The 57,671-nt window shown below is 66.0% G+C and carries 45 protein-coding genes and 1 tRNA gene (2 of these 46 cut by a window edge); 20 read left to right on the top strand and 26 right to left on the bottom strand.

The genetic code is table 11. The annotated features are described in order from the left end of the window. Positions 1-582, top strand: the end of a protein-coding gene (locus CFR72_RS04115) for an ATP-dependent DNA helicase (protein ID WP_110912791.1). The gene continues 2,382 nt to the left of window position 1, outside the view; 582 of the gene's 2,964 nt are visible here — the last part of the coding sequence; its start codon lies off the left edge, out of view; its stop codon occupies positions 580-582. 23 nt (positions 583-605) lie between these two features. Here CFR72_RS04115 and CFR72_RS04110 read toward each other — a convergent pair whose 3' ends face one another. The 3 genes from CFR72_RS04110 to groES all read right to left on the bottom strand — a co-directional run bounded on the left by CFR72_RS04110 (position 606) and on the right by groES (position 3,144). Continuing rightward, positions 606-809 carry a cold-shock protein gene (locus tag CFR72_RS04110; protein ID WP_003618203.1) on the bottom strand — a complete coding sequence of 68 codons (204 nt, stop codon included), beginning with the start codon at positions 807-809 and terminating at the stop codon, positions 606-608. A 337-nt stretch (positions 810-1,146) separates the two neighbouring features. Beyond that, positions 1,147-2,796, bottom strand: coding sequence for a chaperonin GroEL (gene groL / locus CFR72_RS04105; protein ID WP_110912769.1), 1,650 nt, complete (start codon positions 2,794-2,796; stop codon positions 1,147-1,149). 57 nt (positions 2,797-2,853) lie between these two features. After that, positions 2,854-3,144, bottom strand: coding sequence for a co-chaperone GroES (gene groES, locus CFR72_RS04100; RefSeq protein WP_110912768.1), 291 nt, complete (start codon positions 3,142-3,144; stop codon positions 2,854-2,856). A gap of 464 nt (positions 3,145-3,608) precedes the next feature. On the opposite strand from groES, the gene CFR72_RS04095 reads away from it, so the two are divergent. Beyond that, entirely contained in the window at positions 3,609-4,271 is a 663-nt protein-coding gene (locus CFR72_RS04095; RefSeq protein WP_110912767.1) for a dienelactone hydrolase family protein, read from the top strand. 138 nt (positions 4,272-4,409) lie between these two features. On the opposite strand, the gene CFR72_RS04090 is transcribed toward CFR72_RS04095, so the two are convergent. Continuing rightward, positions 4,410-5,318, bottom strand: a complete 909-nt coding sequence (locus tag CFR72_RS04090) for an S-methyl-5'-thioadenosine phosphorylase (RefSeq protein WP_110912766.1) — start codon at positions 5,316-5,318, stop codon at positions 4,410-4,412. Next, positions 5,308-6,126: a cytochrome c1 gene (locus CFR72_RS04085; protein ID WP_110912765.1), complete on the bottom strand. Its 819-nt coding sequence runs from the start codon at positions 6,124-6,126 to the stop codon at positions 5,308-5,310. The genes CFR72_RS04090 and CFR72_RS04085 overlap by 11 nt, the downstream gene beginning before the upstream one ends. Before the next feature lie 226 nt (positions 6,127-6,352). Here CFR72_RS04085 and hemF point away from each other — a divergent pair, with 226 nt between their 5' ends. Then, entirely contained in the window at positions 6,353-7,264 is a 912-nt protein-coding gene (gene hemF / locus CFR72_RS04080; RefSeq protein ID WP_110912790.1) for an oxygen-dependent coproporphyrinogen oxidase, read from the top strand. A gap of 162 nt (positions 7,265-7,426) precedes the next feature. Continuing rightward, positions 7,427-8,494, top strand: coding sequence for a hypothetical protein (locus CFR72_RS04075; protein ID WP_244182165.1), 1,068 nt, complete (start codon positions 7,427-7,429; stop codon positions 8,492-8,494). Between the two features lie 131 nt (positions 8,495-8,625). Here CFR72_RS04075 and CFR72_RS04070 read toward each other — a convergent pair whose 3' ends face one another. The 5 genes from CFR72_RS04070 to CFR72_RS04050 all read right to left on the bottom strand — a co-directional run bounded on the left by CFR72_RS04070 (position 8,626) and on the right by CFR72_RS04050 (position 13,839). Further along, positions 8,626-9,219: a Smr/MutS family protein gene (locus CFR72_RS04070; RefSeq protein ID WP_233045090.1), complete on the bottom strand. Its 594-nt coding sequence runs from the start codon at positions 9,217-9,219 to the stop codon at positions 8,626-8,628. Between the two features lie 209 nt (positions 9,220-9,428). Further along, positions 9,429-10,850 (bottom strand): cytochrome-c peroxidase, encoded by a 1,422-nt coding sequence (locus CFR72_RS04065; RefSeq protein ID WP_171789945.1) that lies wholly within the window; start codon positions 10,848-10,850, stop codon positions 9,429-9,431. A 114-nt stretch (positions 10,851-10,964) separates the two neighbouring features. Further along, positions 10,965-11,825: a DNA-methyltransferase gene (locus CFR72_RS04060; RefSeq protein WP_110912763.1), complete on the bottom strand. Its 861-nt coding sequence runs from the start codon at positions 11,823-11,825 to the stop codon at positions 10,965-10,967. Between the two features lie 41 nt (positions 11,826-11,866). Beyond that, on the bottom strand, positions 11,867-13,102 hold the full coding sequence (mltA, locus tag CFR72_RS04055; RefSeq protein WP_110912762.1) for a murein transglycosylase A: 1,236 nt from the start codon (positions 13,100-13,102) through the stop codon (positions 11,867-11,869). 53 nt (positions 13,103-13,155) lie between these two features. Continuing rightward, a complete protein-coding gene (locus tag CFR72_RS04050; protein WP_110912761.1) occupies positions 13,156-13,839 on the bottom strand; it encodes a Tim44/TimA family putative adaptor protein in 684 nt (227 codons plus the stop codon). A gap of 227 nt (positions 13,840-14,066) precedes the next feature. On the opposite strand from CFR72_RS04050, the gene secB reads away from it, so the two are divergent. Beyond that, positions 14,067-14,606 (top strand): protein-export chaperone SecB, encoded by a 540-nt coding sequence (secB, locus tag CFR72_RS04045; RefSeq protein WP_110912760.1) that lies wholly within the window; start codon positions 14,067-14,069, stop codon positions 14,604-14,606. Positions 14,607-14,696: 90 nt separating this feature from the next. Here secB and CFR72_RS04040 read toward each other — a convergent pair whose 3' ends face one another. Continuing rightward, positions 14,697-15,455 carry a uroporphyrinogen-III synthase gene (locus tag CFR72_RS04040; protein WP_244182164.1) on the bottom strand — a complete coding sequence of 253 codons (759 nt, stop codon included), beginning with the start codon at positions 15,453-15,455 and terminating at the stop codon, positions 14,697-14,699. Next, positions 15,445-16,521: a hydroxymethylbilane synthase gene (gene hemC / locus CFR72_RS04035; protein ID WP_110912759.1), complete on the bottom strand. Its 1,077-nt coding sequence runs from the start codon at positions 16,519-16,521 to the stop codon at positions 15,445-15,447. Before hemC ends, CFR72_RS04040 begins: the two co-directional genes overlap by 11 nt. A 71-nt stretch (positions 16,522-16,592) precedes the next feature. On the opposite strand from hemC, the gene tsaD reads away from it, so the two are divergent. The 6 genes from tsaD to CFR72_RS04005 all read left to right on the top strand — a co-directional run bounded on the left by tsaD (position 16,593) and on the right by CFR72_RS04005 (position 26,727). Next, complete coding sequence (gene tsaD, locus CFR72_RS04030; protein ID WP_110912758.1) at positions 16,593-17,702, top strand: tRNA (adenosine(37)-N6)-threonylcarbamoyltransferase complex transferase subunit TsaD; 1,110 nt, start codon at positions 16,593-16,595, stop codon at positions 17,700-17,702. A gap of 85 nt (positions 17,703-17,787) precedes the next feature. Continuing rightward, positions 17,788-18,804 (top strand): NAD(P)H-dependent glycerol-3-phosphate dehydrogenase, encoded by a 1,017-nt coding sequence (locus tag CFR72_RS04025; RefSeq protein ID WP_408869956.1) that lies wholly within the window; start codon positions 17,788-17,790, stop codon positions 18,802-18,804. 167 nt (positions 18,805-18,971) lie between these two features. Beyond that, entirely contained in the window at positions 18,972-19,457 is a 486-nt protein-coding gene (locus tag CFR72_RS04020; protein ID WP_110912757.1) for a glutathione peroxidase, read from the top strand. A 36-nt stretch (positions 19,458-19,493) separates the two neighbouring features. Then, positions 19,494-21,068, top strand: coding sequence for a murein biosynthesis integral membrane protein MurJ (gene murJ, locus CFR72_RS04015; RefSeq protein ID WP_110912756.1), 1,575 nt, complete (start codon positions 19,494-19,496; stop codon positions 21,066-21,068). 76 nt (positions 21,069-21,144) lie between these two features. Beyond that, complete coding sequence (mutS, locus tag CFR72_RS04010) at positions 21,145-23,769, top strand: DNA mismatch repair protein MutS (protein ID WP_110912755.1); 2,625 nt, start codon at positions 21,145-21,147, stop codon at positions 23,767-23,769. 60 nt (positions 23,770-23,829) lie between these two features. Further along, positions 23,830-26,727: a [protein-PII] uridylyltransferase gene (locus CFR72_RS04005; RefSeq protein ID WP_110912754.1), complete on the top strand. Its 2,898-nt coding sequence runs from the start codon at positions 23,830-23,832 to the stop codon at positions 26,725-26,727. On the opposite strand, the gene CFR72_RS04000 is transcribed toward CFR72_RS04005, so the two are convergent. Further along, complete coding sequence (locus tag CFR72_RS04000; RefSeq protein WP_110912753.1) at positions 26,717-28,648, bottom strand: tetratricopeptide repeat protein; 1,932 nt, start codon at positions 28,646-28,648, stop codon at positions 26,717-26,719. The two genes, CFR72_RS04005 and CFR72_RS04000, sit on opposite strands and share 11 nt — an antisense overlap. Positions 28,649-28,738: 90 nt before the next feature. Between CFR72_RS04000 and CFR72_RS03995 the strand changes: the two genes are divergently transcribed. The 6 genes from CFR72_RS03995 to CFR72_RS03970 all read left to right on the top strand — a co-directional run bounded on the left by CFR72_RS03995 (position 28,739) and on the right by CFR72_RS03970 (position 36,779). Continuing rightward, a complete protein-coding gene (locus CFR72_RS03995) occupies positions 28,739-30,256 on the top strand; it encodes a carboxypeptidase M32 (protein ID WP_110912752.1) in 1,518 nt (505 codons plus the stop codon). 68 nt (positions 30,257-30,324) lie between these two features. Beyond that, positions 30,325-31,479: an L-dopachrome tautomerase-related protein gene (locus CFR72_RS03990; protein WP_110912751.1), complete on the top strand. Its 1,155-nt coding sequence runs from the start codon at positions 30,325-30,327 to the stop codon at positions 31,477-31,479. Between the two features lie 88 nt (positions 31,480-31,567). Continuing rightward, positions 31,568-32,965: a threonine synthase gene (thrC, locus tag CFR72_RS03985; RefSeq protein WP_110912750.1), complete on the top strand. Its 1,398-nt coding sequence runs from the start codon at positions 31,568-31,570 to the stop codon at positions 32,963-32,965. Positions 32,966-33,049: 84 nt separating this feature from the next. Then, positions 33,050-34,315: a M16 family metallopeptidase gene (locus CFR72_RS03980; protein ID WP_110912785.1), complete on the top strand. Its 1,266-nt coding sequence runs from the start codon at positions 33,050-33,052 to the stop codon at positions 34,313-34,315. After that, positions 34,312-35,652, top strand: a complete 1,341-nt coding sequence (locus CFR72_RS03975; protein WP_110912749.1) for a TldD/PmbA family protein — start codon at positions 34,312-34,314, stop codon at positions 35,650-35,652. Before CFR72_RS03980 ends, CFR72_RS03975 begins: the two co-directional genes overlap by 4 nt. A 137-nt stretch (positions 35,653-35,789) precedes the next feature. Further along, on the top strand, positions 35,790-36,779 hold the full coding sequence (locus CFR72_RS03970; RefSeq protein WP_110912748.1) for a Tim44 domain-containing protein: 990 nt from the start codon (positions 35,790-35,792) through the stop codon (positions 36,777-36,779). 186 nt (positions 36,780-36,965) lie between these two features. Here the strand turns inward: CFR72_RS03970 and CFR72_RS17465 are convergent, their stop codons facing one another. The 13 genes from CFR72_RS17465 to CFR72_RS03910 form a co-directional block, all read right to left on the bottom strand. Further along, positions 36,966-37,106 (bottom strand): hypothetical protein, encoded by a 141-nt coding sequence (locus CFR72_RS17465; protein ID WP_167400296.1) that lies wholly within the window; start codon positions 37,104-37,106, stop codon positions 36,966-36,968. 45 nt (positions 37,107-37,151) lie between these two features. After that, a complete protein-coding gene (gene cyoE / locus CFR72_RS03965; protein ID WP_110912747.1) occupies positions 37,152-38,099 on the bottom strand; it encodes a heme o synthase in 948 nt (315 codons plus the stop codon). After that, positions 38,096-39,499, bottom strand: a complete 1,404-nt coding sequence (locus tag CFR72_RS03960) for a cbb3-type cytochrome c oxidase subunit I (protein WP_110912746.1) — start codon at positions 39,497-39,499, stop codon at positions 38,096-38,098. The genes cyoE and CFR72_RS03960 overlap by 4 nt, the downstream gene beginning before the upstream one ends. Before the next feature lie 185 nt (positions 39,500-39,684). After that, positions 39,685-40,395, bottom strand: a complete 711-nt coding sequence (locus CFR72_RS03955) for a class I SAM-dependent methyltransferase (RefSeq protein WP_110912745.1) — start codon at positions 40,393-40,395, stop codon at positions 39,685-39,687. Positions 40,396-40,636: 241 nt separating this feature from the next. Continuing rightward, positions 40,637-41,635 carry a glutathione synthase gene (gshB, locus tag CFR72_RS03950; RefSeq protein WP_110912744.1) on the bottom strand — a complete coding sequence of 333 codons (999 nt, stop codon included), beginning with the start codon at positions 41,633-41,635 and terminating at the stop codon, positions 40,637-40,639. A 121-nt stretch (positions 41,636-41,756) separates the two neighbouring features. Next, positions 41,757-42,320, bottom strand: coding sequence for a transcription elongation factor GreB (gene greB, locus CFR72_RS03945; protein WP_110912743.1), 564 nt, complete (start codon positions 42,318-42,320; stop codon positions 41,757-41,759). After that, the gene (locus CFR72_RS03940; protein WP_110912742.1) at positions 42,314-43,198 is read right to left on the bottom strand and encodes an aldose 1-epimerase; all 885 of its coding nucleotides are present in this window, start codon (positions 43,196-43,198) and stop codon (positions 42,314-42,316) included. The genes greB and CFR72_RS03940 overlap by 7 nt, the downstream gene beginning before the upstream one ends. A gap of 99 nt (positions 43,199-43,297) precedes the next feature. Further along, entirely contained in the window at positions 43,298-45,535 is a 2,238-nt protein-coding gene (uvrB, locus tag CFR72_RS03935) for an excinuclease ABC subunit UvrB (RefSeq protein ID WP_110912741.1), read from the bottom strand. A gap of 99 nt (positions 45,536-45,634) precedes the next feature. Then, positions 45,635-46,999: an ABC1 kinase family protein gene (locus CFR72_RS03930; protein WP_110912740.1), complete on the bottom strand. Its 1,365-nt coding sequence runs from the start codon at positions 46,997-46,999 to the stop codon at positions 45,635-45,637. Position 47,000: 1 nt separating this feature from the next. Next, entirely contained in the window at positions 47,001-48,848 is a 1,848-nt protein-coding gene (locus tag CFR72_RS03925) for a M3 family oligoendopeptidase (protein ID WP_244182163.1), read from the bottom strand. Positions 48,849-49,055: 207 nt separating this feature from the next. Then, positions 49,056-53,600, bottom strand: a complete 4,545-nt coding sequence (gltB, locus tag CFR72_RS03920; RefSeq protein ID WP_110912738.1) for a glutamate synthase large subunit — start codon at positions 53,598-53,600, stop codon at positions 49,056-49,058. Further along, complete coding sequence (locus CFR72_RS03915) at positions 53,600-55,054, bottom strand: NAD(P)-dependent oxidoreductase (RefSeq protein ID WP_110912737.1); 1,455 nt, start codon at positions 55,052-55,054, stop codon at positions 53,600-53,602. The genes gltB and CFR72_RS03915 overlap by 1 nt, the downstream gene beginning before the upstream one ends. A gap of 187 nt (positions 55,055-55,241) precedes the next feature. Further along, positions 55,242-56,189: a complex I NDUFA9 subunit family protein gene (locus CFR72_RS03910; protein ID WP_110912784.1), complete on the bottom strand. Its 948-nt coding sequence runs from the start codon at positions 56,187-56,189 to the stop codon at positions 55,242-55,244. Positions 56,190-56,430: 241 nt separating this feature from the next. Here CFR72_RS03910 and CFR72_RS03905 point away from each other — a divergent pair. The 3 genes from CFR72_RS03905 to CFR72_RS03895 all read left to right on the top strand — a co-directional run. After that, positions 56,431-56,517, top strand: a tRNA-Leu gene (locus tag CFR72_RS03905). A gap of 326 nt (positions 56,518-56,843) precedes the next feature. Next, positions 56,844-57,491, top strand: a complete 648-nt coding sequence (locus tag CFR72_RS03900) for a ribonuclease D (protein ID WP_110912736.1) — start codon at positions 56,844-56,846, stop codon at positions 57,489-57,491. A 133-nt stretch (positions 57,492-57,624) separates the two neighbouring features. Then, positions 57,625-57,671: the 5' end (the start) of a KpsF/GutQ family sugar-phosphate isomerase gene (locus tag CFR72_RS03895; RefSeq protein WP_208629957.1), read on the top strand. 955 nt of this gene lie beyond the right edge of the window; only the first 47 of its 1,002 coding nucleotides appear in the window; its start codon is at positions 57,625-57,627; its stop codon lies off the right edge, out of view.

The raw sequence follows: 57,671 nt of genomic DNA, 5'->3' as shown, positions 1-57,671 counted from the left end.
GCCGGGGCCTATCGCACCCTGTTCGAGGCGTCTGGCGGTGGGGGGCTGGGTCTGTTCACGGCGATATCACGATTGCGCGATGTCCATGCGCGGCTTGCCGGACCGCTGGAGATGGCGGGCCTTCCGCTTTATGCGCAGCATGTCGATCCGATGGACAATGCGACGCTGGTGGACATCTTCCGCAGCGAACATAATTCGTGCCTGCTGGGGACCGACGCCATGCGTGACGGCGTGGATGTGCCCGGACAGGCGTTGCGTCTGGTTGTGTTTGAACGGGTGCCGTGGCCGCGTCCCGATATCCTGCATCGCGAACGACGCATCCATCTGTCGGGTGGGGCGCCATCGCGGTATGATGACCGCATCGCGCGCCTGCGCCTGCGCCAGGCCTTTGGCAGGCTGATCCGTAGCGAGACGGATCGTGGGGTCTTCGTCCTGCTGGACCGGCGCACCCCGTCGCGCCTGCTGTCCGCGTTCCCGCCGGGGGTCGCGGTTCACCGCATGGGACTGGCCCATGCGGCGCGAGAGATCACGCGGTTTCTTCAAACCGGTGACGGAACGCCAGACGTCCCGCCAGCACCGTGATCCTTCGGCAAGCCTGCGAAGGCTTACAGCGGCTTGAGGTTGCTTGCCGCCGCCTTGCCACGTTCCATCGTGATGTCGTAGCTGACGGCCTGGTTCTCATCCAGGCCACGCAGGCCAGCGGCCTGCACTGCGGTGATGTGCACGAACACGTCCTTGCCACCATCGTCAGGCATGATGAATCCAAAACCCTTGGTCGCGTTGAACCACTTAACTTTTCCGGTTGCCATAGCCGATATACTCTCCTGCGCCTCTTTGCCGGTCCCAATACCGGGAATTCGGGCTCTCGCCTTTACGGTCATGAAAAAAACAGGGCATCCGGAAAAAACACCCAGTCGGATTTCACGTCGTTCGTGCTGCCTATAGGGGCAGCATGAATAGCTGCCCCTTGTCAAATCGCATCTCTAAAAAAAAAGTTCATGATGACAAAAAAAGAGGGAAGACGGACATGCCGCCTTCCCTCCTTTTGCGTCCTGCAGGGCCGGAAATGGAGGGGAAAGGCGGTCCCGGCCGGAAACCACCCTCCCCCTTTTTTCCCGGACCCTGTTGTCCCGGGTGGGGGCTGGATCAGAAATCCATGCCGCCCATGCCACCCATGCCGCCCATTCCGCCTTCCGGCATCGCAGGCGCCTTCTTTTCCGGACGCTCGGCCACCATCGCCTCGGTGGTGATCAGCAGGCCGGCAACCGACGCCGCATCCTGCAGCGCGGTGCGCACGACCTTCATCGGGTCGATGATGCCAGCCGCGACCAGGTCCTTGTAGGTGCCTTCCTGCGCGTCGAAGCCGAACGCATAGGTTTCGTTCTCCAGCACCTTGCCGGCGATGACCGCACCGTCCTCGCCCGCGTTGTGGGCGATCTGGCGCAGCGGAGCCTGCAGGGCCTTGCGGATGATGCCCGCACCGACGCGCTGGTCCTCGTTGTGGAAGTGCAGGTGGCCCAGCGTCGTGGACGCACGCGCCAGCTCCGTGCCACCACCGGGGACGATGCCTTCCTCAACCGCGGCGCGGGTCGCATGCAGCGCGTCATCGACGCGGTCCTTGCGTTCCTTCACCTCGATCTCGGTCGAGCCACCGACGCGGATCACCGCAACGCCACCGGCCAGCTTCGCAAGGCGTTCCTGCAGCTTCTCACGGTCGTAGTCGGAGGTGGTTTCCTCGATCTGCGCACGGATCTGGCTGCAACGGCCCTTGATGGCCTCGCCTTCGCCCGCACCCTCGACGATCGTGGTGTTTTCCTTGTCGATGTGCACCTTCTTCGCGGTGCCCAGCATGTTCAGCGTGACGCTTTCGAGCTTGATGCCCAGGTCTTCGCTGATGACCTGCCCACCGGTCAGGATCGCGATGTCTTCGAGCATCGCCTTGCGACGGTCACCAAAGCCCGGAGCCTTCACCGCGGCGATCTTCAGGCCGCCACGCAGCTTGTTGACCACCAGGGTCGCCAGCGCCTCGCCATCGACGTCCTCGGCGATGATCAGCAGCGGACGGCCCGACTGCACCACCGCCTCGAGCAGCGGCAGCATCGGCTGCAGCGACGACAGCTTCTTTTCGTGGATCAGGATGTAGGGGTTGTCCAGATCGACGGTCATCTTCTCCGCGTTCGTCACGAAATACGGGGAGATGTAGCCACGATCGAACTGCATGCCCTCGACCACGTCGAGTTCGGTGTGCAGGCCCTTCGCTTCCTCGACGGTGATCACGCCCTCGCTGCCGACCTTCTGCATGGCCTGCGAGATCATTTCGCCGATTTCCTTTTCGCCGTTGGCGGAAATCGTGCCGACCTGCGCCGTTTCGGCAGGCGTCGTGATCTTCTTGGTGTTCTTCTTCAGTTCCTCGACAACCGCGCCGACAGCCTTGTCGATGCCGCGCTTGAGGTCCATCGGGTTCATGCCGGCGGCAACGGCCTTGGCACCTTCGCGCACGATCGCCTGCGCCAGGACGGTCGCGGTGGTCGTGCCGTCACCGGCGATGTCGTTGGTCTTGCTGGCGACTTCGCGCACCATCTGCGCGCCCATGTTCTCGAACTTGTCAGCCAGTTCGATTTCCTTGGCGACCGAGACACCGTCCTTGGTGATGCGCGGTGCGCCAAAGCTCTTGTCGAGGACGACGTTACGTCCCTTCGGACCCAGTGTTACCTTGACCGCATCGGCCAGGATATCCACGCCACGCAGCATGCGCCGACGTGCTTCATCGCCGAACTTTACGTCCTTGGCAGCCATTTTCATTTTCTCCAGTAGGAAAGGTTATTTTTTCGAATCAGACGCAGGTGCGCGAGATCAGGCGACAACGCCCATGATGTCGCTTTCCTTCATGATCAGCAGCTCTTCGCCATCGATCGTGACTTCGGTGCCGGACCACTTGCCGAACAGCACACGGTCACCAGCCTTGACGTCGAGGGCAACGATCTGGCCCTGTTCGTTGCGGGCACCCGCTCCGACCGAGATAACCTCGCCTTCCATCGGCTTTTCCTTGGCGGTCTCGGGGATGATGATCCCACCGGCTGTCTTTTCCTCGCTCTTGAGGCGACGGACAACCACGCGGTCATGCAGGGGACGAAATTTCGTCATTGGATGGATCGCTCCATAATCTAAAAAAGGTAACGCCCTTGAATTAAGCAACGCCACCGGTTTGGCGCGCGCGCCAGGCCGCATCGCGTTAGCACTCCCCTCATGAGAGTGCTAAAGAGCAGATAGGAAGACCTCTTTTGGGTGTCAAGGGAAGCAGCAGGATTCACGATCAAGTTTCCCATCCCCACGACGCGGCCCGCATGGGGGCGCAGGCCAATCCATAAAATATTATTTTAAATCAATATGTTAACAACATTCCTTCACCACCGCCCCCGGCCCCGCACGGGCTGCATGCGTCCCCTGCACCCCGCGCCACCGCCCGAGTCCCGCGCACGCCGTCATCACACCCGCGGTACCGCCTGTGTCAGGGGCGGCGGTGAATGTGATATAGGTCTGGCCTTCACCGATGGCCGCATGGGGTCGTCACATCATGCACGACCAGCCCACACCAGAGGGAGACATATATGGGATCGATCATCACCCTGACCGCCACGGACGGGCACAAATTTTCCGCCTATCGCGCGGGGCGTCCCGATGCGCGGCGCGCCGTGGTGGTGGTGCAGGAAATCTTTGGCGTCACCCCCTATATCCGCGCCGTCTGCGACCAGTTGGCGAGCGAAGGGTATCAGGCCATCGCACCCGCGATTTTCGACCGGGCGCGCCGTGACGTGATCCTTCCCTATTCCGCCGAAGGGATGAAGGAAGGGCTTGCCCTGCGCGCGCAGACACCGCTGGAGGGGACACTCCTGGACCTTACCTCCGCGGCGGATGCGCTGACGACGGAAAAGAAGGGGATCATGGGGTTCTGCTGGGGCGGGACGCTGGCGTGGGAAGCCGCATGCCGCACCACCACCTTCGCCGCGGCGGTGGGATGGTATGGCGGGGGGATCGCGGCGGAACGCGCGCTGACGCCCAACTGCCCGGTGCAACTGCATTTCGGGGCGGATGACGCCCACATCCCGTCCGGCGACATCGACGCCATCCGCGCCGCGCACGAAGATATCGAGATCTTTGTCTATGAAGGGGCGGATCACGGCTTCGGCTGCACCGACCGCGCCAGCTACAACGAAACCGCCGCAACACTTGCGATGCAGCGCACGCTCAGCTTTTTCGAGCACTGGCTGTAAATGAATAAAAGTTTTTGGTGAAGCTTTTTCCAAAAAGCTTCGAAATACACCGCCTTTTTGGAAATAAGGCGGTACCCAAAAACTTTTAAATGATTTCAGTCTTGCCCATCCCCCAAGAAGGGATGGGCACAAGCAGCCTCAGCCGCGTGCGAGCACCCGTCCCGCGATCGCATCCAGCTTCGCCAGCAGGGCGGGATCGCGGCTGTCAGGCGCGGTGATGATGGCATGTTCCAGCGCACGGTCACATCCGGCATGGCACGGGCCACGCGGCTTGCCCAGTTGCGGGATGACCGCACGCACCAGCGCACGCGCCCGGCTGGAATTTTCCTGCATCACCTTGACCACCGCATCGACCGTCACGCTGTCATGACCATCGTGCCAGCAGTCATAGTCGGTCACCATCGCGACGGTGGCGTAGCACATCTCCGCCTCCCGGGCGAGCTTGGCTTCGGGCATGTTGGTCATGCCGACGACCGAGCATCCCCATGAACGATACAGGTTGCTTTCCGCGCGGGTGGAGAACTGCGGCCCTTCCATCACCAGGTACGTGCCGCCGCGCGTGACATCCAGCCCCAGCGCCCGGCACTGCCCTTCGAGGACGTCGCCAATGCGCGGGCATAGCGGGTCGGCCATGCTGACATGGGCGACACAGCCCGTATCGAAGAACGTCTTTTCGCGCGCGAACGAACGGTCGATGAACTGGTCGATGACCACGAAATGGCCCGGCGGCAGTTCTTCCTTGAGCGATCCCACGGCGGAGAGCGAGACGATGTCCGTCACCCCCGAACGCTTCAGCGCATCGATATTGGCGCGGTAGTTCAGGCGCGTCGGCGGCAGCTGGTGGCCACGGCCATGGCGCGGCAGGAACACGCAGCGCACGCCATCAAGCCGGCCGAACAGCAACTGGTCCGACGGCTTGCCCCACGGGGTTTCGACCGTGCGCCATTCCTTGTCTTCAAGCCCTTCGATGTCATACAGGCCGGAGCCTCCGATCAGGCCGATGACGGGCTCGATCACATCAGACGGGTGGGCGGGTTCAGTGGACATCGGACCATATTCTCCGTTTCAGACAGAAGGTAAGCACAAGCAGGACCAGCAGGAACACGATGACACGCACACCCGTGCGGTGGCGTTCCTCCAGATGGGGATGGGCCGCCCACGTCAGGAACGTGACGACATCATCGGCCTGCTGCGCCGCGGTGGGGGCCGTGCCGTCGGCATAGGTCACGCCGCCATCATGCAGCGGCGGCGGCATGGCGATCAGCCCGTTGACGGCATAGGGGTTATAGAAACTGCCCGCCGGGACCTGCGTGCCCGGCGGCGGGGCCTGCCCGTATCCCAGCAGCAGCGCGCGCATGCGATCCGCCCCGCCGGGATAGACCATCTCCAGCCGCGACTGGTCCGGCGGCCGCGCGCCATGGTTGGCCGCCGCCGCAATGGCAGGCGTGGCATAGGGCGAACGCAGGTGGTCATCGGCGGTGGCCGGGCGCTTCACCGGCTTGCCCGCCGCATCCACGCCTGCGGGCACCTGATGCGCATGGGCGATGCGGCGCACCTGCTCCTCCGTCAGGCCCATGCCACCAAGATCGCCATAGGTCAGCGCCGTCATGCCGTGGCAGGAGGAACAGACATGGTCATAGACCACGTATCCGCGCTGCACCGCCGCCATGTCGAACGTGCCCAGCGGTCCCGTAAAGCTCCACGAATGGGGCGGGACCGGGGTTGCGGACTGCGCGCGCGCGGGACTGCCCTGCCCCGTGGCGAGGGCCGACAGGACAAGGCAGGCAGCAGCGGCGCGGAGGGCGCGCGGGCGGGGACCCGGCGCGGCCGGAAGGAAAGGCAGGAACCGTATCATCCGGGTTCAGGCTTCGTCACAGGCAGGAAAAGGCAGCATCTTGGTCCGGTCATGTCCGTATCGGCACCGGGCAGGAACCCGCGTGTTCATCTGGCGCCGAACATACCCGCCGCCGTTGCCTTTTCCTAGCGGCGGCACGACCTGTCTTGCAATCGAAAGGACAAACAGGCACCCATACCCTTTCACGGACCCAGAGCTGAAGCCAGACCTGAAAACAATGACCCAGATGACCAACGCCCGCCCGCCCCTTGCCCATGACACCATGAAGGAGGCGGCCCGCACATGGTTCGAAAGCCTGCGCGACCGTATCTGCGCCGCCTTTGAACAGATCGAGGACGAGGCCGCGCGCGACGATGCCCCCACGCTTGACGGGCGCAGCGCGCCGGGCCGTTTCGAACGCACGCCATGGAACCGGGGCACGAATGAGGACGGATCCCCCGGCGGCGGCGGCGTCATCAGCCTGATGCGCGGGCGGGTGTTTGAAAAGGTGGGGGTCAACGTCTCCACCGTGTCGGGCATGTTCAGCCCGGAATTCCGCCACTCCATCCCCGGCGCGTCCGAAGACCCGCGCTTTTTTGCAACCGGCATCAGCCTTGTTGCGCATATGTGCAGCCCGCTGGTCCCGGCCGCGCATTTCAACACCCGCATGATCGTCACGACCGAAGGCTGGTTCGGTGGCGGCGGCGACATCACGCCGATGTTTCCCGACAGTGCGGAGGCCATTGCCGACGCCCGGCGTTTCCATGACGGGTTCCGCACAGCGTGCGAAAAGCACGACCCCGAATATTATCCGCGCTTTCGCGACTGGTGCGACAGGTATTTCCACCTGCCCCACCGCAACGAACCGCGCGGGCTTGGCGGTATTTTCTATGACCGCCTGCACAGCGGCGACGCCGATGCCGACTTCGCCTTTACCCGTGACGTGGGGCTTGGCTTCCTCGAAACCTATCCCGACATCGTGCGCGGCCGCATGATGGAACCATGGACCCCCGCCCAGCGGGAGGCGCAACTGATCCGGCGCGGACGGTATGTGGAGTTCAACCTGCTGCATGACCGCGGCACCCTGTTCGGCCTGAAAACCGGCGGGAATACCGAAGCCATCCTGATGAGCCTTCCCCCGGAGGTGCGCTGGCCCTAAATTGGCCGCATGGCTGCCGCAATGCGCGGCCAGCATCCCGTTCCCAACCCGATGACGCGGAGTAGCCACAACTTGTCCCCACCCCCACCAGATGACCCATCATCCCCATGCCCCGTCCGGCCCGCACGGCCGGGCGGGCATGTGATACGGCGCCGGGATTTCGTGCTCGCGGCCCTGCCCTTCGCGGCGGCGGCCCTTGCGGGACGGGCAAGGGCCTCCGAACTGCCCCCCAAGCGGCTGCCGGCGCAGGCGCAGTCGGTCACCAGCCCGCAACTCCTGCTGGGTGGCGACAGGGGCAGCCCGGCGGGACGGTGGGGCAACCTGCTGGCCCCGGAACTTGAACGCGCCTTCGGCCACGGGCAGGTGGTTTCAACCCGCATGACCGTGGGACAGGATGGCGTCACGGCGGCCAACCTGTTCGATACCCAGACCCCGCCCGATGGGACCACCGCGCTGGCGGTGCCGGGGGCGGCACTGGTCGCCGCCCTGTCGGGGGCGCCGCGCATCCATTTCGATTACACCCGCTGGCTGCCCCTGTTCTTCAGCCTGCTGTCGCCGGTGGTGATCGGGCGCGCGCAGCTTCACCACAACCTTGAAAATTTCATGCGTGACCGCCCGGTGCGCATCGCGGTGTCCACCCTGACGGGCATCGAACTGCCGACCGTCCTTGGCATGACGCTGTTCGGCCTGCGTCCCATTCCCGTGCCCGGCCTTGCCAGCGTCACGGATGCGATCACGGCGCTGCGGGACAACCAGGTCGATGTGATCCAGATCCTCTACCCGCAGGGGTCCGCCGAAACGCGCACGGCGATCGAGGCCCTGTCGCATGATGGCTATCCCGCGCTCTTTACCCTGACCGACAGCGTGGCGCTCGATATCGGCGGGCAGCACGTGCCATGCATGCATGACGTGCTGCTGCGTGAAAACCATTCGGCCCTGTCCACCCTGCTCTATGGGGCGTGGACGGCGCTGGCCGGGGCGGCGTCGCTGGATATCGGGCTGGTGCTGCCGATGCTGACCCCGCCGCCGCTGGTCGCGGAATGGCGTCACGCCACCGACATTGCCATCGACGGCGCGGACATCCGCACCATGGCCGGCAGCACGGGACGCAGGCTGCTTGATGCGGAGGCATGCACGGCGTCCTACCGTCAGATGGCGGGCGATGTGACCTCCATCATGGCGCTGCGGCGCTGGCTTTCGACCCACCTGCCCGACTGGCGCATGGGCTGAGGGCGGCACCCGTAGCCCATTGAAATTATAAAAGTTTTTGGTGAAGCTTTTTTCAAGAAGCTTCAAAGAACGCCGCGTTTTCCGATCAAAAGGGGGCACCCAGAAACTTTTGTCTCTTTCGGAACAGCCTCTCAGGCGCGCGACTGCCGACGCAGCAGTACCCGGACCGCCCCCTGGTTGGCCGCATGCGGATGCACCACCGCAAGGATGAAGCGCCGCAGATCCGCACGCCCCAGCCATAGCGGAAGTTCGCGGCGCAGGATGCCGCCATTGACGCCACTGCCCAGCCCGGTGATGATTTCCACGCACCGCACATTGTCGGCCCGCGCCTGCAACAGGAAGGTATGCAGGCGATAGAACGCCGTCTGCGCGATCTGCCCATGCAGGTCCAGCCGCCGCTGCGGACGCAGCCGTCCGCTGACCAGCCCGCGCCAGCTTGTATCGTCAAGGCCGGGACGCCGGACCCCGATTTCAAGCGCACGGTCATGGTCTGTCCTGCCATGAATGGACCGCTGGTGCAGTCCGGGCGGGGTGAGGCGGCGGATGCCATCGGCAGGCACCGCCATCTTCGATGCTGGCGCGCCCTCCTGCGCCGGGGATGCCCCCTGCGGGGCCGACAGTGGCGCGCGCGGCGCGGCGCGGGCCGGGCGCAAGGGCGAAATATCCTGCGTAAAGGCCGCCCACAGCGCCTGCTCATCCTGATTGAGTATCCGACGCCGCCGCACCTTCACCTTCCTCCCGCGCCCGCTATTCCCGTTTTCCCGGCAGATGATGACGCGCAAAACAGCCAGACATGCGCCACACGACAGGATGGGATCCTGTCGCCGTTCCTTATCATGACATACTGCCATGCCGGCATCAAAAAACCCCGCCGCATGATGCGAAGGGGCCAGAACCGGCAGGACGCCGTTGGCGGCGGCAGGCCAGAAAGTCCTTACTGCGCGCCGGGCTGTTCCAGCGTCAGGGTCTGTCCCTGATACTTGCCCGTCAGGGTGTTGAGGAAGGCGACGATGTCGGCCACGTCCTGGTCGGAGATATCGTGGTCCGGCGTCTGGTAACGCGCCATGTCCCGCACCGCGCCATCAAGCGTCTTGACGCTGCCGTCATGGAAATACGGCGCGGTCAGGGCCACGTTGCGCAGGTTGGGCACCTTGAAGCGTTCCATGTCCTGCTGCTGGTGGGTGACGGTAAAGCGTCCCTTGTCCGCGTCGGTGATCGCCCCGCCACGCGCGGCGAAATAGTCACCCTCCAGGCCCATGACCTCGAACGCCTGCCCGCCCATCGACGCGCCGGTATGACAGCCGGAGCAGCCGATATTCTTGAACAGTTCGTAGCCGTGCTTTTCCTGCGTGTTGAGCGCGGTGTCATCGCCCTTCAGGTACTGGTCGAACCGGCTGTCGGGCGTCAGCAGCGTCTTTTCGAACTCGGCGATCGCAGCGGTGATCGTATCCTGGTTGATGTCCGCACTGCCGAAGGCGGTCTGGAAATCCGTGACATAGGTCGGATCGGCCCGCAGGCGGTCGGCCACGGCGTTCCAGTCATGCGATCCCATTTCCAGCGGGTTCATCACCGGCCCCGCCGCCTGATCCGCCAGCGTCGCGGCACGCCCGTTCCAGAACTGGCTCTTGTTCAGCGCGGCATTGAACACCGTCGGGTCGTTGATCGGCCCCTTCTGCCCAAAGATGCCCGTCGCGGTGACCAGGCCGTCCATGCCGGCATGCTGCAGGCTGTGGCAGCTTGCGCAGTTCAGTTCCCCGTTTTCCGACAGCTTCTTTTCAAAGAACAGCCGCTGCCCCAGCGCCACCTTGTTCGCATCCACAGGCAGGGATTCGGGCACGGGCTGCACCGGTTCGGCGGCAAAGCGCGACGCAACCCCCGGCGTTGCGTAATGTTCGCGCCGTTCCTGCGCGATCCATGACAGGACGGCGTCACGCTGTTCGGTGGACATGCGGGCATGCCAGTGCATCAGCAGGTACAGCGAGGGCGGCATGCGGTTCTGGCGCACCACTTCCTCGATCCGGGCCATGGCTTCCTCGCCGGGGACCTTGCCGGTCTGCAGGGCCTCGATCACGGGCTCGACACGAAAATGGCGCAGGCCCTGGTCGCGGTCGCGGTTCATCAACTGGTTGGCCACCGGCACCTTGAAATAGAACGGCAGTTCCACCTTCGCCGCGTGACAGTAATCGCACCGCGCCTCGCGCAGGACGTTCAGCGCCGTGGCCGAAACGGCATCGACACCCGCCCCTGCCGGCGCGGGCGCCGTTTCATGATCGAAATGGGTCAGATAGGCGACAGTGCCGCCGTACGCTACGCCCCCGGCGGCCACGATCCCCAGAATCGCCTTCCTTACCGACATGTCCCTGTATTCCCCCGTCTGTGTTCGGGGATGTTCTGACCGATCGGCGGAGCATTTGTCAAAATAATCGTTTCAATGAAAACAAGTGAAAAAATCAATAACCGGGAATGCGCCTCATGCGCCGCTTTCACGCAGGGCCGCGCGCACGCGTTCGCGCGCGATCTCGACATAGCCACTGTCAAGGTCGATGCCGATTCCACGCGCCCCTTCGCGCAGGGCGGCGACAATGGTCGTACCCGTCCCCATGAAGGGATCCAGCACCACCGCATCGGGGCGGCCATGCAGGCGGATGCACATCTGCGGCAGGCTGACGGGGAAGGTGCCGGGGTGGTTGTATTTCTGCGCCCTGCCCTGCACCGTTTCATACGGGACGAACCACGTATCCCCCCGGCAGCGCCGGTCCTGCCGGTGCCCGCGGCGTGCGATGTTCGACTTGTCCATATAGGGCACGCCGACATCAAGCCGCCGGAGGTTCACATTCCCCGACCGGGTCAGGTGAAACAGGTGTTCGTGGTTGCGATGGAGATAGCGGTGGCTGTTGACCGGCTTGAAATGGCCGAACGTTTCCGTCCCGATCGAAATCGACTTCACCCAGCTTATATGGTTCTGCAGCGCGAACAGCGCGCGCAGCCTTACCGCGAGTTCGAACGGCAGCCATGGCTGCGCCGATGACCCGGCGATATTGAGGAAGAACGACCCGTCAGGTTTCAGCACGCGCCGGACCTGGCGTGCGATCGCCACCATCCAGTCGAGATAGCCCTGTTCATCAAGCGTATCGTTATAGGTGCTGTAGCGCAGGCCGATATTGTACGGCGGCGATGTCACCACGACATCGACACTGTCGGCCGGCATCCGGCGCAGGACCTTCAGGCAGTCGCCGCGCACCAGTTGGTGCGGCCCCTCGCGATAACGTATGGTGCGTGGCGGCACGGGCCCCTGTGGGCCGGCCGCCGTGGTGGTGGACCGCCCGGCCATGGTTCTCTACCCCTTGTTGTCGCGCGATCGGTCGTGACCGGTCAGGGTGCGTTATCCCCGGAGTCCCTGCCATTCCCTGCATCCTGCGCCGCCTTGCGGGGCAGCAGCACGACCAACTGGCCAACGGAATGCTGGGCCGCGGCATCCTGCGCCGCCTCCGGACCCCAGCCAAGATACAGGTCCACGCTTCCGGTTCCCTTGACGTCACGGCTCAGGTCCTGCGCGAATCCCAGCCGTTTCCACGCTTCCACATGGCCCGACGCATTGACGGCCGTATCGATCCACACCGGCGCACCCAGCGGGATGGCATGGCGGTCCACCGCCAGCGAACGCCCCGGCGTCAGCGGCACGCCCAGCGCACCCGGCGTCCCCACATCGGTGGTGTCCGACGGCAGTTCAGTGAAGAAGACGTAATTGGGATTCTGCTCCATCACGCTGCGGGCCTGTTCGGGATGCTCCTCCAGCCAGGCGCGAATCGCCGTCAGGCTGACATGGCCTTCCTCAAGGTAGCCCTTCTGCACCATCACCTGACCAAGCGGGACATAGGGCTGCCCGTTATGCCCGTCGAAGCTGAGGCGTACGACCTTCTCGTTGGGCAGGCGCACACGCCCCGCGCCCTGCACCTGCAGGAAGAACAGGTCAACCGGGTCGGCCACCCACAGCAGTTCCAGCTTGTGATGCGCAAGCGCCCCGCCATCGATCTGCGCACGGGTGGCGTAGGGGACGAATTTCTTGCCTTCCCACCGGCCGGTCTGCATGTGGCCCTGTGCGTCGCGCACGCGCTGCAGGTCGGCCGGCCGGCGATAGACCGGGGTCTGGTAGATCCCGCCGCGTTTAAGGGAGCCACGGATTTCAGGTTCGTAATACCCGGTGAACAGCGTCCCCTGCCGGTCGGGCGTGCCGATGCGGTAGGGCCGGAACCATGTCTGGAAGAAGTCGCGCGCCGCGGCATCACTATCGGGTGCGACCCTGCGCGCGGCATCGCACGCCGCCAGCCAGTCGCCGACATGGTTGCCCACCCGGGCCGTGCCATCGCCAAGCGCGCTGTCAGCCGGCAGGGAGCCGAGCTTGTGACATTCCTCCACAAAGACCGAAAGCGCCTGCGCCGTACTGTCGGCATCCCAGCCCGGAACCTTTGCAAATGAAATGGCCTTGGTCTTGGCGGGAAACCTGTTCTGCCCGTGGGAGGCCGCATGGGCGGTTCGGAGCCCCATCTGCGGGGCAAGGCCATAGCACGCACACAGGAGCGCCGACGCAAGAACAGGTACAGGCTTCATGGTCAATCGGGAACAGTCTCTGGCTGGTGTTTCTTGGGAGGAAGGCGGGAAGGTCAGGCGCTGCGGCTGGCGCCAAGACGCCACTGCGCGCCGGTGACGGCAACGCCGAGGATCCGTTCGAACGTCCACAGGTCCGAAAACTCGGTCACGGCATCCACACCCGCGACCGGCTGCCCGTTCTGGTCGAGCGTCACGCTGACCTGGTCGGACACGATACGCACCTCGATGCGGGCATACGGCACGCTGGCATCGGGGGAGAGTTCCGCATCCGTGATCGCCATGTCGGTGATGTCACGGATCTCGCTGCGCATGGTCTCATGCGCCTGCTGGCGCGAAACGATTGCGGCCTCGAACGCGGTAAACGTGCTTTCGGTCAGGTGCTGGCGCAGGGTTTCGACATCGCCCACGGCATAGGCATGGACGATCTGGCGAAAGGCGGCCTCCGCCTCCCTGATGAAGCTGTCGGGCGTAAATCCCGGCTGGCGCGCGGCAATCGCGGACAGCACCTGCCCCACGCGGGTATCGGGCGTGGGAATGTCATAGGTCGTGGCAGGCGCCACGGGTTCGGGCGTCCCCTCGATCACCGGGGCGGGGGCGGCCGCCGGACGTATCGGCTGCGGCGCGGGTTCGGCGCCGACACGCCGGCCCAGGATACCCCGCAGGCGCAGCACCAGAAACACGGCGATCAGCCCCAGGAACACCAGATCAAGGGGGAAATGCCCGAATAGAAAATCCATGCCGCCTGTCCATACCCGCGAGCGGGAGAACCCCGACCCGTTAAAAAAATCCTTCGGCAAACATAGGCAACGCCCGCTGCCAAGACAATGCGACAGAAGCGTTTAATGCGCATATCGCGGGAATTGCACCACGACGCGACATGGTTGGCGAACGCGTGGAGGCATGCTACCGGCTTGGAACACCCGTTTTCCTTCCCCCTTTTCCGTCTCAGGGAACAAAGAGCCACATGACCGACAAGCCTTCCGACCTTCCGAAGAACGCCGACGCACCGCAGGAGGAACAGGCCGCTCCGCAGATCTTCAGGACGATCAACATCCAGTACGTCAAGGATCTCTCGTTCGAGGTTCCGAATGCGCCGCTGATCTTCCAGCAGTTGCAGACGGAAACCCCCACCATGCAGCCGCAGATCGACGTGCAGGCACGGCAGATCACCCGTGAACAGCCCCTGTACGAGGTGACCCTGCACACGAAGATCGAGGCATCGCTGCCGCCCGTGACCCCGGACACGCAGGCGGCCGCCCGTCAGGTGTTCATTGTCGAACTGTACTACTGTGCGCTGGTGACGGTAACGGGGGCGCCCGAACACATCCTTGAGCAGATCCTCGAAATCGAAACCCCGAGCCTGCTTTTCCCGTTCGTGCGTAACATCGTGAATGACGCGACGCGCGATGGCGGATTCCCGCCGGTCCTGCTGCAGCCCGTCGATTTCGCGGCACTGTGGCACCACAAGCGCAACACCTTCGCGCAGGCCGCCGGACACGCCTGAAACCGGCGCCCTTCCAACCGGCGCGCTTCGTCGTGACGGAGGCACAGGCCCGGCGGGATCACCCCGCCGGGCTTTTTTGTGCCCTGCCCCTCAGCCCCGCGCGCCAAGGCAGGCGAGCATGCCCGCACTGTCAGGGGTGGGGGCGACCTCCACCGACTTCCACTGCGCCGCGTCGAGCACATGGGCCGTGCGTGCGGAAATGACGATGGCGCGCACCTGCACCAGCGCCATGCGCAGGGCGGACGTCAACGCCTCCATGAACGCCTGCGCCGTGCGCGGGGAGTAGAACAGCACCGCCCCCGCCTGCCCCCGTCGCAGCATCTCACCGGCGCGTGCATCCAGCCGCCTGCGCCGCGTCACGCGATAGACCACGCGCCGCCGGACCCGGAATCCGGCATCGCGCAGGCCACGGGCAAGGTCCATGCCGTATCCCCGCCCCATCGCCAGCAACAACGCCCCCGCCGACGGGACGACGCATGCCAGCAGCATCCGGCCCAGCCCCTCCGCCGTGCCTTCGGGCGCGACCTGCACATGGACAAACCCGGCGGCGCGCGCCCGGCGCGCGGTCGCGGCCCCGACGGCATAGCAGGGGATGTTCACAAGGTCCGGCAATGCAATGGCGGAGATGGCCTGGCTGCTGGTCACGACCACGGCCTGCGGCGGCGCTGCCGGCGGGGCGGCACCGCCCGGCGCCAGTGGACACGACACGATATCCAGCATCGGGGCGGCAACGGGACGCCACCCCTGCGCGGCAGTGGCTTCCATCGTTTCGGCAAGGCCGGGGGGCGGGCGCGTCACCAGCACGCCCGCCCTGTCACGCGACGGCGGCGCGTGGGGCCTATTCGGCAAAGATGTCCGGCGGGCTGTCGGCCCGCAGGCTGCGGCCCAGCGCATGGCCAAGGCGCGCGGCATCGGACGGCGCACCGCTGATGGAACGCTTGAGCAGGAAGGACCCGTCCTCCCGCGCGACAAGGCCCGTCAGGTGCAGTTCCGGCGCGCCACCGGCCACCACCGGGATCAGGCGCGCATACCCGCCGATCGGCGTGCGGCACGACCCGTCAAGTTCCGCAAGCAGCGCGCGCTCCGCCGTGGCGACGGCGCGGGCCTCGTAATCCTCGATCGCGGCAAGGAGTTCGCGCAGTTCGATATCGCTTTCGCGCACCGTCACACCGACGATCCCCTGCCCCGCGGCGGGCACCATGATGGTGGGATCGAGGATGACGTCGGCGCGATCCTCCATCCCCAGGCGACGCAGGCCCGCCAGCGCCAGCAGGGTGGCGTCGCACTGCCGCGCCGCCAGCTTGTCGAGGCGCGTCTGCACATTGCCGCGCAGCAGGCCGAACCGCAGGTCGGGACGGACATGCAGCATCTGCGCCTGCCGCCGCACGGACGCACATCCCACCAGCGCACCGGGGGCAAGCGCGGAATACGGGTCCATCGGGTCGGGCGTGGGGCAGTCGGGGCCAAGGATCAGCACGTCGCGCGCATCCTCGCGCCGCAGGGTGCACGCCAGCACCAGCCCCGGCGGCAGCGTCGTCTCCAGGTCCTTGAGGCTGTGGACCGCAAAATCGATCCGCCCGTCGAGCAGGGCTTCGTGGATTTCCTTGGCGAACAGCCCCTTGCCGCCAATTTCCGCCAGCTTGCGGTTGAGCACCTGATCGCCCGTCGTGCTGATCTGGTGTTCCTGGAACGCGCCCATGTCGCGCAGGACCGGGCAGAAGCGCGTCAGCACCGTCAGGAACGCGCGCGTCTGCACGAGTGCCAGCGGGGACGCGCGCGTTCCCACCTTCAGCGGCAGTTGCCTGCGGTGCGGCTCGGCGCGGGGGGCGTCCTTTCGCTGGCGTGCAGCGGCCTCGGCCGCGACTTTCTGCAGCGCGGACGACGGAGCTGGGGCGGAAGACTTTGCGAAATCCATATCGCGTGTCTATTACCCCATCGCGATAAAGGAAAGATGACATTCGCCCCGAACGGACGGTATTTTGCACGATGAGCCAGCGCCCAGCCCCCGCACCCGACCTGCCATCACCCGTGCTGGCGATTGAATCTTCTTGCGATGACACGGCCTGCGCCATCGTTTCGGCCGACGGCACCATCATGGCAGAGGCGACATTAACGCAATCCGGACATGTGCCATTCGGCGGGGTCGTGCCCGAAATCGCGGCGCGCGCGCACCTCGGCGCGCTGCCCGCGCTGGTGCGCGACGTGCTGGACCGGGCCGGGATGAAACCCGCCGGCATCGGCGCGATCGCCGCAAGCTGTGGCCCCGGCCTGATCGGGGGCCTGATCGTCGGCGCGAACTTCGCCAAGGGACTTGCCCTTGCACTGGGGCGCCCGTTCATTGCCGTCAACCATATCGAGGCCCATGCCCTGACGGCCCGCCTGCCGGGGATCACGCCCGATGGCGCGCCGTTCCCCTACCTCCTGCTGCTGGTGTCGGGCGGACATTGCCAGTGCATCGCGGTCGAGGGCGTGGGCCGGTACCGCAGGCTGGGGGGCACGATCGACGACGCGGCGGGCGAGGCGTTTGACAAGGTGGCCAAGATGCTCGGCCTTGGCTGGCCCGGCGGCCCGGCGGTCGAGGCCCTCGCACGACACGGCGACCCGTCCGCCTTTGCCCTGCCACGTCCGCTGATGGGGCGGACGGGATGCGATTTCTCTTTTTCCGGCCTGAAAACGGCGGTGGCGCAGAAACTTGCCCCCTATGACCGCGCGGCCCTGCCGCATGACGTGGCGGCGGGTCTGGCTGCAAGTTTCCAGATGGCGGTCAGCGATATCGTGGCCGACCGAATCGAACATGCGCTGGACATGATGCCCGATGCGCGGGGCCTGGTCGCGGCGGGCGGGGTGGCGGCCAACACGTCCCTGCGCGCGCGCCTGACGGAGATCGCGCGGGCGCGGGGCCTGCCGTTCGCCGCCCCGCCGCTGCGGCTGTGCACGGACAATGCGGTCATGGTGGCCTGGGCCGCGATCGAGACGATGCACGAAGCACGGGCGCATGGCCTGCCCGTTCCCGATGACATCGCCCTGCGCCCGCGCCCGCGCTGGCCCCTGTCGGACATGGCCGCACGCTTCGCCCCGGCGGGTACGGCGGACTGACACGACCTTCCCGCCCGGTCGCATGCGGCGTCATCGCCGGGCCCGCTCCTCCACGCTTGCATGCCGCGCGCGTTCGGGCGCATGCCTGTGCGGTCACGATACGCCACCACAGGAGCACACGGGCATGAACAGCGCGCATATCGCCGTCATCGGCGCGGGGGCATGGGGCATCGCGCTTGCGATACAGGCGGCGCGGGCGGGCGCGCATGTGCATCTGTGGGCGCGTCGGGCCGAACCGCTGCCGGACACGCGCATCCTGCCCCGCCTGCCCGATGCGCCCCTGCCGGACCGTGTCACCCTGTCCGGCGAAATGCCGGCGCGCGCCGATGCGATCCTCCTTGCCGTGCCGACGCAGCACCTGCGCGGTGTCTGCGCGCGCGTGCCCCCCGTCGCGCCGATGATCGCGTGCTGCAAGGGCGTGGAACTTGCGACCGGCCTGCTGCCGACCGGGATCATGGCGCAGGTCCATCCCGGCGTGACGCATGGCGTGCTGTCCGGCCCGAACTTCGCCCATGAGATCGCCCGTGGCCTGCCCGCCGCCTCAGTGCTGGCCTGCGCCAGCGCGACACAGGCGCGCGCACTTGCCGACCTGCTGACGACGCCGTCCTTTCGCCTGTATGCCAGCGATGACCCCACCGGGGTGCAGGTCGGTGGCGCGGCAAAGAACGTCATCGCCATCGCCGCCGGCGCCACGATCGGCGCGGGCCTTGGTGAAAACGCGCGCGCGGCGCTGATCACCCGCAGCCTCGCCGAACTCGGCCGCCTGTCGCATGCGCTGGGCGGACGGGCGGAAACGCTGTCGGGACTGGCGGGAATCGGGGACCTGATCCTGACCTGCACGGGGGCGGCGTCGCGCAATTCCACGCTGGGCCTCGCGCTGGGGCGGGGCAGGACGCTGGAGCAGGCCCTTGCCCATGGTGGCGGAGTCGTGGAGGGCGTGACCACCGCGCCCGCGCTGCTGGCCCTTGCCCGCGCGCGCGGGGTCTGCGTCCCGATCATCGAGACCGTGGCCCTGCTGCTGGCGGGGGAAATCGACCTGCCGGACGCACGCACGCGCCTGATGAGCCGTCCGGTGGGGCAGGAGTTCGCGGCAATCGCGTGACGCATGCCCCCATGTCGGGATCACACGTTACAGGGGTTTTACACAAATCCCCCGTGCAAAGCCTGCCTTCGCGTGGCAGGGGTCTTGACTGCGGGGGGCGAATCTTCGCCTATCCCCCAAGGCCGCTGGCCACGCGGCATCCCTGTTTCCAAGCCCGAGCAATTCCCATGACCTGTGCGTATGACTTCACGTTGCCCGCCCTGAGCGGAGAGCCGATCGACCTTTCTACCCTGCGTGGCAAGCCGATCCTGATTGTCAACACGGCATCGAAATGTGGCTTCACCCCCCAGTACGAGGGATTGCAGGGACTGTGGACGACATGGCGCAGCCATGATCTGATGGTGATTGGCGTGCCGTCGAACGATTTTGGCGCGCAGGAACCCGGCACTGCGCAGGAAATCGGCGCGTTCTGCGAACGCAATTACCACGTCACCTTCCCGCTGGCGGCAAAGTGCCATGTGCGCGGGCCGCAGGCCATTCCGCTGTTCCGCTGGCTGGCGCAGCAGGGCGGCTTCCTCGCGCGGCCACGGTGGAATTTCTACAAATACCTGATCGGGCGCGACGGCACGCTGGTGAACTGGTTTTCGTCCATCACCTCGCCCGAATCCCGTCGCGTCCGCATGGCGGTCGAACGCGCCGTCATGGACCACTGATGCCGCCATCACCGCGCGGCCACGGGTGCGGCGCACGTGCTTAGGGGATTCCTGACGGTTGGCGGCTGGACCATGCTCAGCCGCATCCTCGGGCTTGTGCGCGACCAGTTGCTGGCCGCGCTGATGGGGGTGGGGCCGGTCCAGGACGCCTACCAGATCGCCTTTCGCCTGCCCAACATGTTCCGCCGCCTGTTTGGCGAAGGCGCGCTCAACGCCGCGTTCGTGCCGCTGTTCTCCTCCCTGCTGGCGACGGAGGGGCGCGAACCGGCCCGCCGCTTCGCCAATGAAACGCTGAGCGTACTGATCGCATGGCTGACGCTGCTGATGGTGCTGGGCGAAATCTTCATGCCCGGCGTGCTGCGCCTGCTTGCCCCCGGATTCGCCCATGACGGGGTGCGCGATACGCTCGCCATATCGCTCAGCCGCATCACCTTCCCCTACCTCGTGCTGATCTGCGGGGCGGCGCTGGTGTCGGGCGTGCTCAACGGCATGCACCATTTCGGCGTGGCGGCGGCGGCGTATGTCAGCTTCAACGTCGTGGGAATCGCGGCCATACTGCTTCTGCCGCCCTATGTCGGCGGGGTCGCGCCCGCCGCCGCGTGGGGGGTGACGGCGTCGGGCGTGATCCAGTTCGCCATCCTGCTGTTCGCGCTGCACCGCGCGGGCATGACGCTGCACCCGGTGGTGCCGTGCGTGACGCCGCGCATCCGCCTGCTGCTCGGGCGCATGGCGGTCGGGCTGGTGGGCAGCGGCATCACGCAGATCAACCTGATGATCGACACCATCATCGCCACCCTGCTGCCTGCGGGCAGCGTGTCGCTGATGTATTTCGCCGACCGTGTGAACCAGCTGCCCCTTGGCGTGCTCGGCGCTGCGGCGGGGACGACGCTGCTGCCGGTGCTGACGCGCCACCTTGCGCGCGGGGAACTGGACGACGCGCACGCCATCCATAACCGCGCCATCGAATATGCGCTGGTCCTGACGCTGCCTGCGACACTGGGACTGATCCTTGTCGCGGACCCGGTGATGATGACGCTGTTCGGGCACGGGTCGTTTTCCACCCATGACGCGGTGATGTCGGCGCAGTCGCTGCGCGCCTATGCGCTGGGGCTGCCGGCCTTCGTGATGGTCAAGGTGCTCTCCCCCGGGTTTTTCGCACGGGGCGATACCCGCACCCCGGTCATCATCGGGCTGGGCACACTTGCGCTCAACCTCGTGCTCAACCTGATGTTCATGCACCCGCTGGCCCATGTCGGCCCGCCACTGGCCAGCAGCCTTGCCGCCATCGTCAACGTGGTCGTGCTGGGCGCGATCCTGCTGCGCAACGGGGCAATGCACCTGACTGAAAACCTGATATCGCGCCTGTCGCGCATGACCGCCTGCGCCGCCATCATGGCGGTGGTGGTCATGGCCCTGTGCCAGTGGACACCGGCGGGGCGGATGATGGACATGACCCGCACGGGACGGACGCTGATGCTGGGCGCGGTCATGGTGGTGGCCGCGCTTACCTATGGCACGGGGCTGCACCTGACGGGCATCATGGATGGCGGGCGCATCACCTCCGCCATCGCGCGGCGGCTGGGCCTGCGCGCCACACCACGCGCGGAGTGAACGCCCTTCCCTATTTCATGCCGATCGGGATTCTGGGTCTGGAAAATCGGGAATGTCCTCTTTACACATCCATGCCATGACCATCCCCTCCCCCGAAGGCGCCACCCCGGCCATGGCGCAATGGTTCGCCCTCAAGGCGGAGCATCCCGAAGCCCTGCTGTTCTTCAGGATGGGCGATTTCTATGAACTGTTCTTCGCCGATGCCGAGGCGGCGGCGGCAGCGCTCGACATCTCGCTGACGGCGCGCGGGACGCATGCGGGCGCGCCGATCGCGATGTGCGGCGTGCCGGTCCATGCCGCCCCCGCCTACCTCGCGCGGCTGATCCGCCGGGGATTCCGCGTCTCGGTCGCCGAACAGACCGAGGCCCCGCGAAAGGGGCGTGGTGCTGCAAAAGGCCCCCTGCGGCGCGAGGTCGTACGGCTGGTCACGCCGGGCACCCTGACGGAAGACGAACTGCTTGAGGCCGGGCGGCAGAACCTGCTGGCCTGCGTCGTCGCCGAACGCGGCACGGGACGGCTGGGGGTTGCGTGGATCGACATTTCCACCGGCCTGTTCGAAACCGCCAGCGTCCCGGCCGACGGGCTGTTCGACCTGCTGGGCCGCCTTGATCCTGCGGAAATCCTGTGCGCCGACGACATTGCGCTGGGCGATTTCGCCCCCCGCCGCGCGCCCCCCGTCATTCCCGTGAACGCCGAGGCCGCGCGCCGCCGCATGGCCGAGACCTTTGGCGCGGCGAGCCTTGACGCCTTCGGCACATTTTCCGACTGCGAGGCGATGGCAGGTGCGACCGCCATCGACTACATCCGCCGCAGCCAGGCGGGACAACTGCCGCGCCTGTCGCGCCCGCAGCCCCATGACAGCAGCGAGGTCCTTGGCCTTGATCCCGCCACGCGCGCCAGCCTCGACCTGCTGCGCACGCGCGACGGGGAAACCATGCATACCCTGTTCGCCGCGGTCGATCGGACCGTCAGTGCCGCAGGCAGCCGGCTTCTTGGCGAATGGGTCGCAGCCCCCCTGACCCAGACAGGACGCATCACCGCGCGGCAGGACGCGTGGACGTGGCTGCTGGACAAACCGCAGGTGCGACAGTCCCTGCGCGATGCGCTGCGTCCCGCCCCGGACGTGGCGCGCGCGCTGGGCCGCCTGTCGCTGGGCCGGGGGCAGCCACGTGACGCCGCCGCCATCCGCACCGCCCTGTCCACCGCGCGCGAGGTGGCGCGCATCGTGCGCGAAAGCACGGACATCCCCGCCCTTGTCGCCCGCGCCACAGCCCACCTCGACAAGGCGACGGAGCTTGAGGCCCTGCTGGCGCGCGCCCTGTCCGACAGCCTGCCCGCGCGGCTGGAGGATGGGGGCGTCATCGCCACCGGATATGACGCCGAACTTGATGGCGAACGCGAACTGCGCGATGGCAGCCGCCGGATCATCGCGGCACTCCAGCAGGAATATGCCGACGAATTCGGCATCTCCAACCTCAAGATCCGCCACCATGCGCAGCTTGGCTACGTGATCGAGGTGCCATCCGCCGCCTCCGCACGCATCAAGGGGCGAGAGGACCTGATCCTGCGCCAGGGGACCGCCAGTGCGGCGCGGTTTTCGACCGACCGCCTCGTCAGCCTTGACCAGCGCATCATCGAGGCGGCTGAACGCGCGGCCGCACGCGAACGCGCGCTGTTTGGCGAACTGGTGCAGCGCATCCTCGCCGAACCCGCCCTGCCCGACATCGCCTCGGCGCTTGCGGTGCTCGACATCGTGCAGTCTTGCGCCGAACTGGCCGGGGGCGGGACATGGTGCCGTGCCGCCATCAGCGATGACACCACGTTCGACCTGACCGACTGCCGCCACCCGGTGGTGGAGGCCGCACTGCCGCGTGACGCGCGCTTTACCCCCAACAGTTGCGACCTGTCGCCCGACCGGCGCGTCATGCTGCTGACGGGGCCGAACATGGCGGGCAAGTCCACATTCCTGCGCCAGACGGCGCTGGCGGTCATCCTGGCGCAGGCGGGGCTGCCGGTCTGTGCGAAGGCGGCGCGCATCGGCATTGTCGATCGCCTGTTCTCCCGCGTGGGGGCGTCGGATGACCTTGCGCGCGGACGCTCCACCTTCATGGTGGAAATGACGGAGACGGCGGCCATCCTCAACCAGGCGGGGCCGCGTTCCCTGGTGGTGGTGGACGAGATCGGGCGCGGGACGGCGACCCTCGACGGGCTGGCGATTGCGTGGGCGGTGCTCGAAGCCATGCATTCGACGCTGCGGTGCCGGGCCATATTCGCAACCCATTTCCACGAACTCTCCGAACTGGCCGAAAGCCTGCCGCGCCTGTCGCCCCACACCATGAGCGTGCGTGAATGGAAGGGCGAGGTGATCTTCCAGCACGAGGTCATCCCCGGCACCGCGCGGCGTAGCTGGGGCGTGCATGTCGCGCGGCTTGCCGGGGTGCCCGAACCCGTGGTGCGCCGCGCGGGACGGCTTCTGGCGGGGCTGGAGAAGGAACGCCATGCCGCGGCCCCCGCCCTGCCTTTGTTCGAGCGGATCGACACGGCAGCCCCCGCGCCGGAGGCGGCGCCCGCGCTGCCGGAAAAAGTGATCGAGATGGTCACCACCCTCGATCCCGACGAACTGACCCCGCGCGCTGCGCTCGACGCCCTTTACCGGTTAAAAAAACTCCTACATTCCAGTAAGGAACATCTGGACCCGTAACCGCAAAGACCGGCACACTTGTCCGGCCCATTCGCCCCAAAGGACGCCGATCATACCCCGATGCCGAGCCATGCCCACGCCTCCTCCACCGTCGAGGACATGACCCTTGCCCTGCGCGATGCGCTGGGGCTGAACGCTCCCTATGCCCCGGAACTCCCGCGGGAGGAGGCGATCAGCCTGTTCCGCCGGCATCTTGCGCGGTTCCAGTCCCATGTGCGCGAGGAATTCGAGGCGCACCGGCTTGGCGGCGCGGACGCGGGCAAGCTGCTGGCGGGCTATACCGATGGCATGATCCGCACGCTGTGCGAATTCGCGACCCGCAGCGTACGTGCCGAGTCGCATGCAAAGGGGGAGATCAGCTTCGCCATCACCGCGACGGGCGGGTACGGGCGTGGGCTGCTCGCCCCCTTCAGCGACATCGACCTGCTGTTCCTGACCCCGGACGAACCATCGGACGAGGTGCGCGGCGTCGTTGAATACATCCTGTATTTCCTGTGGGACCTCGGGCTGAAGGTCGGGCATGCGACCCGCACCATCGATGAATGCATTACGGAGGCCGAGGCCGACACCACCGTACGCACCACGCTGCTCGACGCACGGCTGCTGGCGGGGGATGCCGCCCTGTTCGCGATGTTCGAGGCCCGCTACATCGTGGCCTGCGTCACGGCGGGGGCGGCGTGCTTCATCACCGACAAGCGACGCGAACGCGCCGCCCGCCACCACCGTTTCGGCGACAGCCCCTACCTTGTCGAACCCAATGTCAAGGAAGGGCGCGGTGGCCTGCGTGACCTGCAGACGCTGTACTGGATGTGCCGCTACACGTTCGGCACGCGCCACGTCTCCGACCTGCTGGCGCCGGGGTTCAGCGCGCTCGGCCTGCTGACTGAGCAGGAGGCAAAGCGCGCGCGCCGGTCATGGGATTTCCTGTGGCGCGTGCGTTTCCACCTGCACTACGTCTCCGGCCGGGCGGAGGAACGCCTGACCTTCGACGTGCAGCCTGTCGTCGGCGGGCGCATGGGCTATACCCGCCATGGCCGGCAGGTGGGCGTGGAACGCTTCATGCGCCACTACTTCCTGACGGTGCGCGAGGTCATGCGCCTCACACTGGTGCTGGAACCCGCCGTGCTGCGCCAGGCGCTTGGCCCCATCGCCAACGCGCCGCAGGCGGATGCGCAGATGCGCGATGCGGGATTCACCGTGATGGACGGGCGCATCCTGCCCGAACGCGGCACCTCGTTCGAACATGAACCGATCCAGATGATGCGCCTGCTGGCATGGGCGAAGAAGCGCAAGCTGCCGATCCATCCGCTGGCGATGCAGCAGTTGATCCGCTGGGAACGCCATGCCGCCACCCTGCGCGGCAATGCGGAGGCGTCTTCCATCTTCCTCGACCTGATGTGTGGCGCCCCGCCCGAACGTGCCCGCCATGGCGCCGCCGGCACGCCGCCCGCCGCCGTGCAGGGCGATGACGCGCCGAGTTTCCACCAGATGGACGAAGGGCGCCGCAAGGGGAACGCCTACTGGCTGCATATCCTCAACGAAACCGGCCTGATGGGACGCCTGCTGCCCGACTGGTCGCGGATCGTGGGGCAGATGCAGTTCGACACCTACCATGTCTTCACGGTGGACGAGCACATCATCGACGCGCTGCGCATCCTTGAACGGGTGGAGCACGGGTCGATGGCGGACGAGATCCCGCTGGCCTATGAACTGGCGCGCAACCTGCATTCGCGCCGGGCGCTGTATGTCGCGGTCCTTTTGCATGACATCGCTAAGGGACGCGGCGGGGACCATTCGGAAATCGGGTCGGAAATCGCGCTGCATGTCTGTCCCGAACTCGGCATGGACAGCGAGGAGACCGAGACCGTGTCGTGGCTGGTGCTGCATCACCTGCTGCTCAGCCATACGGCGTTCCAGCGCGACATCGACGACCCCAAGACGATCCTCGACCTTGCCGACATCATCCAGTCGCCCGAGCGCCTGCGCCTTCTGCTGCTGCTGACGATCGTGGACATGCGCGCGGTCGGCCCGCGCGTGTGGAACGCGTGGAAGGCGACGCTGCTCAATGAACTGTACATGCGCGTGGCCGAAGTGCTGGAGGGCAGCATGGCCACGACGGAACGCGATGTCCGCGTCGCGCGCGCCAAGGCGGCGACGGCGCAATGGCTGGCCGAAGATGGCCTGCCCGAAGGTGACATCGCGCATTTCATGTGGCTGGGCTATGGCAGCTACTGGCTGTCGTTCGATCGCGACACCCACCGCCGCCATATCCAGCTCATTACCGAATCCGAGGCCCGGCAGTCCCCGCTGACGGTCGAATCCCAGCCGATTCCGGCGCGGGGCGTGACAGAGGTCACGATCTATGCCGCCGACCATCCGGGGCTGTTTTCACGCATCGCAGGCGCGGTCGCCATCGCGGGGGCATCCATTGTCGATGCACGCATCCACACCATGACCAACGGCATGGCACTCGACACATTGTGGGTGCAGGACGCCGATGGCGCGGCGTTCGAGGAACCGCAGCAACTGGCCCGCCTGTCGATGCTGGTGGAGCAGGCGCTGTCGGGGCAGCTTAACATCAACAGGGAAATCGCGACCTGCGGGCGGCGTGGCAGCGGACGGCGCATGCGCGCCATCCATGTGCCGCCGCGCGTCGTGATCGACAACCGCGCGTCCAATGCCTGCACGGTGGTCGAAATCAACGGGCGCGACCGCCCCGGCCTGCTGCATGACATCACCGCGACCATCAGCGACCAGAAGCTGCAGATCGCCTCGGCCCACATCACGACCTATGGCGTGCGGGCGGTTGACGTCTTCTACGTCAAGGACCTGTTCGGCCTGAAGATCACGGACAAGGCCCGGCTGGAAACCATCCGCCAGACGCTGCTTGCCGGCCTTCAGAAGGCGGAGGCCGATGCAACCCGCATGACCTCCGCACTCGACACCGTCACGATCTGACGTCGCGCCGCGCGTCGCGCCACTGGTGCAGTGCGTGGCGGACCTGTTCCATCACCCCGTCCCACGCATGGGGCGGGGGCGCGGCCTGCGTGGGCCGGAACTGCCGCAGGTGCGGATACCAGCAACTGCCGCGCTGTCCCCATGACGACGCCGCCCCGCCATCAAGTGCGGCGGACCAGCGCCAGTCCCCCCCATGACGGTTGAGCAGCCAGACCGGCCGTCCCATCGCCCCCGCCAGATGCGCCACCATCGTATCGACGCAGATCACCAGATCCAGCGTGGCGATAACGCACGCCGTATCCATCACATCGCCCAGTGAGGGTGTTTCCATCGGGAACGGCAGGTCCGCATCCCCCGCCCCATGCTGGAGGCTGACGAAGGTCACGCCCTCCACCGTCCCCAGCATCGCCATCCGTTTCGCCCCGATCGAGCGGAGACGGTCGAAGCGGTAGCGTTCATTCCCAGACCAGCACACTCCCACCCGGACATCCTGCGTCGCGCGTGACGCCACCACCGGGCCGAGATACGCCCCCACCGGACGGGGGGGCGCGTCCACCCCCAGCAGGTGCGGCAGGCTGAACAGGTCGCACCGCGCCACAACCCCGCGTGGATATTCGTCATTCGGGGCGATAATTTCCATGCGGCGGGCCACCGATACCCCCGTGCGGTCACGCAGGCTGCCCGCCAGTCGATGCAGCGCGGGCGGCAGCACCAGCACCACGCGCCGCCTGCGCGCCAGCATCGGGACATAACGCAGGAACTGGATCGTATCGCCCATCCCCTGCATGGCCTGCACGACGATCCGGTCCCCCGTCGTCCCCGCGCCATCGGCCAGCATCGCGCGGGTGCAACGGGGCAGGACGGGATAATGCATCGTGTCGGGCGGCAGCAGCGCATGCCGTGCCTCCCACAGTTCCCAGCCTTCGGCCATGCGCCCCTGCCCCAGCAGGAGCGTGCCGAGGTTGAAGCGCGCCTGTGCGCGGGTCTGCGCATCGGTGCGCGTATCCTCCATCACCGCGTGGCACAGGGCGGCGGCGGGCGCGTCCTCCCCCTGCTCCGCCAGCACGGTGGCGAGGTTCGCGGCGATGCGCCCGTCGCCCGGCCGCAGGTCGCAGGCCTGTTCCAGCGCCCGCCGCGCACGCGCCACATCGCCCAGCGCCATGAAGGTCAGGCCCAGATTGTTCCATGCCTCTGCATTCGCCCCGGCCTCCACACAGCGGCGCAGCCATGGCAGGGCGGCGGCGTATTCACGCTGCGCGAACAGGACGGCGCCAAGGTTGCCCGCCGCCACCGCGTCATCGGGCAGGTGAAGCAGCCATGCCTCCAGGCTGGCGCGCGCCTCGCCCACCTCGCCACAGCCAAGCAGCATCTCCACCAGTTCATGGAACAGGAGCCTGTCCTGCGCCGGGGCAAGGTGAAAGGCCCTGCGCATCCATGACAGGGCATCGGGGCGACGGTTCCTGCGCCACAGGAAGCGCGCCATGTCCGCGCGCGGACGCCATGCATCGACACCGCCACAGGCGATCGCCTGCGCCAGCGCGGTCTCCGCCGTGGCGAAATCGTGCGATTCCTCGGCAATGCGGGCCTGCGCCGCGCGCGCCGCCAGATCACGCGGGGCCTTCAGGATGGCGACATTCACCGCCGCGCGGGCCTGCACCACATGGCCGCGCGCCATCAGCGCCTGCGCCAGTGTCACGTAATAATGGGCCGCGCTCTCGATCTCGATCGCACGGCCGGCAAGCCCGATGGCAAGGTCGTCGCGCCCGCAGGCGCGCACGACGCACGCCATCCCGTGCAGCGCCCCGGCATGGCTGCCGTCACGGCGCAGGACCGCGCGGAAATGCCCGCCCGCCGCCTGCGCCTGTCCCTGCGCCAGCAGGCGCAGGCCCTGTTCGATCATGTCGCCTGCCTTTTGCGGCATGGGTGAACCCGTCCCTGCTTGCGTGTTGCGTCCGAGGCCGCCACGCTAGGGCGCAATTGATAACGACTCCTTTACGCCGGGAATTCCTCCATGCCTGACCCCGTGACCGCCCCCTCCGCACAGGATGCCTATGACACGCTGACCCGCCGCTTTGCGCGGATGGGGCATATTGCCAACGCGCTGGGCATCCTTGGCTGGGACAAGGATACGATGATGCCCCCGGGGGCCGCCGACAGCCGGGCCGAAAGCATCGCGACCCTGTCGGTCCTGCACCATGGCATCATGACCGGCCCGGACATGGCCGACCTTCTGGCGGCGGCGGAACCTGCGGATACGTGGCAGGCGGCGAACCTGCGGGAGATGCGCAGGCTGCACGCCCACGCCATGGCTGTGCCCCCCGAGCTGGTGGAGGCGGCGTCGCGCGCCGCGTCGCGGTGCGAGATGGCATGGCGCACCGCACGCCGCGACAGCGATTTCGCCAGCCTGCTGCCCTATCTGGGTGAAGTGCTGGAACGCACGCGCGAAGTCGCCCACGCCAAGGCGGCGGCACTTGGGCTTTCGCCATATGACGCGCTGCTGGACCAGTATGATCCGGGCACGCGGCAGGCGGATATCGACCCGGTGTTCGAACGCCTTGCCATCGAACTGCCGGGGCTGATTTCCGGTGCGCTGGAACATCAGCACGCGCACCCTGCGCCAACCCTGCCGCGCGGGCCGTTCGCCACGACCGCGCAAGCGGCGCTGGGCCAGACCATGATGCGCACCGTGGGGTTCGACATGACGCGCGGGCGGCTGGATGTCAGCCTGCATCCCTTCTGCGGCGGGGCGGAAGATGACGTGCGCATCACCACGCGGTACGAGGATGATGATTTCCTCAATGCCCTGATGGGCGTGCTGCATGAAAGCGGGCATGCACTGTATGAACAGGGCCTGCCGCGCGCGTGGCATTCCCAGCCTGTCGGCGCGGCACGGGGGATGAGCCTGCATGAAAGCCAGTCGCTGCTGATGGAAATGCAGGTCTGCCGCTCGGCGGAGTTCATGGCATGGGCGGCCCCGGTCATTGCCGGTGCGCTGGGCGGGGATGCGCAGGCCCCCGAATGGTCGGCCGATACGCTGCACCGGCAGGTCACGCGCGTGCATCCCGGCTTCATCCGCGTGGACGCGGACGAGGTCACCTACCCCGCCCATATCCTCGTGCGTTATGAAATGGAAACCGCGCTGATCAACGGGCGGATGGCGCTGCGCGACCTGCCGGCGGCGTTTAACGAACGCATCCATGCCCTGCTGGGCCTGCGCGTGCCGGAGGACCGCCTTGGCTGCCTGCAGGACATCCACTGGCCTTCGGGGTCATGGGGGTATTTCCCCACCTATACGCTTGGCGCGATGATCGCGGCGCAACTGCGCGAGGCGGCGCAGAAGGCGCATCCGGGCCTGATGGACGATATCGCGCGCGGGGACTTCTCCACGCTGCTGTCATGGCTGCGCACCCATGTCCATCACCGCGCCAGCAGTGCGTCGATGCGCGACATCGTGCGCGACGCCACCGGCGCGCCGCCGGGGCCGGAGGCCTACCTGCGCCACCTGCGCCATCGCTATTGCGGGGAATAGGCGCGCGGATAGCCGCCATCACGCGCGGCCCCTTGCCTTCGGGGGCGGTTCATGGCGACATGCGGACAATGTCCAGTCACGATTCCGTCCCGTCCCGCCCGTATCATCCCCGCCATACGGGGGCCGCCATCGCCCTTGCGGGCGCACTGGCCCTGATGCACGCATCCGGCGCGCACGCGGCCAAGCCCGCGCCGCCGCTGGACCCGTCCGCCCCGATGGAGGAAGTCGCCACCTCCACCACCGCGACGTGGGAGCGTGTCATCACCCTGCCTGACGGACGGCTGATCGCGCTGGCCCCGGCATGGACCGGCGTGAAGCAGGGCGGGCTTGTCATCCTCGCCCCCGGGCAGCAGCCTGTCCCCTATCCCGACGCAACGTGGAACGACCCCACGACACCCGCGACGCAGCGACTGGTTGCACCTGCGGACATCCAGTTGCAGGCGGACGGGACGCTGTGGGTGCTCGACAGCGGGATCGCCGCCGACGGGACGCGCGCACAGCCCAAGGTCGTGCGCATCGACGCCGCCAGCGGGCAGGTGAAGGGCACATGGTCGATCGACGCCGCCGCCCTGCGTCCCGACAGCCTCCTGTCCACGATGCGGGTGGGCAATGGCCATGCCTATATCGGTGACGAAGGGGTGCCCGCGCTGATTGTCGCAGACCTTGACGGCCAGGGGCAGCGGCGGCTGATGGAACATAACCCCGCGCTGACGGCGGGGCGGCCGATCCTTGGCCCCGACGGGCGCGTGATGCAGAACCAGTCGGGCCATACCGCCATCATCAATGTCAGCCAGATGGCCATCAGCCCGGATGAGAAATGGCTGTATTTCGAACCGCTCAGCGGCCCGATCTACAAGCTTGGCACCGATGTGCTGATCGACCCCAAGGTCACGCCCATCGAACTGGAGGACAGCCCCACGCTGTGGTACAAATCCCCCCCTTATGGCGGGATCGCCGTGGGGGCGGACGGGACGCTCTACCTCAATGACGTGTCCACCAGCAGCATCTTCCGCCTGACGCCCAGGCGGATCTATCAACGCATCGTGACCGACCCGCGCCTGCACTGGCCCGCGGGGTCCTATGTCACGCCGGACGGGATGCTGTATGTGCCTGCGGCACAGCTTGACCGCACGCCCGCGCTCGATGGCGGGAAGATGGAGGTGTCATGGCCAGTCCATGTCTACCGCATCAATGTCGCTGCCCTGCCCGAAGCGAAATTCTGACACACCCGCCGCAAAATCGTTCAGGATAGGGCAATCGAGTCCCACGCGCCCCTTCGCGCCGTGGGGAGATGGCATTATGATCGGACCCATGCGCTATATTTCTACCCGGGGACAAGCCCCTGTCCGCGATTTCTCGTCCGTGCTCCTGGCTGGCCTGGCCGAGGACGGTGGACTGTACCTGCCGGAAAGCTGGCCTGAATTCTCGCCCCAGCAGTGGCGTGACCTGCGTGGCCTGCCCTATCCGGAACTCGCCGCGCGCGTGATGGCGCCGTTCACTGCAGGCTCCATCGCACCCGACGTACTGGCGGGGCTGTGCCGCGACGCCTATGCCCATTTCGACCACGCCGCCATCGTGCCGCTGACGCAGGTGGAGGACTGGCTGTTCGTGCAGGAACTGTTCCACGGCCCGACGCTGGCGTTCAAGGACATGGCGATGCAGTTGCTTGGCCGCCTGTTCGACCATGTGCTGACGCAGCGGGGCGAGCATGTGACCATCGTCGGCGCGACCTCGGGCGATACCGGTTCCGCCGCGATCGAGGCGTGTCGCGGGCGCGAACGCCTGCGCGTGGTGATCCTCCACCCCGAGGGACGCACATCCGACGTGCAGCGCCGCCAGATAACGACCGTGCTGGAACCCAACGTCACCAACCTTGCGGTCCGGGGCACGTTCGACGACTGCCAGGACATGGTCAAGGCGATGTTCGCCGACACCGCGTTCCGCACCGACATGCACCTGTCGGCGGTCAATTCCATCAACTGGGCACGAATCGCGGCCCAGGTGCCGTATTACGTCTATTCCGCGCTGGCCCTCGGCGCGCCGGACCGGGAGGTGGCGTTCGCCGTGCCGACCGGCAATTTCGGCAACGTGCTGGCCGCGTGGGTTGCGCGCCAGATGGGGCTGCCGGTCCGCGCGCTGTGCGTGGGATCGAACCGCAACGACATCCTGTCGCGCTTCCTCAACGAAAACGACATGTCCATCCACGGCGTCGTGCCCAGCCTGTCGCCGTCGATGGATATCCAGGTGTCGTCGAATTTCGAACGTCTCCTGTTCGAACTGCTCGACCGTGACGCCGAAGCGTGCGCGCGCACGATGACGGAGTTCCGCAAAACCGGGCGCATGCATGTCCCCACGCCGGTATGGGACAGGGCCAATGCGCTGTTCCATGGCGTCGCACTTGATGATGACGCGACGGTGGCCGAAATCCGCCGCCTGCATGCAAAAAGCCAGTACATGGCCGACCCGCATACCGCGATCGGCATCGCCGCGGGGCGCGCATTCCGTGAACCGGGCATCCCCATGGTGGCGATGGCGACCGCGCACCCCGCCAAATTCCCCGACGCGATGGAAAAGGCGATCGGCATCCGTCCGGCCCTGCCCGATGCGCTCGCGGACCTGTTCGACCGTCCGGAGCGTTACGAGGTCGTGGCCGCCGACCTCGGCGCGATCGAGGACAAGGTGCGCGCTGCGGTGCTGAAGAATAGCTGACCCGCCGGTCGTCCCGCTTCCTTCCCTGATTTCTCCAACATGGCCCTGCCGGTCAGTGAACCCGGCCGGGCCTTCAGGATCCGAATGACTGACCTCATCAATGTTACCCGCCTGCCTTCCGGGCTGACCGTTGTCACCGAACGGATGGAGCGTGTCGAAACCGCCTCCTTCGGGGCGTATGTCGCCGCCGGCACCTGCAACGAGGACGCGAGCGAGAACGGGGTTTCCCACTTCCTCGAACACATGGCGTTCAAGGGCACGGCGACACGCACGGCAGCGGGCATCGCGGAAGAGATCGAGAATGTCGGCGGCCACATCAACGCCTACACCGCGCGCGAACACACCGCCTATTACGTCAAGCTGCTCAAGGAAGACCTGCCGCTTGGCGTGGACATCATCGGCGACATCCTGACCCACAGCAGCTTTGCCCCGGATGAGCTGGAGCGCGAACGCGGCGCGATCCTGCAGGAAATCGGACAGGCCAACGACACGCCCGACGACATCGTGTTCGACCATTTCCAGGAAACCGCCTTCCCCAACCAGCCAATGGGCCGTCCCACGCTGGGCACGGAGGCCGGTATCCGGGAGATGAGCCGCGAGACGCTGATGACCTACATGCGCACGCATTACACCGCGCGCAACACCATCATCGCAGCGGCGGGCAACCTGCATCACCATCATGTGGTGGAGATGGTGGAGCAGCACTTCCGCGACCTGCCGCAGACGGCCATCCCGCCGCGCCCCGGCGTGAGCTATGTCGGGGGCGAGTTCGCGCAGCAGCGTGACCTCGACCAGGCGCATATCGTGCTGGGCTTCCCGTCGGTCGGGTACGGCGATCCCGACTATTATCCGGCCCTGCTGCTGTCCACGCTGCTGGGTGGTGGCATGTCGTCGCGCCTGTTCCAGGAAATCCGTGAAAAGCGCGGCCTGGTCTATTCCGTCTATTCCTTCAACGCCCCCTTCCGTCAGGGCGGGCTGTTCGGGATTTACGCGGGCACCGGCGAATCCCAGGTCGCGGACCTGATCCCGGTCACGCTGGAGGAACTGCGCAAGGTGCAGGGACAGGTGGCGCAGAACGAACTTGACCGCGCCCGCGCGCAGTTGAAATCCTCGCTGCTGATGTCACTGGAAAGCACCGGCAGCCGGTGTGAGCAACTGGCGCGGCAGTTGCAGATCTTCGACCGCCTGATCCCCACCCATGAAACGGTAAAGCGGATCGACGCCGTCACCATCGCCGATGTGCAGCGCGTGGCCGCCCGCGTCTTCCACGGCACCCCCACCCTGACATCGCTGGGGCCGGTCAGGCACATGCCCCACGTCGCCACAGTTGCGGAGATCCTCGCCCGATGACACCGGAACCGCTCGACCTCATTTCGACCCTGCTCAACCAGGCGCGCGCCGCCGGCGCGGATGCGGCCGATGCGGTTTACATCACCCGGGTCGCCCATGCGGCACAGGTGCGCAATGGCATGGCGGAGGAACTGGAACGTTCCGAAACCTGCGACCTTGGCCTGCGGGTGTTCGTCGGCCACCGTTCGGCCATCGTGTCGGCCACCAGCCTTGATCCCGCGCGCTTCGACCCACTGGTGACCCAGGCGCTGGCGATGGCGCGCGTCGTGCCGGAGGACCGGTTCGCCGGCCTGTGCGACCAGGCCGTCCATGGCCATGTCGATGCGGCGGGACTGGACCTTCTGGACACGGCGGAGCCTTCCACCGCCGACCTGATCGAACGCGCCCGCACGGCGGAAGCCGCCGCCCTTGCCATCAGGGGGGTCAGCAACACCAACGGCGCCTCCGCCAGCGCGGGTCGCATGGATATCCTCCTGATGACCTCGGCGGGCTTCTCCGGCGCGTATGCACGCAGCAGCCATTCCATCTCCGCCAGTGTTGTGGCGGGACAGGGCACGGGGATGCAGCGCGACTACGATTACCATTCGGCGGTGCACCTGTCGGATCTGGAGGACGCGGCCACCATCGGGCGGCATGCGGGCGAACGCACGGTCGCGCGCCTCAACCCCGTCCGGCCACGCACGGGGCGGATGCCCATCGTGCTGGACCCGCGCATTTCCACCAGCCTGCTGAGCCATCTCTCTGGCGCGGTGAACGGCATTTCCATCGCCCGCGGCACCTCGTTCCTCAAGGAACGGATGGGCCAGCGGATCATGGATGCGGGCATCACCATCATTGCCGATCCCCTGCGTGTGCGGGGACTGGGCGCGCACCCGTTCGATGGCGAAGGCGTGCGGACGCAACCGCTGACGATCGTCAAGGACGGGGTGCTGCAGACATGGGCGCTCGATGCGCGCAGCGCGCGGCAGCTTGGGCTGGTGTCCAATGGCTGCGCCAGTCGGGGGGCGTCGTCGCCGCCTTCGCCCTCGCTGGGGAGCCTGTACATGCAGCCAGGCGCGGTCACGCCGCAGGACCTGATGGCGGATATTGGCGAAGGCATCTATGTCACCGAACTGATGGGATCGGCCATCAACGGCATCACCGGCGATTACAGCCGTGGGGCCGCCGGGTTCATGATCCGTGACGGGCAACTGGCGGAGCCTGTGGCGGAACTGACGGTGGCGGGCAACCTTGTGGACATGTTCGCCCGCATGCAACCCGCCAGTGACCTGCAGTTCCGCCGCGTCACCAATGCGCCGACCGTGCGGATTGATGACATGATGATTGCGGGCGCATGAATTGTGCGACAGGGGACACGATAATGTCCCCTGCCCCCTGTTTATCGACGGATTAAACCCCATATTGAAATAAACCACGGTTCCGTCGGCAGTCGTCGGGATCGCCTTATCGCAGGATACCAGATACCCTGACGCAGATGAAACAGACCCATTCGCGACCGATGCTCCGTAAACGCATCATCCTGAGCCTGAGCGCCGCGCTGGCGGCCCTTCCCCTGCTTGTCCATCCGGTGGCCGCCGATGCGCGCGCCGGGGGCGGCATGTCGATGGGCAGCAGGGGGTCGCGTACCTACTCCGCGCCGCCCCGCACGGCCACGGCCCCCTATGGCGCAACCCCGTTCCAGCAGACCATGACCCCGCGCAGCAGCCCCTCGGCGCCCTATGGGGCGGCCACGCGCATGCCCTACGGCGCGGGCGCTGCGGCGATGATGGGGCGGCCCCGCCATCCCTTCCTCACCGGCTTTGCCGGCGGACTGCTTGGCGCGGGCCTGTTCGGCATGGTCTTCGGACATGGCATGTTCGGCAGCGGCATGGGCGGTAGCGGGATCCTCGGCCTGCTGATCCAGCTTCTGCTGGTCTTCTTCGTGGTCCGGTGGCTGATCCGCCGCTTTTCGGGACAGGGGGGCAGCACATCCTCCGGCCTGCCGGGACTGTCCAGCCTGACCGGGGGTGGCGCTGCCGCCCCGCCGCAGCAGCCTGTGGGCGCAGGCACACAGCAGCTTGTGCTGACGGCTGCCGACTATCAGGCGTTCCAGCAGGCGCTGATCAATATCCAGACCGCGTGGAGCCAGCAGAACCTTGGCGCGCTGCAGCACATGGCTACGCCGGAGATGGTCAATTACTTCAGCCGCCAGTTGACCGCCCTTGCCAGCCGTGGCGCACGCAATGTCGTGTCGGACGTGCGGTTTGAAAATGGCGACCTGACGGAAAGCTGGCAGGAAGGCGGCATGGATTTCGCCACGGTGGCCATGCGGTATTCCCTGATCGACATGACCACCGACACGATGGGCCATGTCATCGACGGCAGTTCGACCGAACGCCAGACAGTGACGGAACTGTGGACGTTCGAACGCAGTTCCCGCGGCGGGATGTGGCTGCTGTCCGCCATCCAGCAGACGGCGCGCTGATCCGCACATAACAAAAGAAGAAGGGTGGCCCGGCATATGTCGGACCACCCTTTTTTTATGGGCTGGTTCTGGCAGCCTCATGAAGAATGAATAAGAGTTTTTGGGTGCCGCCTTTTTCCGAAAAGGCGGCGTCTTTTGAAGCTTTTTGGAAAAAGCTTCACCAAAAACTTCTTGTCGGTTTTCGGATCAGATCCGAACGAGGCTCAGCACATACAGGATCGTCGCCAGCGCCCCAAACGTCAGGGCCACGCCATAGATACGGCCCTTGTGCCGACGGGCATATTCCTCGGCCGGGGTACGCGCCACAGGGGCGTTATCCGATGACATTGCAATATCCCTTCTTGGATAAAGGCACGCGCGGCAGGCCGCCCATCACTGCATGATGAGGAAATGGTCCGCCAGCATGCCGCAGAACAGCAGGAACAGGTAAGCCAGTGAATACCGGAACGCCTTGCGCGCGGGCAGGTCACCCGTATGGCTGACGCCCTGCGCATCCTGACGGTCCCGCAGGACGCCGATCGCGCGATAGATGAAGCCCAGCCCAAGGACAGTCGCCGTCAGCGTATAGAGCCACCCGGCAAGGTGCATCGCGGACGGCACCAGCGTCACCGCCATCAGGATGATGGTGTACCACAGGATCTGCCACCGCGTATGCCGCGCGCCACGCACGACCGGCAGCATGGGAATCCCCGCCCGTCCGTAATCCTTGCACGCATAGAGCGACAGCGACCAGAAATGCGGTGGCGTCCACAGGAAGATGATGCCGAACATGACAATCGGCAGCACCGTCAGCGACCCGGTCGCAGCAGCCCAGCCAATCATCGGCGGGAACGCACCTGCCGCGCCACCGATGACGATGTTCTGCGGCGTGGAACGCTTCAGCCACATCGTATAGACGACGGCATAGAAGAAGATCGAAAACGCAAGGATCCCGGCAGCCAGCGCATTCGTCGCCAGCCACATCAGGATGACCGACGCCACCGACAGGCCGATGCCAAAGCCCAGGACTTCATCAGGGCGCATGCGGCCGTCGGGAATGGGACGCGTGGCCGTGCGTTTCATCACCGCGTCGATATCGCGGTCGTACCACATGTTGATCGCACCCGCCGCACCCGACGCCATGCAGATGCACAGGATGCTGATGGCCGCGATCACGGGGTTCAGGTGCCCCGGCGCCATGGCAAGGCCCGCCGCCCCGGTAAAGACCACAAGGGAAATGACCCGGGGCTTGAGCAGCACGAACCAGTCGCGCGCCTGCGTCCCGACAACCGAAACCGGATAGGCCGGGTTCTCCGAAGCCGATGCGACCGAACCACTCATGCCCCGTTCCCCCTGTCCATGCTGACGGGCGACGGCAGCGTCCATTCCAGCGTCCGCGCGCCCTCACCCCAGTAATTGGCGGCAATATGCCCACGCCCGCGCATGCAGGTCGCGGCGACCACCCCGGCGAATACCACGATGGATGCCCCCATCAGCATTGCGCCTGCCACGGCGAGCGTCCCCTGATGCGCCATCAGCGACACAATGGTGCCCGCCGCCGTCAGGATGAAATGGACCTGCCCGGCAAGGCGCGGCGCGACATGGCCGCTCATCTTGCCCACCCAGTAATAAAAACCGGCAAAGGTGGCGAACACGGCGGCAAAGACGGTGGCCGCATGCACGTCGCCCATCCCGCCGGGCAGGAGCGACATCACGCCCCCCGCCACCAGCAGCACGGCGCAACCCGCCGCCCATGCCATCGGCAGGCTGGAACGCACATGTCCCGCCAGCACCGTCGCCGCCCATGCGCCCAGCACCATGACGACAGGGGCCAGGATCACCAGCAGTTCGGCAACGGCATGATATCCATCAGACGCGCCCAGCCCGCCATTGAACAGGTCATGCGTCCAGACGGCGCCGCCCCCCACGGACATGACCGTCAGCGCCCCCACTACCTGCATGCGCCCACGCAGGGGCACGCCACAGAACGTCTCCACCACCTGGCTGACGATCCCGATGGAAGGCAGCAGCAGCAGCGCCATTTCCGGCCCGGCAAAGGCACGCAGCACGGTGTCGAGATGCGCAAAGACATCGCCCCCGTCCAGTGCAATGCGCGTCAGCGCACCGGCCAGTACGGGCACGACCATGACCAGCATCATCGCGGTGAGCGCCTGCGCCCACACGAACACCGGCATATCCCGCAGGCGCATGTCCGGCGCGCGCATGTTCAGGACGGACGCCACCATGTTGATCGCCATCCCCAGCATGCCCACGCACCACAGCAGCAGGGCCGCAATCGAAATGGCGGGCGCCGTCACGACCGACAGGCCAAGCAGCGCGAGGATGAAACTGCCGGCGACGGCAAGCCAGCACAGGGTATTGAGACGGGGGAACGCCATGTCCCGCGCCCCGGTCAGCAACGGCACGAACCAGTTGCCAAACCCGCCGAACAGGGCCGGCAGCGCGCAGAAGAAGACCATCATCATGCCATGGCGGGTGGCGATGCGTTCCCACATGCCATCGGCGTCGCCCCCGCCCCAGTTCGCCAGCAGGTCATGCGGCAGCAGGCCCGCCTGCAGCGCGACGGCAAGCATGCCGCCCACCGCCCCGGCCACGACGGCAAGGGACAGATACAGGGTTCCAACGTGACGGTGAGCGCCCGAACCCGCCCGCGCCCCGGCGGTCCCGGTGGGCGAACCGGCGCCCGCACCATCGATCCGATCCTGACCGACTGTTGGCATATGTATCTACTCCCCTTGTGACGCGGGGATTGCGCCACAGCCCTGATATAGCATTTCAGGCGGCAATATATCCCGGCATATCCGTAAAAACGACCCCGTGAGCAGCCCTGTCGGTCGCGGGAATGTCATTACAGCCCTGCCGTCAGGACAGGGCTGCGCATGGATCGTGCCGGATACGGATGGCTTCAGGCCACCAGCGACTCACTGCTGTCGTCCAGCCGGTCGAGCGTCACCAGCGTGAACAGGCCCGCGGGCGGCACCGGGCGGATGACCGCACGGGCCAGGTCCTCTGGCGGGAGCAGCCCCTCGATCGCGAAATCCGGATGCCACCCCAGCGAGCGCGAGGCCCGCGCCATGCCGCGTTCGACCGCAAGGCGCACACCGCCGGTTGCAAGGAAATGGTTGACGAACAGGATGTGCCCGCCCGGCTTGACCACGCGCTTGAGTTCGCCCAGCAGGCGGCGCGGATGCGGCACGACGGAGGCCACGAACATCGCCACGGCGATATCAAACGATGCGTCGGGGAATTTCGTCTCCTCCGCATCCATTTCCAGCAGCGCATCGACATTCGACAGGTGCAGTTTCTTCACACGCTGCCGCGCGCGTTCCAGCATGTCTTCGGACAGGTCGATGCCGGTGATCTGCTTGTCACGGCGGTAATAGGGCAGCGCAAGGCCGGTGCCGACCCCGACCTCCAGCACCTTTTTCCCCGGCAGGGCGTTCACCTCCTCCACCGCGCGCTTGCGCGCAAGGGCGGAGATCCCCCCGAACAGGGCGTCATACACCGCGGCCCACCGGCGGTAGGCCACCTTGACCGCATCGGCGTCAAGGGCAGAACGCGGAGAGGGAATCTCGACCACCTTTTCGGCGGTGGAATCACGCAGAACGTCACTCATCAGATGGTACCTGCCCCTTCGATGCAAACCGTCTTCAGGGTCCGGCCCTGCCGTTGCGCGTCTGGCATAATCAAACCTGTCCCGTTCTGCTGCATTAGATTCCCATTATGTATCCCGGGACGCCGCCCGGAATATTCCCTGTGCAATGACGCCAGATGGCATACGTCACGGCGATGGCCCGCAACGGCATAACATTTTCATACGCCCGCCGATACGGCCCCGTCCGCATTCCCGTTTCACCTCATCCCCTGCCGCCAAGGCGGGCGATGATGCAGTCCCACAGCATGGACGCGGTGTTGACGCCATCGAAACGGTCGATTTCCTGCAACCCCGTGGGCGAAGTCACATTGATTTCCGTCAAACAGTCGCCAATCACGTCGATGCCGACGAAAATCAGCCCATGTTCACGCAGGAACGGACCGATCGCGGCACAGATTTCGTGATCCCGCGGCGTCAGGGTGGCTTTGACCGCCCGCCCGCCGACATGCATGTTCGAACGTGCCTCCCCTTCGGCCGGGACACGGTCGATCGCGCCGATCGGGTGCCCGTCCGCCAGGATGATCCGCTTGTCCCCCTGCCGCACGGCGGGTTCATAGCGCTGGATCATCAATGGCTCGCGTGAGCGGGCGAAGTGCATCTCCAGCAGGGAATTGAGGTTGGGGTCGTCCTCGCGGATGCGAAAGACGCCCGCGCCGCCATTGCCGAACAGCGGCTTGACGATGATGTCGCGCCACCTGGCGCGGAAATCGCGGATGGCGCGCACATCCCATGTCACCAGCGTGGGCGGCATCAGGTCGGGATAATGCGTCACCAGCAGCTTTTCTGGCGCATTGCGCACGGATACGGGATCATTGACCACCAGCGCACGCCCCGGACCCACGCCATGGACATGCTCAAGCATATGGGTCGCGGTGATGTAGGCCATGTCAAAGGGCGGGTCCTGACGCATCAGGATCACGTCCATGCTGCCGAGGTCGAGGACATGCTCCTCCCCATAGGTCGCATGTGCGCCCGCGACGCGCTGCACCTGCACGCGGCGCGCCCGCGCGACAAGCCGTTCAAGCCGCGTCCCCTCCGGCGAGATGCGTCCCTCGCTCAGGCTCATCGTCTCCACCTGGTAGACATGGAGTTCGTAGCCCCGGGCCTGCGCCTCCAGCATCAGGGCGAAGGTCGAATCGCCGTTGATGTCTATGGCACCAAGCGGATCCATCTGGACCGCTATTTTCAGTGGGCGCGACATGGGTGGGCCTCCGGACGGGCTACGGGACGGATACTCCGACCGTGTAATAATACGAAATAACGTTCTTGAAAAACGTCATAATGTGTAAGCCCCGCCACAGCCAGCGGCAACGGCCGGTTTTTCATGCGCGCCCGCCCGTCTCGGGCGGATAGGAAATGGCCATGACCTCCAGCATTTCATCGCCGCGTGGCGTCACAAGCCGCACCTCGTCCCCCACGCGCGCGCGCATCAGGGCACGCGCGACGGGGGAGACGAGGCTGATTTCCCCGCGCACCGTATCCGCCTCGTCCACGCCCAGGATGGTAACGACGCGCGTTTCGTCACGTTCGGTAGCATAGGTGACGGTCGCGCCGAAAAAGACATGATCGCGCCGGGGCTGTTGCGCGGGGTCCACGATGATCGCCTTTTCGATGCGCTTCGTCAGGAAACGCACCCTGCGGTCAATCTCGCGCAGGCGCTTCTTGCCATACAGGTAATCGCCATTTTCGGACCGGTCGCCATTGCCCGCCGCCCATGACACGATCTCGACAATCCGGGGACGCTCGTCACGCATTAGGGTATTGAGTTCACCGCGCAGCGCATCCATCCCGGCAGGCGAGATATAGCGCGCAAGTTCGCTTCCCTGCCCGCTGCTCCCTTGCCCGCCGCTTCCCTGGCCGCCCTTCGCGGGCGCGCGCGTCAGCATGTGGCGACGGTCATGCGCACATGTCCCTCCAGCTTGCCGCCGGGGGGCAGTACATGCACGCCGCCATCCTCCACGCCGGGACGGTTGAACGCGTCATTCATGTTGGAGGCAGGCTCCACCGCGATGAAAGGCTGGCCCGGCGGGGTATAGAGGACAAGGTGGCGGAAGATGTCGCTCGCCTCCATCGTCAGGGACATGCCAAGGCGCGGCCAGCGCAGGAACGCGCTGCGCGACCACCCGGCATAGCAGTTGTCGATGGCGGTTTCGCCCACGTCGCGCATCTTCTCGAACGACCAGTCGCCCTGCGCCGGGATGCGCAGCGACGGCAGGTGGTCATCGTCGCTGGTCCAGACGGATTGCGCCGAAAATCCCAGCCGCAGGCCGTTATGGCGCGGGAAGTAGGGATGGAAGCCCAGCCCCACCGGCTGGTCACGGGTATCGGTATTTTCGATCATCATGCCGATCGACAGGCCACATTCGCGCAGGTCGAAACGCAGCAGCGCGCGATAGGCGAACGGCCATTGCCCGACCGGGTCACCGGGCGGTTCATGGTCGAGTTCCAGCGTCGCGCTATCATCGGCCAGCAGGTCAAGCCGCCAGCGCCGTTCCCAGCCATTGCCATGCAGGACATTGTCCTCGCCCACGAAATTGCGGTCCAGCCGGTACTCCTGCCCCTCGAAGCTGAAGCGGCCATGGGCGATGCGGTTTGAAAACGGCACGAGGGGATACCCCCCCACCGCACGCCCGCGCTGCGCCACAAGGTGCGGGTCCGCCACCGGATGAAGGAACGACATGCCACTGCGCCGCCAGTAGGCGATCGCCCCGCCCACATCGGGCAGCAGGCCCAGACGTGCCTCGCCCGCCTTCAGTTCGATCATCCCGGCTCCCCCTGCTGCTGCCATCCGGAATGATCCTGCCCGTTTTTCGCGCGCACGAAAAGCCATGGCCCATCGCACGGGCGCGCACGCCGTGGTGCGTCAGCGCCCCTTGCGGCGTCCACCCCCGCGCCGGGCATCGGGATCGTATCCCCCGCCCCCTGGGCCAAGTGGCTGTGGCGTGCGGCTGCGCCGGGCGTCGGCACGGGCGTTGCTGCCCGCGCGCCCGGCCATGGACTGCGCGACAGGCGGTGGCTCCAGCCCGAGTTCGACCGCCTCAAGCCGGCGGATCTCGTCACGCAGGCGGGCCGCCGTCTCGAACTCCAGGTCGGCAGAGGCCGCGCGCATGCGTTTTTCAAGGTCGGCAATCGCCCCCTTGAGATCCTTGCCCACCATGTCCTTGATATCCCCCTCCGGCGTGGGGGACACGGTCACGTAATCCTGTTCGAAGACGGAGGACAGGACCTCGCCGATATGCTTGCGCACCGAACGCGGGGTGATGCCGTGTTCCTCGTTCCACAGGGTCTGCTTTTCACGCCTGCGCGCCGTCTCCTCGATGGCGTAGGCAAGGCTGTCGGTCATCTTGTCCGCATACAGCAGCACGCGTCCGTCCACGTTACGCGCGGCGCGGCCGATCGTCTGGATCAGCGAGGTGCGCGAACGCAGGAACCCTTCCTTGTCCGCATCAAGGATGGCGACAAGCGAACATTCGGGGATATCCAGCCCCTCACGCAGCAGGTTGATGCCGATCAGCACGTCGAACGCCCCGAGGCGCAGGTCGCGGATGATCTCGATCCGCTCCAGCGTATCGACGTCGGAATGCAGGTAGCGCACCTTGATCCCGGCCTCGTTCATGTATTCGGTCAGGTCTTCGGCCATGCGCTTGGTCAGGGTCGTCACCAGCACGCGGCCGCCATCGGCAATGGCCTGCCGGCATTCCGCCAGCAGGTCGTCCACCTGGTGGGCGACGGGCCGCATGTCGGTCACCGGGTCGATCAGGCCGGTCGGGCGGATCACCTGCTCGGCGAACACGCCGCCCGTGCGCTGCAGTTCCCACGGGCCCGGCGTTGCGCTGACGAAGATGCTCTGCGGGCGGAAAGCGTCCCATTCGCCGAATTTCAGCGGCCGGTTGTCAAGGCAGGACGGCAGGCGGAATCCGAATTCCGCCAGCACCGACTTGCGCGCATAGTCCCCGCGTTCCATGCCGCCGATCTGCGGCACGGTCACATGGCTTTCATCGACGATCAGCAGCGCATCCTCGGGCAGGTATTCGAACAGGGTCGGCGGCGGCTCCCCCGGCTTGCGCCCCGACAGGTAGCGTGAATAGTTCTCGATCCCCTTGCACACGCCGGTCGTCTCGATCATCTCCAGGTCGAAGGTCGTGCGCTGCTGCAACCGCTCCGCCTCCAGCAGCTTGCCTTCCTTCGTCAGGTGTTCAAGCTGCGTGCGCAGTTCGGCCTTGATACCCGTGACCGCCTGGTTGAGCGTCGGGCGCGGCGTGACGTAATGGCTGTTGGCGTAGATGCTGACTTCCTGCAGGTCGGCGGTCTTGTCGCCGGTCAGGGGATCGAACTCGATGATCTCGTCGATCTCGTCGCCAAACAGGGTGACGCGCCAGGCCCGGTCCTCGTTCTGGACGGGGAAGATGTCCACGCTTTCGCCGCGCACGCGGAAGGTGCCGCGCTGGAATCCTGCGTCATTGCGGCGGTACTGCAGTTCCACCAGCGCCTTGACCAACTGGTCGCGGTCGATCGAGCCGCCACTTTCCAGCCGTACGACCATGCGCGAATAGGTCTCGACCGAGCCGATACCATAGATGCACGAGACCGAGGCGACGATGATGACATCGTTGCGCTCCAGCAGCGCCTGCGTTGCGGCATGGCGCATGCGGTCGATCTGCTCGTTGATCTGGCTGTCTTTTTCAATATAGGTGTCGGAGCGCGGGACATACGCTTCGGGCTGGTAGTAATCGTAGTAGCTGACGAAATATTCCACCGCGTTGTCGGGGAAGAATTCCTTCATCTCCGCATAAAGCTGCGCGGCCAGCGTCTTGTTCGGCGCGAGGACAAGGGTCGGCTTCTGCGTCGCCTCGATCACCTTGGCCATGGTGAAGGTCTTGCCCGACCCGGTCACCCCAAGCAGGACCTGGTCGCGCTCCCCCGCCTCCACACCGGCGACGAGTTCACCGATCGCCGTGGGCTGGTCGCCCGCCGGTTCATAGGGGGAGTGGATCTTGAACTGCCGGGTCTTGGGCTTGGCGGGCTGCCGTTCGGGCTGGAAGGTGACCGGGGGTTCGATCCGGTCGGTAATGCGTTTTTTCTTGCGCGGTGCTGCTGCCATGATGTGTTGACAGTGGGGAGCAACGGCGGCGGACGCAAGGGTAACGGGCAAAGATATTGCCCCTTTTCACCCCTGCACCGCCTCCCGCGGCACGGGATGTCAGTCGCCGAGCGGCGGGGGCACGCGCGCCTCGCTCACGGCGGCGGCCTGGCGCTGCGCAAGCTTCGCGCTGTCGAAATCCTCGATCATTTCCTGGAACAGGCGATACCAGTTCAGACGCGCCCTGAGCCGCAGGAACACGCTGCCCAGCCCGATGGCCGAACGGTCCACCAGCACGAACGGGCGCGGCGGGCGCACGCCGCCGGTGCGCTTCAGCCCGGCATAGACCTTCTCCGCCACCACGCGGCCATATTGCGGGTCGTTGTCCTCCTGAATGGCGCGCACGCGGTCCTGCATCAGCGGTTCATAGATGAAGCGCGCCCATTCATTGAGCACGCGCATCGTATCGCGCGACATGTTGGTAAAGCCCAACCCCTGATAGGCGTGGTAGGCCAGGTCCTCGTCATTGGTCTGCAGGGCGCGGTACAGGTCGATGATCCCCTGCACGAAGGACGCCGGGAAGATGCGGATCGCCCCGAAATCCAGCAGGTTGATGCCGTAATCGTCGCGCACGGTGAAATTGCCCATGTGCGGGTCGCCATGGATGACGCCATAGCGGTAGAGCGGGATGTACCAGGCATGGAACAGCGAACGCGCCATCATGTTGCGCTGTTCCTGGTCCGGGTTGGCATCGAGCACCTTCTGGATGCCGCGCCCGTTCACCCATTCCATCGTCAGCAGCCGTTTGGTGCACAGGTGCTCGATCGGGGCAGGTACCGTGACATCCGGCGCGTTCGCAAGCATGAGGCGATACAGCCGCATATTCGCGGCCTCCCGCGTGTAGTCGAGTTCCTCGTACAGCCGCGCCTCAAGCTCCTCGAGCACGTCATCCTGCTGGATGGTGCTATCGATGCGGTAGAACAGGCCGACCGCCATGCGGAACTGGCGCAGGTCGGATTCGACCGTGGCCTTCATGTCCGGATACTGCAGCTTGCACGCAACCACGCGCCCGTCGGGCAGCACGGCACGATGCACCTGCCCCAGACTTGCGGCGGCCGAAGCCTCCCGCCCGAAGATGCGGAAATTACGCTCCCAGTTGGGGCCAAGCTCGCTGGCCATGCGGCGACGGACGAAGTTCCATCCCATCGGCGGGGCATTGGCCTGCAACTGCGCCAGTTCGATGGCATATTCCTCCGGCAGGGCGCCGGGGATGGTGGACAGAAGCTGCGCGCCCTTCATCAGCGGCCCCTTGAGCCCGCCAAGCGCGGTCTTCAGGTCCCCCGCATGCATCACTTTGTCAGAGCGGAAGCCCATCTTGTGCCCGGCGATCCGGGCCGCGATTCCCCCAATCGTGCCGGAGGTACGGACCATGCGGCGGAATTCGCCAAACAGTCCGCTGTTATCGAGATCCCATTCTTGCGCCACGTCAGATACGCTCCAGTTCGTCAATAAATCCGGCGATCACATCCAGCCCCAGGTTCCAGAAACCGGGGTCCGCCGCATCCAGCCCGAAGGGCGCCAGCAGTTCGCGATGCCGCTTTGTCCCGCCCGCGCGCAGCATATCCAGATACTTGTCCTGAAAACCCGGATGCCCGGACTGAAAGACATCATACAGCGCGTTCACCAGGCAGTCACCAAACGCATAGGCATAGACATAGAACGGCGAATGGATGAAATGCGGCACGTATGTCCAGTAAACATCGTAATCGGGCGTGAATTCGAACGCCGGGCCAAGGCTTTCGGCCTGTGTCTCGCGCCAGATCTCGCCAATGCGCTCAGGCAGCAGTTCGCCCGAACGCCGCTCCTCATGGACCAGCGTCTCGAACCGGTAGAACGCGATCTGGCGCACGACAGTGTTGAGCATGTCCTCCACCTTCGCCGCCAGCATCAGGCGGCGGCGCGTGGGGTCCTTCTGCGCATCGAGCAGCGCGCGGAAGGTCAGCATCTCGCCAAACACGCTGGCCGTTTCCGCCAGCGTCAGCGGCGTGCCCGACATCAGGTAGCCCTGCGCGCCCGCCAGCACCTGATGCACCCCGTGGCCAAGTTCATGCGCCAGCGTCATCACGTCGCGCGTGCGCCCGCGATAGTTCAGCAGGAGATAGGGATGCACCGACGGCACGGTCGGATGCGCGAACGCGCCCGACGCCTTGCCCGGCACCGGCGGGGCGTCGATCCATGCATTGTCAAAGAACCGGCGGCCGATCTCCCCCATGCGCGGGTCGAACCCCTCATACGCGCCCAGCACCTGTGCCGTGGCGTCCTTCCACGGGATCAGCGGTTCGTCCTGCGTCGTCAGCGGGGCGTTACGGTCCCAGTACTGGAGCTTGCCCACACCCAGCCATTTCGCCTTGAGCGCGTAATAGCGGTGCGACAGGCGCGGATAGGACGCGGTGACGGCCTGCACCAGCGCATCGACGACCTCGTCCTCCACCATGTTCGCGCAGTTGCGTGCGGAGGTCGGGCGCGGATAATGGCGCAGCGTGTCGGTGATGGCCTTGTCCTTGGCCAGCGTGTTCGTCACCAGGGAGAACAGGCGGATACGCTCCTGCAATGTCTCCCCCACCGCCTTCGCCGCGCGCGCACGCGCCAGGCGGTCGGGCGAGGACATGCGATCAAGCGCGGAGCCAAGGGTCATCTCCTCCCCATCGAGCGGCACGCGCAGGCTGGCCATCGTCTCGTCAAACAGGCGGTTCCACGCTGCCGCCCCGGTGACCGATTTCTCATGCAGGACGGACTCGACCTCATCCGATAGCTGGTACGGGCGGAACACGCGCAGGTCGCGGATGAACGGCGCCCAGTGCGCCAGTGCGGGGTCGGCCATCTGGCGCGCCAGCACATCGTCGGGAATGCGGTTCATCTCCAGCGTGAAGAACAGAAGGTGCGTGGAAATGGCCGTCAGGCGTTCATTCACCGACTGGCTGAAGCGCGCGATCTTCGCATCCGCCGAATTGGCGGCGAACAGAAGCTGCGCATAGGACGCGGCCCGGCCCAGCACCTCGTCAATGCGCTGGTATTCGACGATGGCCGACGCCACGGCCGCGCCATCGGCCTGCGCCAGACGGCCGCGCCACGCATCGGCGAACGCGCGCGAATCTTCTTCCGCCTGCTCAAGGTCCGTCTGGAGCTGCGGCGATTCGGGGCTTTCATACAGGTCACGCAGGTCCCATCGCGGCAGGGCCTCGTCCTGTGGTGACGCGACAGTCCCGTTCCCTTCGGCAGGGGAGGACGCATGCACGCCACGCAGGAAGGAATGGGAAAAATACAGATCGGACATCGGAGCCTTACCCGTCATCGCAAGAGGCCCGCGCAACACCGTCGCGCGGACCCTGAGTTCCAGTGAGGGGGAATCTAGTCCCTCTGCCCCGCCAGTGCGACCACCTGATGCCACATTCCCGAAAAACAGCCCGCAAAAACAGACAGGGCCAGGGTGAAAAACCCCCGGCCCTGTCATCATGTTTCCCGATGCCGCAAGGCGCGTGCGTCAGGCGCTGCGCGGCAGTTCGGCGGGGGCGAAGCCGATGACCTTCGCATATTCGCGCGGCACGACATGCCAGAAACGCGGCAGCACCTTGTCCCAGTTATGCAGCAGCAGTTCGGCATAACGGCTGCTGGTTTCGCGCACATGGGCCTCCACCTGCTCGCGCAGGGTGGCCTCCCATTTCGGGTCGCTCACACGGGTCCATGTCAGGGTGTCGGGGTTGACCCGCTCCTCGAACGTGCCGCTGGCGTCATAGACAAAGGCCATGCCACCGGTGAAGCCCGCGCCGAAATTGTCCCCGATCTCACCCAGGATCACGACAAGGCCGCCGGTCATGTATTCACACCCGTTGGAGCCGCAGCCCTCCACCACGCCGATCGCGCCGGAGTTGCGCACGGCAAAGCGTTCGCCCGCCTGCCCCGCCGCATACAGCGCACCCGCCGTCGCACCATACAGCACGGTGTTGCCGATGATGGCGTTTTCGTTGGACACGAGGTTCGACGATGGCGACTGCCGCACGATGATCGTCGCCCCCGACAGGCCCTTGCCGACATAGTCGTTGGCGTCGCCCAGCACCTCGAGCTTCAGCCCCTGCACCGCGAACGCGCCAAGCGACTGCCCCGCCGAACCGCGCAGGCGCACCGTCAGGTGACCGGGCACCAGCTTGTCCATGCCGAACTGCCGCACGATCAGCGACGAGATGAGCGTGCCGATCGCCCGGTGGGTGTTCTGCACGTTGTACTGCAACTGCATCTTCTCCCCATGGTCGAACAGGGGACGGGCATCGGCGATCATCTGCGCATCGAGCGTCTCGGGCACCTCGTTGCGGCCTTCACGCGTGCAGTAGCGCGCATGCGGCCCCGGATCGGCCTGCGCCAGCAGGGAGTTGAGGTCGAGGTCGTCAAGGTAGTCCGCACCACGCAGCACCTGATGCAGCAGGTCGGTGCGGCCGATCACCTCATTGAGCGTCGCAAAGCCCAGCGAGGCAAGGATGTTGCGCACGTCCTCGGCAATGAAGGAGAACAGGTTGATGACCTTCTCCGGCGTGCCTTCGAACTTCTTGCGCAGTTCGTCGTCCTGCGTGCACACGCCCACGGGGCAGGTGTTGGAATGGCACTGGCGCACCATGATGCAGCCCATGGCGACAAGGCTTGCGGTACCGATGCCGAATTCCTCCGCCCCCAGCATGGCGGCGATCACCACGTCACGCCCGGTCTTCAGCCCGCCATCGGTGCGCAGCTTCACCCGGTGGCGCAGGCGGTTGAGCATCAGCACCTGATGCGCCTCCGCAAGGCCAAGCTCCCACGGCATGCCGGCATATTTCACCGAGGATTGCGGGCTTGCGCCCGTGCCGCCGGAATGGCCCGAAATCAGGATGGCGTCCGCCTTCGCCTTCGCCACGCCCGCCGCGATCGTGCCGATGCCCGAACGCGCGACCAGCTTCACGGTCACGGTGGCCTCGGGATTGATCTGCTTGAGGTCGTAGATAAGCTGCGCCAGATCCTCGATGGAGTAGATGTCATGGTGCGGCGGGGGCGAGATCAGCGTCACCCCCGGCGTCGCATGACGCAGCTTCGCGATCAGGCCCGTCACCTTGAAGCCGGGAAGCTGCCCGCCCTCGCCCGGTTTCGCGCCCTGCGCCATCTTGATCTCGATCTCGCGGCAGTCATTGAGGTACTGCGCGGTCACGCCGAAGCGGCCGGAGGCGATCTGCTTGATCGCAGACGACGCATTGTCGCCATTGGCGCGCGGCTTTGCCCGGGCGGGGTCTTCGCCGCCCTCGCCCGAATCCGACTTCGCCCCGATGCGGTTCATCGCGATCGAGAGCGTCTCGTGCGCTTCGGGGCTGAGCGCGCCGAGCGAGATTCCCGGCGCGACCAGGCGCTTGCGCAGTTCGGTGATGCTTTCGACCGATTCCACGGGGATGGGCGTGCGCCCGCCACGGAAGTCGAGCAGGTCGCGCAGCGCCACCGGTGGCTGGCGGCGCACCGCGTCGGCATAGCGCTGGTAGATCGTGAAGCTGTCGGTCGCGACCGCCGTCTGCAGCATGTGGATCAGCGTGCCGTCAAAGGCATGCACCTCGCCCGTGCGGCGCAGCTTGTAGCGGCCACCCACCGGCAGGGATTCGATCTGGCGGTCCCACGCCTTTTCATGGAAGCTCAGAACATTGCGCGCGATGCCGAACAGGCCGATGCCCGAAATGCGCGAGGGCATGCCGGGGAAGAACTCCGCCGTCAGCGCGCGCGACAGGCCGATCGCCTCGAAATTGTAGCCACCCCGGTAGGCCGAGACCACGGAGATGCCCATCTTGGACATGATCTTCAGCAGGCCCTTGTTCACCGCCTTGCGGTAACGCTCCACCGCATCGCCAAAGGACATGTCGCCAAACAGGCCGCGCCGGTGGCGGTCCGCGATGCTTTCCTGCGCCAGGTACGGGTTGATGGTCGTCGCCCCCACCCCGATCGTCACCGCGATGGCATGGACGTCAAGCGCGCCCGCCGAACGCACGTTGAGCGAGGTGAAGGTACGCAGCGACTGCCGCACGAGGTGCGTATGCACCGCCGCCGTCGCAAGGATCATGGGGATATAGGCGCGCTCCGCCGACTGGTGCTCATCCGTCAGGAAGACATGGGTGCAGCCACGGCGGACATGGTCCTCCGCCTCCGTGCGGATGCGCGCGATGGCCTCGCGCAGGCCGGCCTCGCCATCGGCTGCGGGGAAGGTGCAGTCGATGACGCACGCATTCTCGCCACAGAACTCCCGCAGGGCCTTGAACTCACCCGTGGTCAGGACCGGGCTGGGAAGCTGGAGCAGGTCGCACTGCGTCTCGCTTTCCTCAAGGATGTTGCCGAGGTTGCCAAGCCGGGTCACAAGGCTCATCACCCGCGTTTCACGCAGGCTGTCGATGGGCGGGTTGGTCACCTGGCTGAAGGCCTGGCGGAAATAGTGCGCAAGCCCGCGATAGCGCGTGGACAGCACCGCAAGCGGCGTGTCGTCACCCATCGAGCCGATGGCTTCGGCCGCGTTTTCGACCATCGGCTGGAGGATGACCTCCAGCTCCTCAAGCGTGGTGCCGACCGCAAGCTGGCGACGGCGCAGGTTCTCGCCCTGATAGAGGCTGATTTCCCCGCTACTGGTACGCACAAGGCAGGAGATGTCGCGCGTGCGCTTCACCCACCCCGCGAAATCCTGCCGCGCGGAGAGCAGGTCTAGCAACTGGTCGTTGTTGTAGAGTTTCGCTTCCTTGAGGTCGAGCGCCAGCGACTGCCCCGGCCCGAGGCGGCCACGGCTGACGATGTCGGCCTCCGGCACCTTGACCATCCCGGTCTCGGACCCCACGATCAGCAGGCCGCCCGACGTCACGGTATAGCGCAGGGGACGCAGGCCGCTGCGGTCAAGGCCGGCCAGCATCCAGCGCCCGTCCGTGGCACACAGCGCCGCAGGCCCGTCCCACGGTTCCATCACCGCGTTGCAGTAGGAATACATGTCCTTGTGCCGCTGCGGCATGGCGGAATTGCCGCCGACGCTGGCGGGCACCATCAGGCAGCGCGCCATCGGCGCGTCACGCCCGGCAAAGGTCAGCAGTTCAAAGACGTTATCAAGGCACGCCGTATCCGACCCCTGCGCCTGCACCACGGGCTTGAGGTCGTCCATATATGGGTCAAGCGCCGGGTCGGCCAGCCGCGTCTCATGGCTTTTCATCCAGTTGACGTTGCCGGAAATCGTGTTGATCTCCCCGTTATGGGCAAGGCGGCGGAACGGCTGCGCCAGTTTCCATGTCGGGAAGGTGTTGGTGGAATAACGCTGGTGATAGATCGCAAAGCGGCTGACGAAACGCGGGTCGAGCAGGTCGGGATAGAACTCCGTCAGGTGCTCGGCCAGGAACATGCCCTTGTAGATCAGCGACCGGCACGAAAGCGAGCAGACATACAGGTCCACCTGGTTGGCGATGGCGCTTTTCTCGATCCGGCGGCGGATGACATACAGGTCGCGCTCGAACGCGTCCTCCTCGGTGCCCGGCGTGTTGCGGATCAGGATCTGCTCGATCTCGGGGCGGGTGGCGTTGGCCTTCTCGCCGATGCAGTCGGTGTTGATCGGCACCTGCCGCCAGCCATAGATCGCGTAACCGAAGGCGAGGATCTCGCTCTCGATGATCTGGCGGCAGCGTTCCTGGGCGGCGATATCCGTCTTGGGCAGGAAGATCATCCCCACCGCGATCTGGCTGTCCACGCTGGCGTCACCGCCGATATGGATGGCGTCGGCGAAGAAGTCCTGCGGGATTTCCACATGGATGCCCGCGCCGTCGCCGGTCTTGCCATCGGCATCGACCGCGCCACGGTGCCACACCGCCTTCAGCGCCGCGATCCCGGCCTCCACCACGTCACGGCGCGGTTTGCCATCGAGGGCCGCGACCATGCCGACACCACAGGCGTCATGTTCCTGCGTGGGGTCATACAGGCCGGAAATCGCCTCGGCATTGTCGCGCCATTCGCGCACGAAATCCCCGGTCGGGGCCGGGTTGTGTGCTGTGTGCTGGTCCATTGTCATCACTCCGCCGCTTCGGCGCGCACGGCCGCCACGGTTTCAAGCCAGCGGTGCATCTGCGCCGCCGCGTCGCGTCCATCACGGATGGCCCACACCACAAGGCTGGCCCCGCGCACGATATCACCTGCGGCGAACACACCGGGCAGGCTGGTCATGAAGGTCTGCCGGTCCACCATCAGGGTGCCCCAGCGCGAAACCTGGAGGTCGGGCTGTCCACACAGGGTCGGCAGCGGTTCGGGGTCAAAGCCCAGCGCCTTGACCACAAGGTCGGCCTCCAGCGTGAAGGCGCTACCCTCGACCGGCTCCACCGACTGCCGCCCACTGGCGTCGGGCAGGCCAAGCTTCATGCGCACGGCGCGCACGCCGGTCACGTGCCCGTCGCCAAGGAAGGCCTCCGGCCCGGCAAGCCAGACGAACTCCACACCTTCTTCTTCCGCGTTCTTCACCTCCCGGACGGAGCCGGGCATGTTGGCGCGGTCGCGGCGGTACAGGCACTTGACCGAGCGCGCGCCCTGCCGGATGGCGGTGCGCACGCAGTCCATCGCCGTATCGCCACCGCCTATCACGACCACGGACTTGCCCGCGGCGTTCAGCGCGCCGCTGTCATACTCCGCCACGCTGTCGCCAAGGGAGACGCGGTTCGACGCCGTGAGGTAATCGAGCGCGCGCACGATCCCGCCCAGCCCCGCGCCGGGACCGCCGATATCGCGCGACTTGTACACACCCGTCGCGATCAGCACCGCGTCATGGCGGTTGTGCAGGGTGGAAAATGCGATCGTGTCGTCACCGTCCACATCCGCGACCCCCTTGCCGAGGTGGAAGGTGATGCCGGACTCCTCAAGCAGGCGATGGCGGCGCAGGACGATGTCCTTTTCCAGCTTGAAGCCGGGGATGCCATACATCATCAGGCCGCCGATGCGGTCGTAGCGGTCATAGACATGGACCTGAAAGCCGAGTTCGCGAAGCTGCACGGCAGCGGCGAGGCCACCGGGACCGGCCCCGATGATGCCCACCGTCTGCGTGCGCTCGGTCACGGGACGCACCGGCTGGACCCAGCCCTGCTCGAACGCGGTGTCGGTGATGAAGCGTTCCACCGCGCCGATGGTCACGCTCTCGAATCCCGGTTCGATCACGCAGTTGCCTTCGCACAGGCGATCCTGCGGACAGATGCGGCCACAGATCTCGGGGAAGTTGTTGGTGGCGGAGGAGACCTCATAGGCTTCCTCCAGCCGTCCCGCCGCCGTCATCATCAGCCAGTCGGGAATGTTGTTGCCCAGGGGGCAGTGCACGGAACAGAACGGCACGCCGCACTGCGAACAGCGCGAGGACTGCGTCTGCGCCTGCTGGCGCGGCAGTTCGTCATAGATTTCGTTGAAATCCTTACGCCGTGACTCCGCAGGCCGCTTTTCGGGCTGCTCCTGCGCCACGGAGACGAATTTCAGCATGCGCTCTGCCATTGGCCTGCCCCTCGGGTCTGGAAAGTCCAGCCTGGAAAATCCGGTCTGGAAAACATGCAGGCGCACGCCGGGCGCGCCCACGGTGAGCCACACCTACGCAAGGCAGGCCGCAAAGAAAAGACAGCATTACTGACCTTCTTGCGAAAAAACCGCAAGATATGGCCAGATACCCCGGATGGCGGACCGTTCAGGCCGGGCGGAAGCGGGCGAGATATTGTGGCCCGACCACTTCGAGGGAAAGCGGCGCAATGCCCAGTCGCGCAAGGTCGGGCATCCCCGGCGCGACCACGTTGTCGATATGGAGCATCGCCAATTGGTCACGCGTCAGCATTTTGCCGGGGAGATATTCCAGAAAGAACGCCTGCAGCCGCGCCAGCCACGACGGCACGGCGAAGACGTGGCGTGGATGCCCCGCCGTGCGCATGATCCAGCGCACCAGGTCCTCCATGCGCCATACGCGCGGGCCGCCAAGCTCGAAAATCTCCCCCGCCATGCCCGTGCCCGTGCCCGCCCCCATTTCCATGCCCTGCGCGATGCGGCGAATCGCCTCCGCCACATCCCCGACATAGACGGGCTGGAACCGTGTCGCCCCGCCATAGACCGGCATGACGGGGAGATAGCGCGACATGGCGGCGAACATGTTGGTGAAATGATCCTCCGCCCCGAAGATGAGGGACGGACGGACGATCACCGCCTCCGCCATATGGCGCGTGACCTCGACCTCGCCGCGCCCCTTGCTGCGGCCATAGGCCGAAACGCTGTCGGGGGAGGCGCCAATGGCCGACATGTGCACCAGCGCGCCGACGCCCGCGGACGCGCACAGTCGCGCCACCCGCGCCGCGCCGTCCACATGCACCGCCTCGAAGCTGACATGCCGCCCGGGGGCGAGGATTCCCACAAGGTTGACGACAAGGTTGCTCCCCTCGATGGCGGCGACGCTCGAACGTTCGTCAAGGATGGAGGCATAGAGCGGCACGATCTGCCCCACATCGCCAAGCGGGCGCATCCCTGCCGCCCGGTCGGGCCGGCGGGAGGCGACGCGCACCACATACCCGTCCCGTGCAAGGCGCGCGACCACATGCCGCCCCACGAAGCCCGTCCCGCCAAAGACCGTTGCGACCTTGCGAATATCCATCCGACATACCTCCCGTGGGTTGCGATCCCGTGCCCGGATCATGGGGGTCCGATCATGGGCCAGCATCACGATGCATGCACGTCATTCCGACGCGACCACGCCACATGGGAAAAGGCGGTTTTCCGCGCCTTTCATAAAAAAACACCATCAAATTCAAAAAAATACACACACCCCTGTTGACCACCACGCCAACCCGGACTAGAAACCGCCTCACACCACCCCGGCAACGGGGAGCCTCTGAGCCCAGATGGCGGAATTGGTAGACGCGCAGGTTTCAGGTACCTGTGGCCGCAAGGTCGTGGAAGTTCGAGTCTTCTTCTGGGCACCAGGATTTTTCCCAAGAAAAATCACGATAAATCCTGCCGGGACATTCCCGGCAGGGATTTGTCCTTTTGATGCAGATGGCCGCCCATGCCGCCGCCGATGTCCCAAATAGTTGGACGTTCGCATCAATCCCCCCTGTTCCAGATACGAATTTCGTGTAAACCGCGACACTGTTACCCCTGTCGGCATAATGCCGCCTGGATGCTGACAGTGGCGCGGCGTGCCCTGTTTTCCGGGTTTCCACGTCCCGGACCGCCGGAAATGCCCCTTGCCGCCTGCCGCCCCATGGCGCATGCCACGGACAGACCCCGTTACGGAGCACGACCCGCAATGCCACAGACCACCGTCCCCGACACCATCCATTTCCATCGCGGCGACCTGCCGGCCGATGTGAAATTCGCGGGCGCGGTGGCTGTCGATACGGAAACGATGGGCCTCAACCCGCATCGTGACCGGCTGTGCCTCGTCCAACTGTCGGGCGGCGACGGGCATGCCCATCTGGTGCAGGTCCCGGCCCATGCGCGGGCGGCGGATTTCCCCAACCTGATCGCGGTGCTGACGGACCCGTCCGTGACGAAACTGATGCATTTCGCACGCTTTGACGTCGCCATCCTGCAATTCACCTTCGACATCACGGTCGCCCCGTGCATCTGCACCAAGATCGCATCCAAGCTGGTGCGGACCTATACGGAACGGCATGGCCTGGCGCACCTGTGCCGCGAACTGCTCGGGGTGGAACTCAGCAAGCAGCAGCAGAGTTCCGACTGGGGCGCGCCGGACCTGACACCGGAACAGATGGTCTATGCCGCCTCCGACGTGCTGTATCTCCATGCATTGTGGGCACGGCTGGAGGCGCTGCTTGTGCGCGAGGGGCGGCGCGAACTGGCGCAGGCATGCTATGACTTCATGCCAACGCGCGCACGGCTCGACATCCTTGGCTACGAGGACCCGGACCTGTTCGCCCACCGGGCGGCCTGAAAACCGTCCCCATCCCCTCACCTGTCCCCGGCGAAACGGGGGCGCCTTTTACGGCAATACAGAAAACACAGGCATGACCGACAGCCTCCAGTCCCATCCGAACCATGGTTCCATCAGCACGGACCAGACCGACATGATCGAATCGGCCTGCAAGGTCCTGCAGACCGAGCGCGACGGGCT

Source organism: Gluconacetobacter entanii, from assembly GCF_003206495.1.
Lineage (GTDB): Bacteria > Pseudomonadota > Alphaproteobacteria > Acetobacterales > Acetobacteraceae > Novacetimonas > Novacetimonas entanii.
The sequence above is the reverse complement of the archived record's forward strand: the minus strand, read 5'-3'. Positions and strand labels throughout refer to the sequence as shown.

What these genes read in the sequence shown, in the direction of transcription:
- CFR72_RS04110 (WP_003618203.1), bottom strand. Translation starts at nt 809, where the DNA reads ATGGCAACCGGAAAAGTTAAGTGGTTCAACGCGACCAAGGGTTTTGGA.
- groL (WP_110912769.1), bottom strand. Translation starts at nt 2,796, where the DNA reads ATGGCTGCCAAGGACGTAAAGTTCGGCGATGAAGCACGTCGGCGCATG.
- groES (WP_110912768.1), bottom strand. Translation starts at nt 3,144, where the DNA reads ATGACGAAATTTCGTCCCCTGCATGACCGCGTGGTTGTCCGTCGCCTC.
- CFR72_RS04095 (WP_110912767.1), top strand. Translation starts at nt 3,609, where the DNA reads ATGGGATCGATCATCACCCTGACCGCCACGGACGGGCACAAATTTTCC.
- CFR72_RS04090 (WP_110912766.1), bottom strand. Translation starts at nt 5,318, where the DNA reads ATGTCCACTGAACCCGCCCACCCGTCTGATGTGATCGAGCCCGTCATC.
- CFR72_RS04085 (WP_110912765.1), bottom strand. Translation starts at nt 6,126, where the DNA reads ATGATACGGTTCCTGCCTTTCCTTCCGGCCGCGCCGGGTCCCCGCCCG.
- hemF (WP_110912790.1), top strand. Translation starts at nt 6,353, where the DNA reads ATGACCAACGCCCGCCCGCCCCTTGCCCATGACACCATGAAGGAGGCG.
- CFR72_RS04065 (WP_171789945.1), bottom strand. Translation starts at nt 10,850, where the DNA reads ATGTCGGTAAGGAAGGCGATTCTGGGGATCGTGGCCGCCGGGGGCGTA.
- CFR72_RS04060 (WP_110912763.1), bottom strand. Translation starts at nt 11,825, where the DNA reads ATGGCCGGGCGGTCCACCACCACGGCGGCCGGCCCACAGGGGCCCGTG.
- mltA (WP_110912762.1), bottom strand. Translation starts at nt 13,102, where the DNA reads ATGAAGCCTGTACCTGTTCTTGCGTCGGCGCTCCTGTGTGCGTGCTAT.
- CFR72_RS04050 (WP_110912761.1), bottom strand. Translation starts at nt 13,839, where the DNA reads ATGGATTTTCTATTCGGGCATTTCCCCCTTGATCTGGTGTTCCTGGGG.
- secB (WP_110912760.1), top strand. Translation starts at nt 14,067, where the DNA reads ATGACCGACAAGCCTTCCGACCTTCCGAAGAACGCCGACGCACCGCAG.
- hemC (WP_110912759.1), bottom strand. Translation starts at nt 16,521, where the DNA reads ATGGATTTCGCAAAGTCTTCCGCCCCAGCTCCGTCGTCCGCGCTGCAG.
- tsaD (WP_110912758.1), top strand. Translation starts at nt 16,593, where the DNA reads ATGAGCCAGCGCCCAGCCCCCGCACCCGACCTGCCATCACCCGTGCTG.
- CFR72_RS04020 (WP_110912757.1), top strand. Translation starts at nt 18,972, where the DNA reads ATGACCTGTGCGTATGACTTCACGTTGCCCGCCCTGAGCGGAGAGCCG.
- mutS (WP_110912755.1), top strand. Translation starts at nt 21,145, where the DNA reads ATGACCATCCCCTCCCCCGAAGGCGCCACCCCGGCCATGGCGCAATGG.
- CFR72_RS04005 (WP_110912754.1), top strand. Translation starts at nt 23,830, where the DNA reads ATGCCGAGCCATGCCCACGCCTCCTCCACCGTCGAGGACATGACCCTT.
- CFR72_RS04000 (WP_110912753.1), bottom strand. Translation starts at nt 28,648, where the DNA reads ATGCCGCAAAAGGCAGGCGACATGATCGAACAGGGCCTGCGCCTGCTG.
- CFR72_RS03995 (WP_110912752.1), top strand. Translation starts at nt 28,739, where the DNA reads ATGCCTGACCCCGTGACCGCCCCCTCCGCACAGGATGCCTATGACACG.
- CFR72_RS03990 (WP_110912751.1), top strand. Translation starts at nt 30,325, where the DNA reads ATGTCCAGTCACGATTCCGTCCCGTCCCGCCCGTATCATCCCCGCCAT.
- thrC (WP_110912750.1), top strand. Translation starts at nt 31,568, where the DNA reads ATGCGCTATATTTCTACCCGGGGACAAGCCCCTGTCCGCGATTTCTCG.
- CFR72_RS03980 (WP_110912785.1), top strand. Translation starts at nt 33,050, where the DNA reads ATGACTGACCTCATCAATGTTACCCGCCTGCCTTCCGGGCTGACCGTT.
- CFR72_RS03975 (WP_110912749.1), top strand. Translation starts at nt 34,312, where the DNA reads ATGACACCGGAACCGCTCGACCTCATTTCGACCCTGCTCAACCAGGCG.
- CFR72_RS03970 (WP_110912748.1), top strand. Translation starts at nt 35,790, where the DNA reads ATGAAACAGACCCATTCGCGACCGATGCTCCGTAAACGCATCATCCTG.
- CFR72_RS17465 (WP_167400296.1), bottom strand. Translation starts at nt 37,106, where the DNA reads ATGTCATCGGATAACGCCCCTGTGGCGCGTACCCCGGCCGAGGAATAT.
- cyoE (WP_110912747.1), bottom strand. Translation starts at nt 38,099, where the DNA reads ATGAGTGGTTCGGTCGCATCGGCTTCGGAGAACCCGGCCTATCCGGTT.
- CFR72_RS03960 (WP_110912746.1), bottom strand. Translation starts at nt 39,499, where the DNA reads ATGCCAACAGTCGGTCAGGATCGGATCGATGGTGCGGGCGCCGGTTCG.
- CFR72_RS03955 (WP_110912745.1), bottom strand. Translation starts at nt 40,395, where the DNA reads ATGAGTGACGTTCTGCGTGATTCCACCGCCGAAAAGGTGGTCGAGATT.
- gshB (WP_110912744.1), bottom strand. Translation starts at nt 41,635, where the DNA reads ATGTCGCGCCCACTGAAAATAGCGGTCCAGATGGATCCGCTTGGTGCC.
- greB (WP_110912743.1), bottom strand. Translation starts at nt 42,320, where the DNA reads ATGCTGACGCGCGCGCCCGCGAAGGGCGGCCAGGGAAGCGGCGGGCAA.
- CFR72_RS03940 (WP_110912742.1), bottom strand. Translation starts at nt 43,198, where the DNA reads ATGATCGAACTGAAGGCGGGCGAGGCACGTCTGGGCCTGCTGCCCGAT.
- uvrB (WP_110912741.1), bottom strand. Translation starts at nt 45,535, where the DNA reads ATGGCAGCAGCACCGCGCAAGAAAAAACGCATTACCGACCGGATCGAA.
- CFR72_RS03925 (WP_244182163.1), bottom strand. Translation starts at nt 48,848, where the DNA reads ATGTCCGATCTGTATTTTTCCCATTCCTTCCTGCGTGGCGTGCATGCG.
- gltB (WP_110912738.1), bottom strand. Translation starts at nt 53,600, where the DNA reads ATGACAATGGACCAGCACACAGCACACAACCCGGCCCCGACCGGGGAT.
- CFR72_RS03915 (WP_110912737.1), bottom strand. Translation starts at nt 55,054, where the DNA reads ATGGCAGAGCGCATGCTGAAATTCGTCTCCGTGGCGCAGGAGCAGCCC.
- CFR72_RS03910 (WP_110912784.1), bottom strand. Translation starts at nt 56,189, where the DNA reads ATGGATATTCGCAAGGTCGCAACGGTCTTTGGCGGGACGGGCTTCGTG.
- CFR72_RS03900 (WP_110912736.1), top strand. Translation starts at nt 56,844, where the DNA reads ATGCCACAGACCACCGTCCCCGACACCATCCATTTCCATCGCGGCGAC.